Here is a 56,412-nt window from a genome sequence, read left to right as displayed (position 1 = left end):
CGCCATCGAGGAACGGATGGACAGCGCCGATATCGTGCGCATCGCCCGTGCCGGGCTGCCGCTGACGCCGGCGGCATCGCATCTGGCCACGCTGTTCGAGCGCGAGGCCGGCCACTACGCCCGCCAGCGCGCGGCGCGGCACGCCCTGCCCGGCTAGCCGCGACGCTTAGTCCGCGGCTGGCGGATTCGCGGCAATCCGTTCGAAGATCACGCCCTGCGGCGGCTGCGTGTCAGGCAACGGCGCATAGGCAAACGTCGTGGCCTCGGTTTCCGGCAAGCCCAGCGCCCGGAGAATGGCCAGGATGACCTGCTCGGGATAGTCGGCGGCCGCGCCGGGCCGCAGCATCGTGCCGATGCCATACACCAGCGCACCCAGCGACAGGTCGCGCGCCACGTCCACCTGCGCGATCGGAAAACGGCCGCTCTCGATGCCGATCTCCAGGTCGCGCGTCATGTAGGCGTCCAGCAGGCGCCCCCGCGAACCCCGCCGCGTGCCCACGCGCGTGATGAACGCGCCCCACAGCGGGTAGCGGATCGCCATATGCATGTAGAGCCGGCAGCCCACTGCCATGCGCATCGCCGGGTCGTCGAACTGCCGCACGACGGGGTCGATGACGGCCAGCACCTCGTCGCTCACCTCGCCCGCCACCGCTGACAGCAGCTCGCCCGTGGTGCGGAAATAGTTGTAGAACGTGCCGCGCGCGACCCCGGCGGCGGCGATGAAGTCGTCGATCATCGCGCCATCGGGGCCTTTCTCGGCAAAGACGGCCAGGGCCGACTCCATCAGCCGGTTGCGGGTGTTCTCCCGCCGGATGGCCGCCACCCGGGTGCGGTGGTCTTCGGTGGGCGACTCGGGTACGTCGATCTCGCTTTTAGCTGACATATCTGTCATTCCATGGATGGCGCTCGATTCTAGCAGCGCGACGGTCGCGGGTTTCCCCTAGTCAATTCCATATTGATGAATTCGTCAACTTGACTAGAATTCGACCTGACAAGTTCGTCAAGATGAAAACCGGAGACTCCAGGATGCGTTTCGTCAGTGTTGAATTTCAGGGCAAGCATGCGGTGGGCGTGCGGGAAGGCGGCAGGATCCGCGTGCTGGGCGACGAATCGCTGGAGTCGCTGCTGGCGCGCGGCGTGGACCTGGTTGCCCATGCCGCGCAGGCCAGTGGCGGGGAATGGCTGGACATTGGCGAGGTCAAGCTGCTGCCGCCGTTGTCGCGCCCGCCCAAGATCATCTGCGTGGGGCTCAACTACGCCGACCACACGAAGGAAAGCCCGTACGAGCAGCCCGATTACCCGACGCTGTTCTTCCGCGTCCACACGAGCCTGGTGGCACACGGGCAGCCGCTGGTGCGGCCCGCCGTGGAAGACTGCGCCGGGCTGGACTTCGAGGGCGAAGTGGCCGTGGTGCTGGGCAAGGGCGGCCGCCATATCCGCAAGCAGGACGCGCTGTCGCACGTGGCAGGCTATTCGCTGTTCAATGATGGCTCCGTGCGCGAGTACCAGTTCAAGGCCCCGCAGTGGACGGTGGGCAAGAACTTCGACGGTACCGGCGCTTTCGGGCCGGACCTCGTGACCGCCAACGAACTGCCGCCCGGTGCGCGCGGCCTGCAGTTGCAGACGAAGCTGAACGGCCAGGTGGTGCAGTCGGCCAGTACCGACGACATGATCTTCGACGTCGAGACGCTGATTTCCATCATCTCGGAAGCGATCACGCTGGAAGCGGGCGACGTGATCGTCTCCGGCACGCCGGCAGGCATCGGCTGGGCCCGCGAGCCCAAGCTGCTGATGAAACAGGGCGACGTGTGCGAGGTGATCGTGGAACAGATCGGCACGCTGTCGAATCCGATCGTCGACGAAGCGAAGTAACCCGCCGCGAGCGCATGTAGAACAGGCCGCCAGCGTACGCGCCGGCGGCCAATCCCGGAGACAGTCATGCCCGATACACAAGTGGCGGGTGCCCGAGCGGCCGTCCATTCGATCGACCATTTCGCGCTGAACGTGCCCTCCCTTGCCGACGCCGCCCGCTTCTACCGCGCGTTCGGACTCGACGTCAGGGAGCCCGCCGGTGGCGCCGAGCTGGCCCTGCACGCGGCCGACGGACACCGCTGGGCGCGCATCCTGCCGGCTTCCACCAAGTCCCTCGCCTACCTGAGCTTCAATGGCTACGCGCGCGATATCGACACGCTGGCGCGCCAGGTCCACGCATCCGGCGCCACGCTCGCCAGCCCCCCGCCCGGTGCGGACGCGGACGGTCTGTGGTTCCTCGATCCGGACGGCAATCTGCTGCAGGTGCGGGTGGGGCCCAAGACCAGCCCCAGCGCCAAGGCGCCGCACGTGACCGTGGGCGCTGGCGCCAATGCGCGTGGCGCCGTGGTGCGCTCGCAGGTGCAGACCGTCCATCCGGAGCGGCTGTCGCACGTGCTGCTGTTCACGCCCGATGTGCTGCGGGCGGTCGATTTCTACGCACGCGCCATCGGGTTGCGGCTGTCGGACAAGTCGCTGGACATCATCGCATTCACGCACGCCCCGCACGGCAGCGACCATCACCTGGTGGCGTTCGCCAAAAGCACCGCCCGCGGCTGGCACCATGCCGCGTGGGATGTCCGCGACCTCGACATGGTGGGGCAAGGCGCGGCGCAAATGGCGGCCGCCGGGTACACGCGGGGCTGGGGGACGGGCCGCCATGTGCTCGGCTCGAACTATTTTCACTACGTGCAGGACCCGTGGGGATCGTTCAACGAGTACTCGGCCGACATCGATTTCGTCGCCGCCGACCACCCCTGGCCGGCCGGCGATTTCGCGCCAGAGGACTCGCTCTACCAGTGGGGCCCCGACGTGCCGGCGGACTTCATCCGCAACACCGAAGCACCGGACGCCGCCGCGCAGTGACTACGCCGCCGACAGCGGACGCAACACCGGTGGCCGCTGCAGGTCCGGAGACGCCGCCGCGAGAATGTCGGCACGCACGCCATTGCGGGGCGGATAGATGCGTTCGCGGTTGATGACCTGCTTGGTCTGCTTGGCCTGCTCGCCCACGGCAACCACTTCGCGGTTCCAACCCTGGGCGTAGACGGCACCGGCCGGGCCGAGGTCGATGATGTTGGTGTACCAGTCGATGTTCAGCGCCAAAAGGTCCTTGCCGAACAGTTCGCGCACCGCGTTGTGGCCCGCGTAGCGACCCATCGGCCGGGCATGCTGGCAAGACATGACGGACGGATGCACGCCGTCTATCAGCGCGTGCGCGACGTCGCCCGCCGCGTACACGTCGTCCACGCCCTGCACGCGCATATAGGCGTCGACCATCAGCCGGCCCTGCGCGTCGCGCTCGGCACCGAAACACGCGGTCAGCTCGCTTGCACGCATGCCGGCGCACCAGACCACGGTGGACGTGTCCAGATGCCGGCCATCGGACAGTGTCAGGCCATGCGCGTCCAGCGACTTGACCGTTGTGCCCGGCAGCAGTTCGATGCCCAGTTGCCGGCAGGACTGTTCGATCACGGGCTGGGCGCCGCCAAGGTGGCCGGCGATCCGGGCGCCACTGTCGACCAGGATCACCCGTACTTGCCGGGCCGCATCGGGCTGGCCGGCAGCCATGGCCACGGCCCGCAGGCGCGCCGGCAGCTCGCAGGCCAGTTCCACGCCCGTGGCGCCCGAGCCGACCACCACGGCCGTCCACTGCCCGGGAGACGGTGCACGGGCTGGCAGCGCGGCGATGTGGTCCTGCAGCCGGCGGGCCTCCGCGTAGGTGTCGACGTCGAACGAACAGACATCCACGGCCGCGATCTGCGGGCGGACGAGCTTGCTGCCGCTTGCGAGGATCAGCTTGTCATAGTGCTTCAAGATCGTCCGGCCATCGCGCTCGATGGCCACGGACCGCGCCCTGGGATCGATATCGGCGACGATGCCCACCTGCAGCGCCACGCCGATCGGGTCCAGCACGTCGTGCAGCGGCACCAGCGTGGCAGCCAGGTCATCCTCATAGTTGCGCACGCGGATGCTGTGCTGATCGTCCCGATTGACCAGCGTGATCTGGACGGCCTTGTCCAGTTCTTGCGCCATGCGCGCCGCCGCCGCAGCCGCCCACAGCCCGGCAAAGCCCCCACCGATGACTACGATTTCCTTCACGTGAGTTTCCTCGCTGTTTGGGGCCATGCCCCGTGTTTGACTGTGCCGATCGACATGGGAATAATGCGAGTTATCGCTCGTCTTTTCAACTCGCATTCCGACCATGCCACGCGCCGCCGAGACAACACCCCGCAAAGCCCCACGGCAGCGCCGCTCCATGGCGATGGTGGACACCATCCTGGAGGCCAGTGCTCGCGTTCTGAAGGAACGGGGATATGCCGAAATGAGCACCAACGCGGTCGCGCAGCGCGCCGGCATCAGTGTCGGATCGCTCTACCAGTACTTTCCCAACAAGGCGTCGCTGCTGGCCGCGCTGCACCAGCGGCACGCCACCGAGATGGCCGAGTCGATCGAAGCCGTGCTGGCCGCGCCCCATGGAGAGGGCCTGCCGGGGGCGGTTGCCAGCCTGATCCGCGCCACCATGGCCGCGCATGAGGTGGAGCCCGAACTGCATCGTCTGCTGGAAAGGGAACGGCCGCTGCTGGAGGCCAACATGGGCGCGGCCGGGGATCGCATCCATCGCCACGTGGTCGAGCTGCTGCACCGGCATCGCGCCGCGTTGCGCCACGACGACCTGGACATAGCAGCCTGGATGACGATCAAGATGACGGAGGCGCTGGTGCACGCCGCCGTGCTGGAAACCGTGGACGGCAAGGACGCCCGAAACGTCGAGGGCGCCATCGTCGACGGCATTCTCGGGTTTCTGTCGGCGGCGCCGGCCCGCCGGAACTGAAGCGGGCTGGCGTCCCCGGGGGCTCAGCGCAGGGCAGCCTGCGGCACGACCGATGCGTCGGCGATCAGCACCGGCCAGTCTGCAACCGGCACGGAGAACGTCACGGTGTTCGGACTGTTGGCGGCGATGCCACCGGCCGGCACTGCGTAGACCCTGCCGTCCATCATGTCGACATAGCGCGGCTGGCTGCCGGCAGCGGCCATTTCGGTGAAGCCGATCTTGCTGCAGGTAACCTGCACCACGGCACGCGGCTCCGCGTCGTCGGCCACGGGCAACTTCGTCATCTTCCAGACGCCGATGACCGTGGAGGCCGCGCCGTTCCTGGTCTGCTTCCAGGCGTGGGCGGTATAGCCGGCCGGCGCCACGCAGCCGTGATCCGGTACGGGCTGCATGCGGTTGTCGAACAGGGCCGTGACGTTCTGGAACGCGCCGTAGGCAATCTTCTTGCCGTGGACGCGCTGGTCGCCATTCAGGAACGGCGAATCGTTGTTCGGGTCCCAGACGCCGGTGGTGAGCAGCCCCTTGGTGTTCTTGGCGTCGTTGTAGTGCAGGTCGGTGATCGTGAACATGCTGGTCTCGATGCCGCGGGCCAGGTCGCCCAGCACCCGGCGCAAGTTGTACTTCGCCTGGTTCTTCTCGGTCCAGACCAGCGCGCCCTGGTTGCACATCGCGTAGGTGTTGCACGGGGTGGACGGGGCGCCGTTCTCGTCCATGCGCACGCGGAAGCCGTAGCCCGCCACCAGTGCCAGGAAGTTGTCCATGCTCTGCTTGTCCCAGGCCGAGTGGTCGTAATCCACCGCGGTCGTGTAGGGGTGGAACGCCACGTAGACGTCCCCGCTCGGCACGCTCGGCCCCTTGTTGTCGTAGAAGTACTTCAGCGACGTCAGGATGTAGTTGCGCGCCTCCTGGTTCGCGGCGCTGTCATTGCAGTTTTCCAGGCAGCCCAGCACGTAGTGCACCGTGTACCACGACCCGATCGTCAGCTTGGCCTCGGGCTGGATGCGCTTGATCAGCTTGGCGGTCTCGACGATGAGCGTCTTGTAGGTATCCAGGTCCTTGGTGGGCTCGTTCCAGATCTGCCAGTCGTTCACCTTGTCCTTGTAGCGCATGACCGTGGCGGCCACGAAGTTCAGGAAGCGCTCCTTGCCTTCGCCGGTGGGAAACGCGCCGCCCAGGCTTGCGGTGCCGCAGTCGGTGCAGCCGGGACGCACGTTGCCATAGCCCAGGAAGACCAGCGGCGCCTGCCCCTGCGCGATGGCGCCGTCGACGATTTCGTCGAGTTTGGCGAAGTTGTAGGTGGCGGGCGTGGTGATGGTTTGTTCGATGTCGTTCCAGCCCGACTGGACGCGCACCTTTGTCGTCCCGAGCGGATTCAGGTACTCGCGCCAGTTCGAGAACACGCTGAAGTCGCGGTCGGTGGTCTCGCCGCCGATCATCAGCGTGCTGCTCAGGCCCTGCGCCTTCAGTTCCATCGTGGTACGCGGCTTGATGCGGCCAAGCTGCGTGTAGCCGCTGGCGGCCACCGGCTGCAAGGCGGCGTAGCTGGCCGGGTCCGCATCGAGAATGGCGCGGGTTTCGGCGCTGACCGGCGGATTGATGGACGGCGTCGGGCCGGGCTGGGTGGGTGAACTGGCCGGCGGTGGCGCCGTGGGGGAACTGGTAGGCGGTGTGCCAGCCGATGCCGGGGAGTCGTCGCCCCCGCAGCCCGCCATGACGGCGGTCAGCGCTGCCACTGCGACAAGGCTGGCGAGTTGGGTCAAGTTTCGTTGGTACATGTGTCTCCTCTTTGGGTTTTGTTCAACGTGACCTGCTGCGGCATGAATTTTGGATAATCCATAATTCATGCACGCGTGCCTGGGATAGCTGGGCGATAGAAGCTCCTAGAGAATGGAAAGACGGGGCGACGGCCGGGCGCCGGTGTCGAGCACGTCCATCAGTTGGAACAGTTGGCCATCTTCGGGACGGATGTCATCGGGCTGCCATTGCGGGCGGACCAGCGATGTCACGAACACCGAGCCGTCCGGCCCCGGGCACGGCATGCTGGGCGCCTGGCATGGCAGCACCACGGTGAAGCGCCACGCCCCATCGCCGGGCCCATAGACGTTGAGGCGCCCGGCCGACACGCCTGCCGACCAGTAGTTGCCGGCGTCGCGGGTTGGCGTGACGACCGGCATTCGCCACAAGTTCTGAATCGGGGTGCGTGCCAGCCGGGCGGCGGTGAGGGGTCCGGCTGGCACGAGGCTAGAGGAGCCGATTTCGTGCAGAGGCTATTGCAGCCTGCCCCATCATGCGCAGGATCTCCGCCTTCACCTCTGCGGGATTCATCGACGCCTTGTTCAGCCCCCTACCCCCCAAAACACTCCGCCCCGATCTTGTAGCCCGCGGCGGATTCCACCGCCTGCGTCACGAACGGCAACGTCATCGGATTGCCGATTTCCTTGTGGAAGGCGACCCAGAGTTCCAGCGCGGGAACGTCCCGATCCGCCAGGCGGCGATAGACCACCCCCTTGATGGGCTGCGCGGCGGCGGACGCCGGCACCAGCGACACCGCGATGCCGGCCGCCACCATGGACATCATCGCGTGATGGCGCGCGGCGTCGTGCATGCGCAGCGGCACCACGTTCTGCTCGGCCAGCCAGGTCATCATCAGGTCGTGCGCGTACTGCCCGAATCGCCGTTCCAGCGTGGCCAGGCTCTGGCCGTCGAGGTCGCGGGCGTGGACCTTGCGCTGCGTGGCCAATGGATGATCGACCGGCACGGCCAGCACGTAGGGCTCTGACATCAGCCGCCGCGCCTGCAGGCGCGGATCGGTAACCGGCGGCCGCAGGATGGCGACGTCGAGTTCGTTGCGCAGCAGGGCCTGCAGCATGGCCTCGGAGCTGATCTCGCGCAGCGAGTACAGAACGCCGGGCACGCGCGCGGAAAACCGGCGCAGCATGTTTGGCACGAGTTCCACAGCGGAGATTGCCGTCAGGCCGATGCTGAGATGGCCGACGTCCTCGCCCCGGTTGGCCTGCGTCACCATCTGGCGGGCGCGATGCTCGATATCGAACAGCTTCTCGGCCTCGGCGCGCAAGACCTGCCCTGCCGGCGTCAGCCGCACGCTGCGCTTGGTGCGCTCGAACAACTGCGCGCCGATCTGGGCTTCGAGCTGCTTGATCTGCAGGCTCAGCGGCGGCTGCGTCATGTTCAGCCGGCGCGCGGCGCGCGTGAAATTCAGTTCGTCGGCCAGCACCAAGAACGAGGTCAGCACACGGAGTTCGAGCGGGTTGTACATATACAGACGCTGTATAAATGAGATACAGAAGTAATATTGGAAATATAACTCGCCTGGTCCCAGAATGTCTTCACCCGGCCGTCCCATGCGCCGTGACAACGACAAGATGCGAGACATGACCATCCAGCACCCCATCGACGACCGCCTGCCGGCGCTGCTGCGCGGCGACCAGCCCCTGCGCGGCATCTTCACGGCAATGCCCAGCCCGGCCCTCGTGGAAATGTGCGCCTATGCCGGCTTCACATTCGTCATCATCGACAACGAACACGGCGCCGCGGATTTCGAAACCACCGAGCATATGCTGCGCGCGGCGCGGGCCAGCGGCATTATTCCCGTGGTGCGCTGCTTCATGGAAGACATCCCCCGCGTGCTGGACATGGGTGCCAGCGGCGTGCAGGTGCCGATGATCGAGACCGCCGACGATGCGCGCGAGCTGGTACAGCGCGTGCGCTACCCGTCCATCGGCCGGCGCGGCAGCGCTTTCAGCGGGCGGGCCGCCGGCTACGGCGCGTTTCCCGGCGCGGCGCATACGGCGCGCAGCAATGCGGGGGTGGCGCTCATCGCCATGATCGAAACACCGACGGGCGTGGCCAATGCCGAGGCCATTGCCGCCGTGGATGGCATCGACGCGGTGTTCGTCGGCCCCAACGACCTTGCCCACGCGATGGGCTATGGCAACGACTGGAAGACGCCCGCCGTGGCCGCGGCCATCGAGCAGGCGCTGCGTGCGGTCCAGTCGCAGGGCAAGTGCGCCGGCATCATCGCGCTCAGCCCCGATGACGAGCGACGCTATGGCGCGTTCGGTGCCCGCTACTTCGCCACGGTCGCCACCAGCCTGATCACCCAGGCGTTCCGTCAGGCCGCCAAGGGCGGGCAGGACGTCGTCTCACCCGCGTTGCGCTACTAGCGCGTCGCGCCGGCTCGCGCGCGTTCTGGTGCGCCCGCCGGCATCCAACCATTTCAAGACATCGCAGGATCGCAGCGGCGACCGGGCGCAGTGCGTCCCGGCGTCGTGCGCGCCTGGCACTCATCCAAGGAGATACAGCATGGCCCAATACTTGAAGACGTCGAAGCCGCAGGCAGTGAAGACCGACATCCAGGCGCAGGTGCGCGATACCGTCGCCGGCATCCTGGCGCAGATCGCCGGCCGGGGCGACGCTGCGGTGCGCGAGTACTCGGCCCAGTTCGACAAGTGGGAACCGAAGCAATTCCGGCTGTCGCAGGCGGAAATCGAAGCGTGCGTGGCGTCGCTGTCGCCCGATGTGCTGGCCGATATCCGCTTCGCGCAAGACCAGATTCGACGCTTCGCGCAGATCCAGAAGGATTCGATGCGCGACGTCGAGGTGGAGACGCTGCCGGGCGTGGTGCTGGGCCACAAGAACCTGCCCGTCAACAGCGTTGGCTGCTACATCCCCGGTGGCAAGTATCCGCTGGTGGCATCGGCCCACATGAGCGTGCTGACCGCAAAGGTGGCCGGCGTGAAGCGCGTGATTGCCGCCGCGCCGCCGTTCGACGGCAAGCCGTCGCCGGCCATCGTGGCCGCCATGCATCTGGCCGGCGCCGACGAGATCTACTGCATGGGTGGCGTGCAGGCCATCGCCGCGATGGCGCTGGGGACGGAACACATCGAACCCGTCGACATGATCGTGGGCCCCGGCAATGCTTATGTGGCCGAAGCCAAGCGCCAACTGTTCGGCCGCGTGGGCATCGACCTGCTGGCCGGCCCGACAGAGACGCTGATCATCGCCGACGATACCTGCGATGCCGAACTCGCCGTGGCCGACCTGCTGGGCCAGGCCGAGCACGGCCCCAACTCTCCCGCCATCCTGCTGACCAACTCGCGCGCGCTTGCCGAAGCCGTGCCGGCCGAGATCGCGCGCCAGCTGGCCATCCTGCCGACGGCGCCGATCGCCCGCGTGGCGTGGGAGGAATACGGCGAGATCATCCTGTGCGATTCGTACGAGGAGATGGTGGCCGAGGCAGACCGCATCGCGTCGGAGCACGTGCAGGTCATGACCCGCGATCCGGACTACTTCCTGCAGCACATGACGAACTACGGCGCGCTGTTCCTGGGCGCCCGCACCAACGTGTCCTACGGCGACAAGGTCATCGGCACCAATCACACGCTGCCGACCACGCGCGCCGCGCGCTACACGGGCGGGCTGTGGGTGGGCAAGTTCATCAAGACCTGCACGTACCAGCGCGTGACGACCGACGAGGCGTCGGCCATGATCGGCGAGTACTGCTCGCGGCTGTGTGCGCTGGAAGGCTTTGCCGGACACAAGGAACAGGCCGACATTCGCGTGCGCCGCTACGGCAAGCCACGCCACGCAGCATGAGCAACGCCGCGCGCACGGCCATGAGCGGGCAGATCGATTTCACGGGCAAGGTGGTCGTCGTGACCGGCGCCACCGGCGGACTCGGGTCCGCCATCTGCCGCGCATTCGCCGAGATGGGCGCGTCGGTGGTGGCCGGGTACAACCGCTCGGCCGACGACGCCCTGGCGTTGGCGCGCGCCCTGCCCGTGCCCGGCCCCGGCCAGGTCAGCCAGATCGGCCATGTGGCCGTGCCGTTGCCAGTGACCGACAGCGCCGCGCTGGCGCGCAGCGCCGCCCAAGTAGCCGAAGCGTTCGGCCGTGTGGATGTGCTGGTCAATTGCGCGGGCACCACGCGGTATGTGCGGCACGATGACCTCGACGGGCTCGACGATGCGCTCATCGACATGGTGCTGGCCACCAACGTGCGCGGGCCGATCGCGATGGTGCGGGCATTCCGCAGGCTGCTGGAGGCGGCGGACAGCCCGGTCATCATCAACATCTCGTCCGTCGCGGCGCGGACGGCCATGGGCAGCAACATCGCCTACTGTGCGTCCAAGGCGGCGCTGGACAACGTGACGGCGTCGCTGGCCCGCGCACTGGCGCCACGCATCCGCGTGCTGTCGGTCTCGCCCGGGCTCGTCGACACCGATTTCGTGCGGGCGATGGACCCGGCCTGGCGCGACATGCAGGCGCGGCTGACACCGCTCGGCCGGCTTGCCGACCCCGCGGAAGTGGCTACGGCGGTACTCGTGGCCGCTGGCGCGATGCCGTTCACCACTGGCGTGGCAATTCCCGTCGACGGCGGGCGGCCCTTGTACTGACGCCCCGCCCCGCCTTACCTTCCCAGAACAACATGGAGACTGATCATGAAAGCCCTAGCCCACCGTGCCGCGTGCATCGCGCTTGCCATTGCCGGACTGTCGCTAGCCACTGTCGCCACCGGCGTGCGGGCCGATACGTGGCCTAGCAAGCCGATCAAGCTTGTGGTGCCCTTCTCGCCCGGCGGCGTCACCGACGCCACCGCGCGCATCGTGGCCGAAGGCTTGTCGAAGCGGCTGGGACAGCCGGTCGTCATCGACAACAGGCCCGGCGTCTCGGGCATCCTGGGCACGCAACTGGTGGCGCGTGCCGACGCCGATGGCTACACGATCATGGAAGGGACCATCACCACGCACGCCGTGAACCCGTTCTTCTACAAGAAGCTCAACTACGACCCGTTGAAGGACTTTGTGGCGGTGAACCTCGTGGGCACGGTCAGCAACGTGCTCGTCGTGGCGAATGACAGCCCCTACAAGTCGGTGGACCAGATTGTCGCGGCGCTGAAGGCCAAGCCCGGTTCGCTGACCTTCGGCACGGCCGGGCCCGGCAGTTCGCAGCAGTTGTCGGGGCAGCTGTTCCAGAGCATCACCGGCACGCAGTTGCAGCAGATCTCATACAAGGGTGGCGCCGCCGCGATGACGGACCTGATCGGCGGGCAGATCGACCTGGTGTTCGAGACGGTGGCGGCGGCCAAGCCGATGCTCGATGGCAAGCGCGTTCGCGCACTGGGGGTGTCGTCCAGCCATGCGCTGGCGAGCCTGCCCGGCGTGCTGCCGCTGGCTGACCAGGGCCTGAAGGGCTTCGAGATGCAGTCGTGGCAAGGCATCTTCGCGCCGGCCGGCACGCCGAAGCCGATCGTCGACCGGCTGTCGAGCGAGATCTCGGCGGTCGTCAATACGCCGGCGGTGCTGCAGCGGCTGCGCGCGCTTGGCGTCGAGCCGCAGCCGATGACGCCGGCCACGTTTGCCGCATTCCAGAAAGCGGAAATTGCAAAGTGGGGCAAGGTCACGCGCGACGCGGGCGTGCAGCCTGAGTAACGCGGGGCGGCCGTGGTCGCGGCCGACGCTGGATTCCGGATTCAGCGGAGGGCCGACCAGATCGCATAGATCACGGCCGCCCAGACGCCGGCCACCAGCGCGATCCCCCAGTAGGAGGTCGGCTTGTCGCGCCGGGCTTCGAACCAGCGGTCAGCCTGCGTGCGGCAGTCCGCCAGCACGTGGTCAGGCATCAGCTTGACCGCCAGCCAGATCAGGCCGGGCAACAGCAGGACGTCGTCGACGTAGCCCAGCACCGGGATGAAATCGGGCACCAGGTCGATCGGGCTGAGAGCGTACGCGACCACGAAGACGCACAGCGCCTTGGCCAGCACGGGCGTCCCCGGATGCCGACAGGCGAACCAGAGCGTCACGCCGTCGCGCTTGATGCGTCGCGCCCAGGCGCGCAGGTTGGTAAGGATGGCCATCTTCAAGGGGCGTGGGACGCACGGCGCATGCCGTGCCAAGGGTGCCGGAAAGTTGCTTATTTTGCAGGAACGCGGAACAAGCGCGGGTCGAAGGCGCGTTGCCGGGGTAGCGTCAGGCCAGCGGCAGCGCTATCCCGCTTTCGGCAAAGACCTCGCGCACCAAGGACAGCCCGTTCAAGGCGGCGGGAAACCCCGCGTACACCGCCATCTGCATGACGACTTCCACCACCTCGCGCGGCTGACAGCCAACGTGCAAAGCCGCATGCACGTGTACGCGGAGCTGCGGCGAGGCATTGCCAAGCGCGCACAACGCCGCAACGGTCGCCAGTTCGCGCTCGCGCAGGCCCAGTCCCTCGCGGGCGTAGATATCGCCAAACGGAAACTCGACGATGTAGCGTGCGAAGTCGGGGAACGACCGGGCGAGGTTCTTGACCACTTCCTGACCGGTGGCGCCATCGACGGCTTCCAGCATGCGCATTCCGCGTGCGTAACGATCGGCGTTCATCGGGCATCTCCCCGGCAATCAAGGGCGACGCTCGCCCGGACAGTACGGTGGAACAGGTGCATGACGTTCTCCAGAGGGTTGATGTGGCCACTCTATGGCACACGCCGGCGGAACGGAATGACCGAGTTCGTGATACCTTTTTGGTATGCCCGAGCGCCTTGATTCCCGATCCCTGACGTTGTTCCTTGCCGTAGCCGATGCGCTGAGCTTCCGGCAGGCGGCAGAGACGTTGCATCTCTCACAGCCGCCCCTGAGCCGGGCGATCCGGGAGCTCGAAGCGCGACTTGGCGTGCAGCTGTTCGACCGGAACACGAAAGGCGTGACGCTCACCGCTGCCGGGGAAAAGCTGCTGCCGTATGCGCGAAACATCGCGCGAATGCTGCGCGAAGCCGAGGCAGCGCTGGCCACGAAGGGCCTTCCGTCGAATCTCCGGGTCGGCCTGACCAGCGCGGTGGAACCGGCTTGGTTTCGCGGCCTGGCTCAGCGCATGCAAGCCAGCCATCCCGAAACCATGGTGTCCACCGCTTCTGACACGTCGCCACGGCTGATCAGGCAGCTCCGCGCCGGCAAGCTCGACGCGGCGTTTATCGCACTGCCTACGGAAGTGTACGGGCTGGACGTGCTGGAACTGGACCGCCTGCCGATGATTGCCGCGATCCCGTCGAGCCATGCACTGGCGAAGCGCCGGACCGTCAGCCTTGCGGATCTGGCGCGTCAGCCCGTCTTCTGGTTCGAACGCGCGCGGCAGCCTGCCTTCTACGACCACTGCCAGACAGTCTTCGTCCGTCACGGCTTTGCGCCGTCAAAACTGAAAGAGCCGGCGGACCATCACGTCCTGCTTGCCGACGTCGCGAATGGCCGGGGCATCGCCCTGCTCCCGAAATCGTTCACCGCATTCCGGCGCGCGGGGGTCGTGTACCGCCCGCTAGCCGAGGGCGAAGAACTATCGGTCGGCATCGGCCTGGCCTTGCCGAGCGATCGGACAGACATCCGCGATATCCTCGTCGCAGCGGCCAGGCCGAAGCGGCCCGCCTAGACTGGCGCCGCCTATTGGCGTGTCAGCATGAGGTCGAGGTTCTGCACCGCGGCACCGGAAGCGCCTTTGCCCAGGTTGTCGAACACCGCCGAGAGCAGGATGTGGCCGTGCTCGGCGTTGGCCGACACGCGCAACTGCATGTCGTTCGTACCGTTCATCACCTGCGGGTCGAGGTACTCGGCACCGTCATCCATCGGCATGACGTGGACGTACCGGAACTCGACATAGTGCTGCGCCAGGCAGGCATGCAGCGTCGCGCCATCCACGCCGTGAGGCAGCAACCGCGCGTCGAGCGGCACCGTCAGGACGATGCCCTGCCGGAACGCGCCGTAGGCCGGCACGAAGATGGGACGCTGCGCAAGCCCCGCATGCTGCTGGATCTCCGGCGGATGCTTGTGCGCAAGCGCCAGGCCGTACACCTGAAACGGCGGCGCGCCCACGGCATCCCCGCCTTCGTACGCCTCCACCCCTGCCCGTCCGCGACCCGAGTAGCCCGATACAGCATGGATGCTGAGCGGATAGCTGGCGGGCACCAGGCCCGCCAGCACCAGCGGCCTTAGCAGGCCAATCGCGCCAGTCGGATAGCAGCCAGGATTGGTGACCCGCTGCGCGGTGGCGATGCGCGCGGCCTGATCTGGCGCCATCTCCGGAAAGCCATAGGTCCAGTCGGCGTGCGTCCGGTGGGCGGAACTGGCGTCGATCACCCGGACCGCAGGATTGACGATGGCGCCGACTGCGTCGCGCGCGGCTGCGTCGGGCAGGCACAGGATGGCGATGTCGCAGCCGTTGATCGCTTCCGCACGCCGCCGCAGGTCCTTGCGTTCCGATGCCGCCAGCGTCACCACGCGAAGGTCGGTGCGGCCGCGCAGCCGCTCGTGGATCTGCAACCCGGTCGTACCTTGGTCGCCGTCGATGAAAACAAGGGGAGCGCTCATGCGGAATCTCCAGTGGCTGCTGCAGCATTGAGGTCAAAGGAGCCCTATCTTGCAGTGGCGGATAGAATAGGAAAAGTTGAATTTCACAACCGTGACATTCATCTTTCCTGAATTCAGTTTTGGAGCCGCCATGCGCGAAATCAGCCTAGACCGCCTGCGTACGCTGGTCGCCATTGCCGACCATGGCTCGTTCGCCGAGGCGGCGCGCGCCTTGCATCTGGCGCCGCCCACTGTCAGCCTGCACATCGCCGAGCTGGAACAGCGGGTCGGCGCACCACTCCTTTCGCGCAAGCGTGGACAGGTCAGGCCGTCTGCCATTGGCGAGGTGCTGGTGGAAAGGGGTCGTCGGCTGCTGGCCGATGCCGAGCAGGCGTTCGACGACATACGGCGCCAGGTGGAAGGGCTTGCCGGCCGCGCGCGCCTGGGTGCGTCGACCGGCGCCATCGCGCATCTGCTGCCGCAGGCGCTGGAGGTACTGCGCCAGCAGCATCCCGCCATCGACGTTCAGATCGCAGTGCTGACCTCGCAGGAAACGTTGTCCCGACTGGCGAACGGCACGCTCGATATCGGGCTGGTCGCCCTGCCGCAACCGCCAGTAGCCGGTCTGGTGATCAAGCCATGGCGTCGGGACCCGGTGATGGCCTTTCTCCCCGCGCACTGGCAGTGCGCGGAACGCGTCACGCCCGATTGGCTGGCCACCCAGCCGCTGATCCTGAATGACGCCACCACCCGGCTATCGCGCCAGACCGCGGAGTGGTTTGCTGCAGCGGGACACCAGCCTGTGCCACGCATCCAGCTTAACTACAACGACGCCATCAAGAGCCTGGTCGCTTCCGGCTACGGCGCGGCGCTGCTGCCCCACGAGGCCACGACGCCCGTGCCCGACCCGCGTATCGTCATGCGCCCACTGCGCCCGGCCTTATGGCGACGCCTCGGCATCGCGCATCGCGCCGGCCCCGTCGAACGCGCCACGCAGCACGTGCTGGACGCGCTGTGGGACCTCCGGCTCGCATAGCCAGTGCTGGCCGGTGAACCTGGGTCATTGCCGGCGGATAGCCGCCCTACTTCCGGTCCGTCTCCGAGTACCAGTAGATCCGCTTGCGCTTGCCCACGCCGGTCAGCGTCACCTTCTGCACGCCGAGCGCGGACTTGTCGTCGCCGCCGGCGTTGCCGGTCTGGTTGCCGGCGCCGAACAGCACCGGGACCACGGTGGGCTGGCCGTCCTTGTCGACGTTGATCACGCCGAAGACCGACGATGGCGGGAAGCCGCCGCCATCGAGGATGATCGAGCGGTCGGCGTTCTGGCCGGCGCTGGTCAGGAAGCTGTACGAATAGCTGCGCGCGATGCCGAGGTTGGGGTAGCAGACGCCGGGCTTGGGCACCGACGGCGTGTTCGTGCCGACGCTGGTGTAGCCGGCCACGGTCAGCGGCGCGTTCACCGCCTTTTCCCCCGGGTTCACCAGCGTGATGAAGAAGCCGGAGCGCGAGCCGTCGTAGGGGGTGCTGGTAGCGTCCACGAGGTTGGCTTCGGTGAGCGGCGTCCATGTGGCCGGCAGGTTCATCGTGTTGACGTCGCGGATCATGTAGAGCCGGTTCACGACGTTGTAGGCCGTGCCCGGTGTGGCCGACGCCGAGTACAGCGGATGCTCGCGGTCGCCCGAGCCGATCGACACGGCGTCGTAGCCGCGCGTGGAGATGACGTCGGGCGCGTAAAAGAACTTGCGCGCGTTATTGGTGTTGGCGGCGCCGCCCAGCGCGGCCAGCCTGGCCATCGCCCAGTTGGCGGGCGCGTTGCCAGCCGTGGTTTCGAAGTCGGCGCGCCAGAGGTTGCCGCCCACGTCGCCCACGTAGATGCGCTCGACGTAGCCGTCGCTGTTGCGGTCCACCGTGGTCACATCGGACGGGATGGCGCGCGTCATCGCCGGCACCTCGGCGCAGGTGCCGCTTGCGCCGGCGCACGACGGCTGGGCCGACCACACGACGTTGCCGGTGTACGCGTCCAGCACGATCACGCCGCGGCCCATCGTGTTGACGCCCGGCGACGGGTCGCTGTCCTCGGCGGGGTCGTAGCCGGCGCCCATGATGATGACCGGATTGGCGTAGCCGCGCACGCGGGCGACCTTGGGCTGCGACCATGTCTGGCCCAGTTCCGCGATGTCGTCGCTGGACCGCTTCCAGGCAAAGCGCGGCACGGCCGGGTTGCTGACGTCGAGCGCATAGACCAGCCGGCCGCCGCGCCGGGCGGTCAGGTACAGCATCACGCGCGGATTGGCGGCGTCGCGCATGTCCTGCATGACCGTGGTGCTGCCGTCGAAGAAGTAGTCGCGCGGCTTGGGGGTCGGCGTGATGCCGTCCGGCGTGGTCGACAGCTTGATCTCCGGCGAGTTGGTGTATAGGCGGCTCAGCTTGCCCAGGAACTCGGGCGCGACAAAGCCCCACATCTCGCCGCCGGGCCGCACGGTGCCCATGCCGGCCTTCTGGTTGCCGTTGACTGCGTGGAACACGCCGTCGTTGGTGCCGTAGAACACCACGACGCCAGTGGTGCCGCCGTAGTTGACCACGGCCGGACGCGAATGCAGCACGTCGGCATGGATCGACGGGCGGACCGTCACCGGCGATCCCGGCCCCGGCTCGCCTTCGGCACCGGCCATGCTCTTGCTGGTCTTGGTGTCGGCCGCGCTGACGTCCTGGCCGCGCACCCATGCGATCAGCTTGGGCATCTCGGACGCCGGGATCGCGGCCGCGCCGCTGGTGCCGCTATTGGCCGCCGCCACGCCGCTGGTGCCAGTCAGCCACGTGTTGGACGTATCGAAGCTCGGCAGCGCGCCGCCTACCGGGCAATTACCGATGCCGTTGCAGGTCAGCAGCGTGCGCGAGCCCTGGCTGGTCAGCCACTGCGCGCGCATCATCTCGCCAACGCCGCCCTTCTCGACGACTTCGCCATCGGGCGAATCGAGGTTCCAGCCGGCACCGGACGGGCTGTTCTGCCAGTAGCCCTTGGCCGGCCAGTCCTTGACCGTGGCACCGTACGCCCCGCCCGCATACGACAGCGGCGCCTCGGCCGTCCAGTAGCTGACCGCGTTGGGCGAGATGAAGCCGGTCTGGGCGTTGCTGATGGCCGACTCGCCCACGGCATCCTGCAGCACCAGCTTGCCGGTCTTGTCGTAGCCCACCTTGTACTGCTTGAGGTTGCCCATCCAGCGCGGGCCAGCGGTGGCGTCGGGCCGAAACATGCCGATGTACACCTGGTTCAGGAACTGGCCCTGCGCATTGACCGACGCCGGCAGGCTGACCGACGCGAACACGCTGTTGACCGCCTGCACCTCGTTGAAGATCGACACCAGCGCCGACGCCAGGTCATTCACGGCCCCCAGCTTGACCGTGTACGACTTGCCGCCGCCATTGGTGCCCATGCTGACGGCAAGCTGCACATAGTCGGGGTTCTTGTCGTCGGTAACGGCGATCGTGTACGTGGTGACGTTCTGGCGGTTGTCCATGTTGCCGCGCACGTCGGTCTGGTACAGGAAGCGCGCCCATTCGTCGCCCCAGCTGCTCTGGTACTTGGCGTTCATCGGCAGCACGATCTCCTGTTGCTGCGCCGTGCTGGCGCCGGCCTTGACCAGCGAATCGAACGCGTTCTGCCCCGTGTCCTGCGGCTTGCCGTTGTTCACGGCGTTGCCGATGTAGATGATGAAGTTGCGCTGGCACGGGTTGTCGATCGGCGACGTGTACTTGGTGCCGGACAGCCCCGTGTTGCCCGAGAAGAACGCCCAGGCTTCCTGCATCCCGCCGCCGACCTGCGAGTTGTTGGCGTTGTCGGCCTGGCGGTCGATGGTCTTCAGGTAGGTCAGGAAGCCGTCCACGCCGCTGCCGTCCATCAGCGGCAGCTTGTACGGCGCGGCCGCCGGGTAGCGCATCCGCCCGCCGACGTTGCTGCCGCTGCCGAACATCATCAGGCCCACGTTGATGTTGCCGAACAGCGTCTTGGAATCCCGTATCGAACTGATGGCGTTGTAGAGCGCGCATTGCAGCGCGCCCACGTCCTTGCCGGCGTTGTTGCTGCTGACCACCCCGGCGGTGGAACACGTGAAGTTGGCGTCGGCGTCCCACGTGGACGCATTGTCCAGCAGGATCAGCACGTTGGGCTTGCCCGCTTCAGGCTGCAGCCCCGTGTAGAGATCGATGTCCTCGGCCAGGCTGGGAGACGCTGCCGTGGCCATGCAGAGGGCGAACGCGAGGCTGAGAGCGGATGTGCGCATGGGGGCTTTGTTGGGTTGGCGCGAAGGGTTCGGTACGTTTGTCGGGTCAGGACGGACAGGCCGTGCCGTAGGGCACGCGGACCGCAATGCCCTGGTGCAGCGTGGCGCGGGCGGACGTCGTGGCGGTGTCGTTGACCGTGGCGGCCACGTCCCACTGGGTGGCGTTGCACAGCGAATTGCCGCCGCCCCCGCTGCCGCCGCCGGCGGCGGGCAGGATGCCGGTGTTGTTGTTGCCGTTGCCGACGAAGCACGACACGTCGTCCGCGTTGGTTTCGTCGAGTTCGACGTTCTTGACAGGCTTGCTGGTCTGGCACACCGGCGCGGACACCTGCGCGATGTAGTCGGCCTTGCCGTCGCCGGTCACGTCGACGCTGACGGCCTGCGCGGCCGGTGCCGCCGTGAAGTCCTGGCTGATGGCCTTCTCGATGCCCTGCTGGGCGGCGTGGCGGGCTTCTACTGAATACTGCTGGTTCGCGGTCACCTTCGTATTGACCACGCCGGAGCCGACCAACGAAATCGTCAGCATCAGGAAAACGACCAGGAACACCAGCGTGATCAGCAGCGTGGCGCCTTGCTGGCGGCGGCGGAATGGTTTCATTGGGATTCCCGGGAAGCCGCGACGTTGATCACGCGCGCGAGCTGTGCGTAGACATGGCGCTTGTAGCCGTCGCGGAAAGGGCCGCTGGGCTCGGCGCGGCCCAGGTCGTAGCGGCGTTGATCGGTCCAGCCGCCGGTCACGCTGGCGGTGCGGGCCAGCAGCTGGGTACGCACGGCCGTGACGTTGCGCCAGTTCGTCAGCGGCACGGACCAGTCGTAGGTGGGTACGTTCGGACAGGCGGCGCCATTGTTGGCGCCCGGATCGTCGACGTAGCAGTCGGGCGCGCCGTTGCCGTCCAGGTCCACCCCGTAGGCCAAGTGCATGTCCTCGATGCCATTGGCCACCGCGTGCACCTGGAACGCGCCGTTGACCAGTTCGGCCATCTTGAGCGTGGGCCGGCCGTCGCCATTGCCGCTGCACTGGTCGCAGCCGGCCAGATAGAAGATGCGTACCACGGCGGCGCGCAGTTCGGCCGGGGCCGTGCTGTCGCACGCCTTGGTGCGCAGCGTGAAGGCCGGCGCGCTGGCGCCGAACACCACCGGCTGCGCGTCGTCGGCGCAGTACGACGCCTGCAGATAAGGCGTGCCGACCGTGGCCGCGCCAGCGGCCGTGGTACTGACGCGCCGCACCGCCACGATCTCGGAGCCCGGCAACAGGTTCGGCAGGCAAGGCGCCACGGTGCCCGGCGCAAAGCCCTGCACGCCCAGCGGCACGGTGACCGGCGATGCGGAAAAGCCCAGCGCGGCGGGGTCGGCGGCGCACAGGTCCGGCGATGCGACCACGGCGCCGCGCGCCACGCTGGACGGCCCGAAGAAGCCGGCCAGCTCGATCTCGCGGCTCATGATGTCTAGCGCGTACCGGCCGTTTTCCATCTGCTCGCCGCTTTCCACAAAGGCGTTGCGGGTGCGGCTGGTCTGGAAATACAGCACCGCCATGGCCGTGAGCAGCAGCAGCGTCAGCGTCATCGCCACCATCAGTTCGACCAGCGACAGCCCGCGCTGGCGGGCGAGCGGCCGGCCGCGTGTCACCCTCTGGCGGGCCATCATGACAGCACCCCGATCCGCACCTGCACGCTGACCACGCGGCGGTGGGCGTCGTTGCCGAAGCGGTTCAGCCCGCACGGCAGTGCTGGCGCGGCGGTCTTGGCAAGGCCCTGCCAGGCCACGGTGACGCGGTAGGTCTGGGTGGCCGCGTCGATGGCCTCGATGCAGCCCACGGCGCCGATCATCGCGCCCACCTTGTTGCTGCCGTCGGTCTCGGCGCTGCCCAGCAGCGCGGCGTTCCATGCAGCCAGGTCCGCCACGGCCATCGCGCGCTGCGCGTCGCTGCCGCCCGTGCAGGCGGCCGGCGGCACCGTGGCCGTGCCCATGACCGTGGCGCTGGCCCCGCTCGCGTAGCAGCCGATGGCCTGGCGATTGGCATTGAGCCGGCTCACCATGTCCTGCAGCAGCGTCAGCGCCTGCCCGCGCTGGTAAGACTCCATCTCCGACTGGCCGGACCGGGCGATCAGCCCGGCGGTGCCCAGCAAGGCCACGAGCACCAGGACGATCGAGATCAGCACCTCGATCAGCGTGCCGCCGCGCTGCGCGTCCAGCCGGCGCCGGCTCCGGTGGAAGCGATGCTGGACGCTCATGAGCAGGCTCCCGCGATGGCCGCGACGCGGCCCGTGCCGCTGATCTGCACGCAGACCGCGTTGGCGGTGCTGCCGTCGGCCATCGCCACCTGGAACGTCTGGCTGCCGTTGCCGGGCCGGCCGTCGTTGCCGACCGACAGCGTGTTGCCGCCGCTGGTGGTGATGGTGATGCCGGCGTACGGGCCGTAGCCGCGCAGCCGCTCGGTGCCGGCGCTGACGACCCAGCCGGCCGACCAGGTGGATCCATCCGGGGCCAGCGTGGTGGACGTGTTGCGCTTGACGGCCTCGCTGCGCATCAGCGTGAATGCGGACGCAAGGTCGCTGGCCGCGCTGCGCACACGCTGGCTGGCAATGAACTGCGAGAACGACGGCAGCGCCGCCGTGGCCACGATGGCCAGCACGGACATCGTCACCAGCAGCTCGGTCAGCGTGAAGCCGCCTGCGCGGCGGTGCTGGGCCACGTGGATGCGATGGAGGGCCATGGTCTTACTTCCAGCAGCCGGTCGGCGCGGTACCGCTGGCGGTCTTGGCGCCGGCCTGGTTGAGGGTCAGCGTGCCGCAGCCGGTATCGCGCGACGCCTGGGCGTTGATCGGCGTGGCCGTGATCGTGTAGGCGGGCGGCGTGGCCGTGGCCGCCATCGTGATCTGGTAGTGCGGGGATACGCTGTCCGGCGCGGTGGGTGCGTTCAGCGCGGTCAGGTCGGTGGCATAGGCGCGGCGGTCCACCATGAACCGTTCCTGCAGGCTGGACAGCTCCAGCATGTACGATTCGGCGGCCGTGCGGTTGCTGCGGACGATGTACTGGGTATAGCTGGGCAGCGCAATGGCCGCGATGATGCCGATGATGGCGACCGTCACCATCAGCTCGATGAGCGTGAATCCTGCCCCGGCGCGATGCACTGGCGTGCCGCCCCGGTGTACCCCCTGCTTCCCGAATGACGCGGACGCGCGCGTGCCTGCGCGGCCCACCTGCGCCGTGGGGCGATGCTTGCCCATGTTCTTGCTCCCTTTCTTTCCGGCCGACCCTGTGCCGCAAGGAACTGTTGTGCCGACGAGTCTAGAAGTGGCGCCCCCGTCAGGTCAACGCTCTACACGTATCGGGAATGTACCTGTCGCCAAAACGCAAAAAACCGGCAGGTTGATCCGGCAACACGCAATCCGCCAGCCTTCGTTAATCTGGCATTAAGGCTTTGCCGCTAGCATCGCCGCCCCCGGGCGGTGGCGCCGGCGACGCCCCGGTCGGGCGGCGGCGGCCAATTCCCGTATATTTCGGGATTCCCTTCTGCGTCCGTGCCCCGCGTCGACCCCGACCGATGAAAACCCGCCTCGATTCCACCACGCTGTTGCTTTTGACATTTCCGCCGCTGGCATGGGCTGGCAATGCCATCGTCGGCCGGCTGGCCGCCGGCACCGTGCCGCCGATCACGCTGAACCTTGTGCGCTGGCTGATCGCCGGGGCGCTGCTGGCGCCCTATGCCTGGCGCGGCATCGTGGCCCACCGGGCGGCAATCAGGCGGCACTTTGGCATGCTGTGCGCCATGGGCGTGCTGTCCATCGCCAGCTACAACGCGTTCCAGTACCTGGCGCTGACCACGTCCACGCCCATCAACGTCACGCTGATCGGCGCGTCGACCCCGCTGTTCCTGCTGATCATCGGCGCCTGCTTCTTCCGGGAGCGGTTCAAGCCGTGGCATATCGGCGGCGCCCTGCTCTGCCTGCTGGGCGTGGGCTTTGTGCTGATGCGCGGCGACCCCGGCCGGCTCGCCCAGCTTGCCTTCGTGCCGGGCGACCTGTACATGCTGGCCGCCACGGTGGCGTGGAGCTTCTATACGTGGCTGCTGCGCAAGAGCCGGCCCGACCTGCCGCTGCCGGTGCTGCTGTTCGCGCAGATCTTCACGGGGGTGGTGGCCAGCCTGCCGATGGCGGCCTGGGAGATCAGCGCGCTGGACGCGCCGCTGCAATGGAGCGGCAAGGTGGGGTGGATCCTGCTCTACGTGGGCACGGTGCCGTCGTTGCTTGCGTACTTTGCGTGGGACCGCGCCATTTCGCGCGCCGGGGCCCAGTTGCCGGTGTTCTTCATCACGTTGACGCCGCTGTTCGCGGCCGTGCTGTCGACGGTGCTGCTTGGGGATTCGCCGCACTGGTACCACGGCGTGGGGCTGCTCTGCATCGGCGCCGGCATCTGGCTGGGGCAGCGGCGCTAGCGCGGCGCCAAAAAAAACGGCCCAGCCGCGCAGGCTGGGCCCAAGGGCGGGCCGGGGGAGGGACCGGGGCCGCCCTACCGCACCACAAAACGGCACCCCAGGACAATCAGTTCATCGCACGGACTTGAAGGCCGCGCGCATTTCCTCGGCAAAGAGCTGCGGCTGCTCCCAGGCGGCAAAATGCCCGCCCTTGGCCACGGTCCGGTACGAGTACAGCGACGGGTACGCCTGCTTGCTCCAGCTTTCCGGCGCCTGGTAGATCTCGTGCGGGAACACGGTGATGGCCACCGGCACCTTGATGTCGCGCGTCTTCTGGGCGTCGGCGCTGAAGTTGTTGTTGTTGTTCTCCCAGTAGAACCGCGACGACGACGCGCCCGTATTGGTCAGCCAGTACAGCGTGATGTCGTTCAGGATGGCGTCGCGGGACAGCACGCGCTCCGGCTCGCCGTTGCTGTCGCTCCACGCCGCGATCTTTTCGTACGTGAACGACGCCAGCCCGGCCGGCGAATCGGCCAGCGAATAGCCGATGGTCTGCGGCCGCGTGACCATCATCGCGCCATAGGCGGCGTTGCGGCCGAAGAACGTGCTCAGCGACTGGTAGGCCTTGCGCTCGGGATCGGTCAGCTCGGCGGGCGGTGCGTCGCCGGCCAGGATCGACTTCATCAGCGGCCCCGGCACCGTGGCCGGCATGTTCAGGTGGATGGCCTTGAGCCCCGGCGGCGCCTGGCGTGCCAGCGCATCGGAGATGACCGAGCCGTGGTCGCCGCCCTGCGACACGTATTGCGTGTAGCCAAGCCGCTTCATCAGCACGTCCCACGCCCGCGCCGTGCGGTCCGGGCCCCAGCCCAGGTCCTTGGGACGCCCCGAGAAGCCATAGCCGGGGATCGACGGGATCACCACGTCGAACGCATCCTCGGCGCGGCCGCCGTAGGCCGTGGGGTCGGTCAGCGGGCCGATCGTCTTGATGAACTCGAAGATCGAGCCCGGCCAGCCATGGGTCAGGATGATCGGCAACGCATTGGGATGGCGCGAACGGACGTGGATGAACTGGATGTCGACGCCGTCGATCTTGGTCACGAACTGCGGCAGCGCGTTGAGCTGCGCCTCGGCCTTGCGCCAGTCGTATTGCGTGCCCCAGTACTTGACCAGCGCCTGCACGCGGGCAAGCTGGATGCCCTGGCTGTCGTCGGCCACGGTTTCCTTGTCGGGCCAGCGCGTGGCCGCGATGCGCTTGCGCAGGTCGTCGAGCTGGGCCTGCGGCACATGCACGCGGAACGGGCGGATGCTCTCGTCCGCCTTGGCGGGTGCGGCGGCCTGGGCCTTGGGCGCGGCGTCGGCGGCATGGGCGGCCGGGCTATGGCCGGACAGGGCCAGCGCGGCCAGCGCCGAAGCGGCGGCGATAGCGCGGGCGGCGGACGGGAATGGCGAGATGCTGCGGGCGATGCCGAAAGACATGAGAAGGCTCCTGGTTGGCGCTGTTGACGGGCAGAAACGAGCGCGGGCTGAATGGACCCTCGCAGTCTAGGCATCGAGTACGAGCGCCAAGTGTCGGCCCCGGCCCCTTTTTGGATCGGTGTGTATCGCGCATGCGCGCCGATACAAACTCGTACATTTCAGGCCGGCCGTGCCAGGTCTGTAACAGGTTGTACCGGTGAAGCGGGCGGATACATTGCGATACAGAGCCCGGTGGTTGGCCCGGCGAGCGGCTGCTATAACTCTCCGCGAAAGCCCGCCACGGGCTTTTCGTTTTCCGCAGGCCGATTTAGGTTTCCCCTCGCCATAACAAGAACACCCCGTGATGAAATTCGAGTCCTTCGCCACCCCCGCCTTCTTCGAAAACCCCTACCCGCTTTACGAACAGATTCGCGCCGCCGGGCCGCTGCTGCCGCTGGGCCCCAATGTCTGGGTGACCGGCCGGTTCCACGTGATCGACGCCCTGCTGCGCGACCGCCGCATGGGCAAGACCTACCTGCAGAGCGTGCAGGCCCGCTACGGCGAGGCCGCCACGCAGGCGCCGGTGTTCCAGGCGATCAGCCGCACCTTCCTGATGATCAATCCGCCGGCCCACACCCGGCTGCGGGCGCTGCTGATGCAGGCGTTCAACCGCCGGCAGGTGGAAGGGCTGGCGCGCATCGTCGACACCACCACGCGCAGCCTGCTGGACCGGGTGGGCCATCGCACCGAGTTCGACGTCGTCGCCGACTTTGCGCTGCCGCTGCCCGTGGAGATCATCTGCCGGCTGCTCGATATCCCCGTCGAGGACGGCGTGCGGTTGGGCTCCGCCGCCAGCCGGATGGCCACCGCGCTCGATCTGGCGCCGCTGGACGAGCGCCAGCTAGCCGATGCCAACGACGCCGCGCTGACGCTGGAGGCGTACTTCCGCGACGTGGTGGCGCGCCGCCGCACGCAGCCGGGCGACGACCTGATTTCGAGCCTGATCGGCGTGGAACAGGACGGCGCGACGCTGACCGAGGCGGAAATCATCTCGAACGTGATCCTGCTGTTCGTGGCGGGGCACGAGACCACGTCGAACATGATCGGCAACACGCTGATCGGGCTGTTCCGCGCGCCGGAGGCGCTGCAGCAGCTCAAGGCCGGCCTGTCCGACCCGGCGATGGTGTCCCGCGCCGTGGCCGAGTGCCTGCGCCACGACGGCGCGGTGCAGATGGTGGTGCGCACCGCGTTCGAGGACATCGCGCTGGACGACGTGGTGGTGCCGCGCGGCAGCATCGTCTTCATGCTGCTGGGCGCCGCCAACCGCGATCCGGCGGTGTTCACCCACCCCGACCAGCTTGACCTGTCGCGCGCCGACGCGCCGTCGCTGTCGTTCGGCGGCGGCATCCACTATTGCCTGGGTGCCCGGCTGGCCACGCTGGAGCTGGAATCGGCCATCACGGGGCTGCTGACCCGCTTTCCCAACCTGCAGCCGGTGGACCTGGCCGGTCTGTCCTGGCACCGGCGCAACAACCTCCGGGGCGTGCAGGCGCTGCCGGTCCGCACCGGCGCCTGAGCGGTCCCGCAGCAGGTCGTGCCGCAAGATCGGCGCAGCGCCACACGGCGTGCTGCCGATCCGGCGTCGACCGGCGCAATCCGACATTTCCGGCCTGCGGGTGCGGCCTAGAATCGTAGGCACGACAACCGCATCAGGAGACCGGCCATGGGGCGCGCCGAACCGCTGACACCGCTGCAGATCGACGGCGATATCGATCCACTCGAAACCCGCGAATGGCTGGACGCGCTGAGCGGCGTCGTGGACTGCGCGGGCCCGCAGCGCGCCGGCTTCCTGCTGGAGCAGCTGGGCCAGCATGCCGGCCACCTGGGGCTGGACCACCGCGCCCACCCGTACTCCGCCTACCAGAACACGATTCCCGCGCACGCCCAGCCGCCCTACCCCGGCGACCTTGCCATCGAGCAGCGGCTGACGGCCATCCTGCGCTGGAACGCGCTGGCGATGGTGGTGCGCGCCAACAAGGCGTATGGCGAACTGGGCGGCCATCTGGCCAGCTACGCGTCGGCAGCCGAGATCTTCGAAGTCGGCTTCCAGCACTTCTTTCGCGCCGATACGGCCGAGCGCCGGGGCGACCTGGTCTTCTTCCAGCCGCACTCGGCGCCGGGCGTGTACGCGCGCGCCTTCCTGGAGGGCCGGCTCTCGGAGGACCAGTTGGCGCGCTATCGGCAGGAGGTGGACGGCGGCGGCCTCTGTTCCTACCCCCATCCGTGGCTGATGCCCGATTTCTGGCAGTTCCCCACCGGCTCGATGGGCATCGGCCCGATCAGCGCGATCTACCAGGCGCGCTTTCTGCGCTACCTGGAGCACCGCGGCATCGCGCCGACGGCCGGACGCCGCGTCTGGGGCGTGTTCGGCGACGGCGAGATGGACGAGCCCGAATCGCTGGCCGCGCTGTCGCTGGCCGCGCGCGAGCGGCTGGACAACCTGACGTTCGTCATCAACTGCAACCTCCAGCGGCTGGACGGCCCGGTGCGCGGCAACGGGCAGGTCATCAACGAGCTTGAGGCGCTGTTCAGCGGCGCGGGCTGGAACGTCATCAAGGTGGTCTGGGGTTCCGAATGGGACGCTCTGTTCGCGCGCGATACCCAGCACGCGCTGCTCAAGCGCTTTGCGGCCATGGTCGATGGCGAATACCAGAACCTGGGCGCCAAGGACGGCGACTACAACCTGTCCCACTTCTTCCACCAGGACCCCGAGCTGAAGGCGCTGGTGGCCGGCATGAGCGCCGCCGACATCGACGGCCTGCGGCGCGGCGGCCACGACCTGCGCAAGCTGCACGCGGCCTATGACGCGGCCGTGCGGCATACGGGCCGGCCGACCGTGATCCTGGCCAAGACCAAGAAGGGCTATGGCATGGGCAACGCCGGGGAGTCGCGCATGACGGCCCACCAGCAGAAGAAGCTCGATACCGACGCGCTGCACGCGTTCCGCCAGCGGTTCCAGCTGCCCATCGACGATGCCGCGCTGGAATCGATGCAGTTCTACAAGCCGGCCGAGAACAGCCCCGAGATGCGCTACCTGCGCGAGCGCCGCGCCGCGCTGGGCGGCTTCCTGCCGCGCCGGAGCACGCAGGCCCCGGCCCTGCCCGTGCCACCGCTGCAAGCCTACGCCGGCTTTGCGCTGGCGCCGGACGGCCGCGAAGTGTCGACCACCACGGGCGTCGTGCGGCTGTTCACGAACCTGATCAAGGACCGCGCCATCGGCCCGCGCGTGGTGCCGATCGTGGCCGACGAGGCGCGCACGTTCGGCATGGCCAACCTGTTCCGCCAGATCGGCATCTATTCGCCGGTGGGCCAGCTCTACGAGCCGGAGGACGCCGGCTCGATGCTCTATTACAAGGAAAGCCGCGACGGCCAGCTTCTGGAGGAAGGCATCACCGAGGCCGGCGCGATGGCGTCGTGGACGGCGGCCGCCACGTCCTACAGCGTCAACGGCGAGCCGATGCTGCCGTTCTACATCTATTACTCGATGTTCGGCTTCCAGCGCGTGGGCGACATGATCTGGGCCGCCGCCGACCAGCGCGCACGCGGCTTCCTGATCGGCGCCACGGCCGGGCGCACCACGCTGTCCGGCGAGGGGCTGCAGCACCAGGACGGCAGCAGCCAGCTTGTGGCCGCCACGGTGCCCAACTGCCGCGCCTACGACCCGGCGTTCATCGGCGAGGCCGCCGTGATCATCGACCACGGCGCGCGGGCGATGCTCGAACAGCAACGCGACGAGTTCTACTACATCACCGTCAACAACGAGAACTACGCCCATCCGCCGCTGCCCGAATCGGCCCACGCCGACGTGGTGCGCGGCATGTACCGCTTCGGCACGCAGGGCGACGGCGCGCCACGGGTGCGCTTGCTGGGCTCCGGCCCGATCCTGCGCGAGGTGCTTGCCGCCGCCGAGCTGCTGGCGCAGGACTGGCAGGTGCCCAGCGAGATCTGGAGCGTGACGAGCTTCCCGGAACTGGCCCGCGATGCGCGGGAATGCGAGCGGCAGCAGATGTTCGGCGGCGATGCCGGCGCCACCAGCCACGTGGCCCGCTGCCTGGCCGGCTCCACGCCGGTCGTGGCCGCTACCGACTACGTGCGCGCCTACGCGCAGCTCATCGCGCCGTACGTGCCGGCCCGCTACATCGCACTGGGGACTGACGGGTTCGGCCGCAGCGACACGCGCGGCGCGCTGCGCCGCTTCTTCGGCATCGACCGCCACCACATCGTGGCTGCCGCGCTGCATGCCGTGGATGCCGCGCGCCATGCCGAGGCGGTGGCGCGCTACGGCCTGCAGGCGACGGCCGAGGCGCCCTGGGCGCGCTGACGGCCGCTCAGGGCTGGATGGCCCGCTGGGCCGTGCAGCATTCGCGCGGCAGCGTCATGGTGAAGGTCGTGGTGCGCTGCTCGGGCGACGAATCGGCCACGACGGTGCCGCCGTGCAGCATCACCAGCTCGCGCGCGATGTAGAGGCCCAGGCCAAGCCCTTCCGGGGTGCCGCCGCCCGCCGGCGCGTCCGCGCCGGATCGGAACGCCTCGAAGATATGGGGCAGCGCGCGGGCGTCGATCACGCCGCCGTTCGACACCGACATCACCAGCGTATCGGCCGCCGTGCCGTCCAGCGTGACGACCACCGGGCTGGCCGGATCGCCGTGCTGGAGCGCGTTGCCAATCAGGTTCTGCACCACCTGCGCGATCAGGTCCGGGTCGATCGTCGCGCGCGTGTCGCCGCGCTGCTCCAGCGTCACTGCCGCCGCGCCCCGCGACACCTGGCATTCGTCGACGATGGCCGCGCAGATCGCGCCCAGGTCGGACGCCTGCGGCATCAGGCTCACGCGGCCGCCGTGCAGCCGCGCCACGTGCAGCAGCTGGTCCACCATGCGCGCCATGCGCTGGCTGCTGCGGGCGATGCGGTCGGTGGCCGGCTTCAGCTTCTCTTCCCCGCCAAAACGGCCCAGGAACGACGCCGACGCGATGATGGCCGACAGCGGCGTGCGCAGGTCGTGCGCCAGCACCGCCATCAGCATCTCGTTGGTCTTCAGCAGTTGCTGGGCGGTTTCGAGCTGCTCGGCCAGCAGCTGCTTCTGCTGGGCCAACTGCACGAACACGTCGACCTTGGCCGACAGCACGCGCGCATCGACCGGCTTGAACAGGAAGTCGACCGCCCCGGTGGCGTAGCCCCGGAACGCGCGCTGGCTGTCGTGGCCGGCCGCGGTCAGGAACAGGATCGGGATCTGGCTCGTGCGCTTGCTGCCGCGCATCAGCTCGGCCAGCTCGAAGCCGTCCATCTCGGGCATGTGCACGTCAAGAATGGCCAGGCCGAACTCGTGCTCCAGCAGCAGTTCCAGCGCCTGGGCGCCGGAATTGGCGTGGACGATCTCGACGCCCGGCCGGGCCAGCACGGCGTCCAGCGCGGTCAGGTTCGAGGCGATATCGTCGACCGCGAGGATCTTGACGGGAGGTTGCATGGTAGGGGTCATTCAGTCAGGCGGGCCAGCCCGTGGCCAATCGCTTCCAGGGTCAGGACGCGGTCTGCCGCGCCGCGCGTGATCGCTTCCTGCGGCATGGTGTCGACCAGCGCACTCTCGGGCGTCTGCACCCAGGCTTGCCCGCCGGCCGCGCGGATGGCCGCCAGCCCGCGCGCGCCGTCGTCGTTGGCGCCGGAGAGCAGGATGCCCAGCGCCCGTCGTTGCCAGGCATAGGCGGCCGATTCGAACAGCACGTCGATCGACGGCCGCGAGAAGCGCACGGGAGGATCGACCGACAGCGCCAGCCGCACGGCGTCCGGCGCGTCGGGATCACGTTCCACGAGCAGGTGATAGTCGGGCGGGGCCACGTACAGGTGGCCCGGCTGCACGGCCAGCTTGTCCTCGGCCTCCAGCACGGGCAGCACGCAGCGCGACGTGAAGATCTCGGGCAGCAGGCTCGGGCCCGACGGCATCTGGTGCATGACCACCACCACGGGCGGCACCATGTGCGCCGGCAGCATCGGCAACAGCGCGTTCAGCGCCTCCAGCGCGCCGGCCGAGCCGCCGATCACCACCCCGCCATACGTCCGCGTCGTGCTGTCCATGTCGGTCCTCAGAGCTTGCGGTAGAGCCGCTCGTGCGACGCCACCGTCTCGAAATCCTGCGCATGCGCGCTGAAATGCAGGCTCTCCTTGCTGCCCAGGCCCAGGAAGCCGCGGCGCGCCAGCGCGTCGCGGAACAGGCCGATGGCGCGGTCCTGCAGCGGGCGGTCAAAATAGATCAGCACGTTGCGGCACGAGACCAGCTGGGCCTCCTGGAACACGCTGTCGGTGGCCAGGCTGTGGTCGGCAAACACCGACTGGCGGATCAGCTGGGCGTTGAACTTGGCCTTGCCGTACGCCGCGTGATAGTAGTCCGACAGCGAGCGCCGGCCGCCGGCCGCCAGGTAGTTTTCGCCAAAGCCGCGCAGCCGCCCGGCGTCGTAGACCCCGGTGCGGGCGATGGCCAGCGCTTCCGGGTTGATGTCGGTGGCATAGAACACGGTGCGCGCCGCCAGCCCTTCCTCCTCGAACAGGATGGCCAGCGACCACAGTTCCTCGCCGCTGCTGCAGCCGGCCACCCAGACGTTGATCGACGGATAGGTCTGCAGCACCGGCACCACGTGCTCGCGGATGGCCAGGAAATAGGCCGGGTCGCGGAACATCTCGCTGACCTGCACCGTCAGGTACTGGAGCAGCCGGCCGAACACGGCCGCATCGCGCAGCATGCGGTCCTGCAGTTGCGACAGCGTGGGCACCTGCATGTCCTGCAGCGCCTGCTGCAGCCGCCGGCGCATCGACGCGCGCGAGTACCGCCGGAAGTCGTGCTGGTACTTCAGGAAGATGGCCTGCAGCAGCAGTTCCAGTTCGATGTCGAAGTTGGCGTCGGGCAGCACCACGCCGCCGTCCAGCCCCGGGACGGCCACCTGGGCGCGGGGGCCCTGCGGTTTCAGTTTGCGTGAAGCCATACGCGGCACAGGGAAAGCAGCTTGTCGACGTCGATCGGCTTGGCGATGTAGTCGTTGGCGCCGGCGCGCAGGCACGCCTCGCGGTCGGACTGCATGGCCTTGGCCGTCAGCGCGATGATCGGCAGGCGCGCAAAGCGCGGCATCTCGCGGATATGGCGCATGGCGGTGATGCCGTCCATCTCCGGCATCATGATGTCCATCAGCACCAGGTCCACGTCGTCCATGCGGTTCAGCATGTCCAGCGCCTCACGCCCGCTGCGGGCAATCTCCACGGTGGCGCCCAGCGGCTCGATGACCTTCGACAGCGCAAAGATGTTGCGCGCGTCATCCTCCACCAGCAGCAGCTTGCGGCCGTCGAACGTGTCGTCGCGGTTGCGCGCCGCGCGCAGCATGCGCTGGTGCTCCGGCGGCAGCGACGACTCCACGCTGTGCAGGAACAGCGTCACTTCGTCCAGCAGGCGGTCCGGCGAGCGCGCGCCCTTGATGATGATCGACTTCGAATACTTGCGCAGCCGGCGCTCATCCTCGGCCGAGAGCTGGCGGCCCGTGTAGATGATGACTGGCGGCATCGGGTTGGCATCGGCCAGCGCCGTGTTGGCCATGTGCGCCAGCAGGTCGTGGCCGGTGCCGTCGGGCAGCACCATGTCCATCACCACGCAGTCGAACGGCGTGCCGTTCAGCGTGGCGGTGGCGGCGGCCACGCTGTCGGCCGTGACGATCTCGGCGTCCAGCGATTTCAGCAGCGCGCGGATGCTCTCGCGCAGCGCCGGATCGTCCTCGATCACCAGCACGCGGCGCTGGCCCGGCGTCATGCGGGCCTCCAGCCCGCGGATGGCGGCGGCCAGCTTCTCGCGCTCGCTGGGCTTGAACGTGTAGCCCACCGCGCCCAGGTGCAGCGCGGCCTCGGCGTGGTCGCTGACCGACACCAGGTGCGTGGGGATGTGCCGCGTGGTGGGGTCGCGCTTGAGCCAGTCCAGCAGCGTCAGGCCCGACTGGTCGGGCAGCGCCACGTCCAGCAGGATGCCGCACGGCTGGTGCTGGCGCGCCAGTTCCAGGCCCTGCGCCGACGTGGTGGCGTGGATGCAGTCGAAATCGAGTTCGTGGGCCAGGTCGTAGAGGATGCCGGCGAAGTCGATGTCGTCCTCGACCACCAGGATCAGCCGGTTGCCGCGCGTACGATGGTCGCGGTCGTCGGGAATCGGCGCCGGAAAGCCGGGCTGCACGCGCTCGGGCGGGGCCGACGCGGGCGCCGGAGCCGGCGGCACCGCACGCGACGGCGGCGCCATGATCGGGGCCGCGGCCGGCGGCTGGGTCAGCAGCCCGGCCTGCGAGGCGGCGTCGGTCGACAGCACGCGCGGCACGGTCAGCGCGAAAACGCTGCCCTGCCCCGGCTCGCTGGCCACCGAGATTGCGCCACCGAGCAGCCGGCCCAGCTCGCGCGAGATCGACAGCCCCAGCCCCGTGCCGCCATAGCGGCGGCTCGTGGTGCCATCGGCCTGCTGGAACGCCTCGAAGATGACCTGCTGCTTGTCCTTGGGGATGCCGATGCCGGTGTCGCGCACTTCAAAGCGCACCGCATCGTCGCCATGGGCGGCCAGCGCCAGCGTGACCGAGCCGGTTTCCGTGAACTTGAACGCGTTGGACAGCAGGTTCTTGAGCACCTGTTGCAGGCGCTGGCTGTCGGACACGATCGATTCGGGCACGCCGGGCATGAACTCCACGCGGAACGGCACGCCCTTGCCCTCGCCGATCGGGCCGAACAGGTTCTGCAGCGTGCTGCTCAGCGATTTCAGCTCCACCGTCTCCGGCTCGATGACCAGGTGCCCGGCCTCGATCTTGGACAGGTCCAGGATGTCGTTGATCAGGTTCAGCAGGTCGGTGTTGGCCGCGTGGATCGTGGCCGCGTAGCGCACCTGTTCGTCGGTCAGCGTGCCGTCCTTGTTCTCCTGCAGCAGCTTGGCCAGGATCAGTGCGCTGTTCAGCGGCGTGCGCAGTTCGTGCGACATATTGGCCAGGAACTCGCTCTTGTACTGGTTGGAGCGTTCCAGCGCGCGCGAATTGGCCGCCAGTTCGGCCTGGAAGGCGAGCATTTCGCGCTTCTGGCCTTCCAGCCGCTGGGCGTGTTCCTCTAGCTGGACGTTGGTCTGCTCCAGCTCGGCCTGCTGGGCTTCGAGCCTCGCCTGCGAATCCATCAGCGCGCGGCCACGCTCTTCCAGTTCCTCGTTCGACACGCGCAGCTCTTCCTGCTGCACCTGCAGTTCCTCGCTCTGGCGCTGCGTCTCGGCCAGCAGCTTTTCCAGCCGGCCCCGGTAGACGGCGGCGCGCACGGTCATGCCGATCGACTCGCCCAGCCGCTCCAGCAGTTCCACCACGTCGGCCGTGTCGCGCTGCGCCTTGATGAAGCCCAGTTCCACCACGCCGACCACGTCGCCCTCGGCCGTCAGCGGCGCGGCGATGATCTCGGTCGGTGCCGAGCGGCCCAGCGCCGACGACACCTGCAGGTAGTCCGCCGGCAGGCCGCCCACGGCCATCACGCGGTTCTCGGCGGCCGCCTGGCCGGCCAGGGTCTGACCCTTGGCCAGCGTCTGCGGCAGGCGGTCGGCATCGGCCAGCGCCCAGGTGGCCAGGCGCTGCAACTGCGCGCCGTCCACCTGGTAGACCACGCCGACGTGCGCCTGCAGCACGTCCGCCAGCGCGCGGACCAGCGCGTCGCCGACATTGCCGGCCGACTGTGCGTTGCGCACCGCCTGGTGGATCCTGACCTGCGACTGCTGCAGCCAGCTCGCGCGCTGCATGGCCTGCTGCGCCACGATGTAGCGGTAGACCACCACCGCCAGGAACCACGCCATGATCACGCCGGCTGACCGGTTGATGATCGCGAACAGGACGTTGGCCCCGCCGGAGGGCGACAGCGCGTAGCCGATGCCGATCAGCACTGTGGCGGCGGCCGCCGTGATCAGGGGTAGCCGGGCGTCGTTGCCGTAGAGCGACAGGCAGACCGGCACGAGGTAGAACAGCCAGACGGCCAGGCCGAGCGGCGTCATCGCGTCGACGCCAAAGACGACGACGAGCGAGACCGGGACGATGATGACGCCGAACAGGAAGCGTTGCAGGGAGGACGGGTGCATACCGATGGATGTCGAAAAGGTCACGGCAACGCCCCGGATTGCCGGACGGCCAGATCGCCAACGCAAAGCGACTCATGCTACCCCGCGCCGACCGAAATGGCTGTCGGTGTTGCACCGACATTTGCTGCGCCGCAGCATGCCACCAGATCGGCAACCGTTACACCGGATCGGTTCGAAAACTGCAATCCCGCGCCCCGGTCCGGCCGGCCGCGCCGGGCGTGGCGCCGTGGACGGCACGGGTACGACAATTGCGCGCCTGCTGGCACTGCAACGACCCCCAGGAGCCCGCCATGGCATCGCAGAGCAACTCCGGCGCCCCCACGCCGCCCGCCGCTGACCCGTCCGCGAAGCCGCGCGACCCCGCCGACAAGGCCCCCGCCGACGCCGGCAAGGCGGCCCCGACGCCCAACGAGATCATGCGCGAGGACCAGTCTCCGCGCGACGAGCAGGGCAACCGCCCGCAGAGCGACAAGCCGGACATTTCGGGCTGACGACGATGGATGCCCCCATCCACCTCCCCGACAGCGTCCAGGCGCCCCAGCGGCGCCGGACCCACCTGCGCATCAACGGGCAGGACTACCGGCTCGACCTGCCCGTCTGGACCACGCTGCTCGACCTGCTGCGCGACCAGCTGGACCTGACCGGCACCAAGAAAGGCTGCGACCACGGCCAGTGCGGCGCCTGCACCGTGATTGTCGATGGCCGGCGCATCAATAGCTGCCTGGCGCTGGCCGTGGCATACGACGACGCAGACATCACGACCATCGAGGGCGTGGCCGACCTGCATCCCGGCCCCGACCTGCACCCCGTCCAGCGCGCGTTCATGGCCTGCGACGCGTTCCAGTGCGGCTATTGCACGCCCGGGCAGATCTGCTCGGCCGTGGCGCTGCAGGGTGAGACGCCCCCGCGCAACCGCGCCGAAATCCGCGAGCGGATGAGCGGCAACCTGTGCCGCTGCGGCGCCTATCCGCAGATCGTGGAGGCCGTGGCGCAGGCGCTGGGCGTGGACGCGCCGCCCCAGTCCACCCCACCCGCAGAGGGATAAGCCATGCACCCGTTTCGCTATATCCGCGTGGAATCCGTGCCCGAGGCGCTGGCGGTCATCGCCGGGCAGCTCGGCAATGACCCGGACGGCGCCGACCCGGCCGCCCTGCCGCGCCTGTTCGCGGGCGGCACGAACCTGCTGGACCTGATGAAGGAAAACGTGATGCGCCCCGGCGCGCTGGTCGATATCGGCCGGCTGCCGCTCGACGAGATCGAGTTGTGGGACGACGGCACGCTGCACCTGGGCGCGATGGCGCGCAATGCGGACACGGCCGAGCATCCGCTGGTGCGCGAGCGGTTTCCGCTGCTGCGCGCGGCCATCCTGGCCGGCGCCTCGGGCCAGATCCGCAACGTTGCCACCAACGGCGGCAACCTCCTGCAGCGCACGCGCTGCTATTACTTCTACGACGCGGGCGTGCCGTGCAACAAGCGCGACCCCGGCAGCGGCTGTCCGGCCGCGCACGGGCTGGCGCGCCAGCACGCCATCCTGGGCGCCAGCGAGGCGTGCATCGCCACGCATCCGTCCGACATGTGCGTGGCGCTGGCGGCGCTGGACGCCGTGGTCCATGTGGAATCGGTGCGCGGGCCGCGCGAGATTCCATTCCAGGACTTTCACCGGCTGCCCGGCGACCATCCCGAGCACGACACCACGCTGGCGCCCGACGAACTGATTACCCATATCAGCGTGCCGCCCAACGCGTTCGCGGGCCACAGTACCTACCTGAAGGTGCGCGAGCGAGCGTCCTATGCATTCGCGCTGGTGTCGGTGGCGGCGGCGCTGGCGCTTGAGCCCGACCAGACCATCCGCGACGCGCGGCTGGCGCTGGGCGGCGTGGCGCACAAGCCCTGGCGCGACCGGGACGCCGAAGCGATGCTGGCCGGGCGCCCGGCCACGGCCGAGACGTTTGCCGACGTGGCCGCCTTCGTGCTGCGCGACGCCCGCGCCTGGGGCGGTCCCGCCTTGCCGGAAAGCACGCCCGGCAACGCGTTCAAGATTCCGCTGGCACACCGCGCCATCGTGCGGGCCCTGGAAATGGCCGCGGCCGGCGTGCTCACCAACACCGGGCAGGACGCCTGCCGCGAGGAGGGCTGGCAATGAGCGAAACCACGCTGCCGCTGCTGGAAGCCGACCAGCAGCCGATGGCCCCCGGCAACGCCGGCCCGGCCGGCATCGGCACCCCGCTGCCGCGCATCGACGGCCTGGCCAAGGTCACCGGTACGGCCCGCTACGCGGCCGAGCACCAGTCGCCCGACCTCTGCTACGGCGTGGCGGTCAACAGCACGATCGCGCGCGGCCGGATTGCGCGGATCGACACCGACGCGGCCCGCGCCTTTCCCGGCGTGCTGGACGTACTGACGCACGACCATCGCCCGTCGATGCGGTCGATGCGCTTCTTCTACAAGGACATGACCGCTCCGGCCGGCAAGCCATTCCGGCCGCTGCACGACGACGAGATCCACTACAGCGGCCAGCCCGTGGCGCTGGTGGTGGCTACGTCGTTCGAGGCCGCCCGACACGCGGCCACACTGGTGCGCGTGGAATACGCGCCGGCGCCCCACGAGACCAACCTGCTGGCCCGGCGCGACGCCGCGCACGAGCCCAGCCCGCTGAAGGTGGGCTTTTCCAAGCCGCCCAAGCCCAAGGGCAATCCCGACGCGGCGTTCGCGGGCGCCGAGGTCAAGGTCGACGCCCAGTTCTACGCCGGCGTGGAGCACCACAATCCGATGGAGATGCACGCCAGCACCGTGATCCGGGACAGCCGCGGCCATCTGCTCATCTATGACAAGACGCAGGGCTCGCAGAATTCGCGCTGGATGGTGTCCCGCGTGTTCGGTCTGCCCGGCCGCAAGGTCACGGTGCGCAACCCGTTTGTCGGCGGCGCGTTCGGGTCCGGGCTGCGGCCGCAGTACCAGTTGCTGCTGGCCGTGATGGCGTCGCTGCACCTGAAGCGGTCCGTCCGCGTGGTGCTGACGCGCCAGCAGATGTTCACGTTCGGCCATCGGCCGGAGACCTGGCAGCGCGTACGGCTGGGCGCCACGCGCGACGGCCGGCTCACGTCGATCATCCACGAGGCCATCGCCGAGACGTCGCGGCAGGAAGACTACGTCGAAGTGGTGGTCAACTGGTCCGGACAGCTCTACGCCTGCGACAACATCCGCTACGTGTACACGCTGGTGGCGCTGGACCAGTACACGCCGATGGACATGCGCGCGCCCGGCGCCGCGCATGGCGTACACGCGATCGAAGTGGCCATGGACGAGTTGTCGTACGCGGCCGGCATCGATCCGCTGGAACTGCGCCGCATCAACTACGCCACGCGCGACGGCAACCAGGGGCTGCCGTTCTCGACGAAGCAGCTGATGGACTGCTACGAGCAGGGGGCGCGCGCGTTCGGCTGGGATCAGCGGCCGATGGCGCCGCGCGCGATGCGCGACGGTAGCGAACTGGTCGGCTGGGGCATGGCGACGGGCACCTGGGACGCGCTGCAGATGGCCGCCCGCGCCAGCGCCACACTGCTGGCCGATGGCCGGCTGGAAATCACCTGCGCGGCCAGCGACATCGGCACCGGCACCTATACCGCCATCAGCCAGATTGCCGCCGATGCGATGGGCATCGCCGTGGAACGGGTGATCTTCCGGCTGGGCGACTCGGACCTGCCGTTCGCGCCGATCGAGGGCGGGTCGTCGCATATCGCCACGGTGGGCTCGGCCGTCGACGGCGCCTGCGAGAAGCTGCGCCGCCAGCTCTGGCGGCTGGCCCGCACGGTCAAGGGGCGCGGCTTCGAGCAGTGTGCGTTCGACGACGTCGAGTTCGCCGACGGCGCCATGCGGCTGCGGCAGCGGCCCGACACCAGCATCCCGCTCGATTCGCTGCTGCTGGCGTGCGGCAAGACCCAGCTTGGCGTGCGGCACCTGCTGCTGCCCGACGTGCGCAAGCAGAAGCAGACCGTGCGGGCGGTGCATTCGGCCGTGTTCTGCGAGGTGCGCGTGGACGAGGCGCTGGGCGCGGTGCGCGTGACGCGCGTGGTCAGCGCCGTGGCGGCCGGCCGGATCGTGAATCCGTTGACGGCCCGCAGCCAGATATCGGGCGGCGTGGTCTGGGGCATCAGCCAGGCGCTGTTCGAGGAAACGCTGAGCGACCACCGCCTGGGCCGCTTCATGAATCACAATTTCGCCGAATATCATATTGCCGCCAATGCCGACATCCGCGACATCGACGTCATCTTCGTCGAGGAAGACGACCGGATCGTCAGCCGGATTGGCGCCAAGGGCGTGGGCGAGATCGGCATCGTCGGCGTGGCGGCGGCCATCAGCAACGCGATCTACCACGCCACCGGCAAGCGGCTGCGCACCACGCCGATGACGCCGGACAAGCTTGTCGCCGGCTGAAGCCCTAGGCGCGGGCCCTGGCCTTGGCGGCCGGGGCCGGCTTCGGGCGCGCCTTGGCTGTCGTACGGGCCTTGACCGTGGCCTGGTTGGCGGCCACGGCCGCGCGGATCAGGGCCTTGAGTGCCGGGCGGTCGATCCGGCCGCCTTCAGGGAAGTCGATCGCCCGGCGCACGTTGCCTTCCAGGCTGGCATTGAACAGGCCCTTGGGATCGGGCAGCGACGCGCCTTTCGGGAAGGTCATCTTGACGGCGGCCTTGTAGACCTCGCCCGTGCACAGGATGCCGTCGTGCGACCACACCGGCACGCTCCACTTCCATTCCTCGACGACATCGGGGTCGGCCTCGCGGACCAGCGCCCGCAGTTGCGCCAGCAGCTCGCCGCGCCAGTCGCCCAGCTCGGCAATCCTGGCGTCGATCAGCTCGGCTGCCGGAATGCCATCGGCCGCTGCGTCTTTTTTCATCATTTGTCTCCCGTTCTGGTGTTCCTGACACATCACTATAGGACACGTGCCGCCCTGCCCGTCGGGGTTGACAATCGATTCTCCAAACACAATACTTCGATCAACTTTAATCCCTATTCGAGAACGACACCCTGGTGCCGTCGATACAGCGTGGAACTGGCCGAACTCGAAATCTTCCGGGCCGTGGCGCGTGAGCAGAGCGTCACGCGCGCGGCCAAGGCGCTGGAACGCGTGCAATCCAACGTCACCACCCGCGTCAAGCAGCTTGAGGAAAGCCTGGGCGTGACGCTGTTCCAGCGCGCGAACCGGCAGATGATCCTGACGCCGGCCGGGCAGCGGCTGCTGGGCTACGCCGACCAGTTGCTGGCGCTGGCCGAGGAAGCGCGCCAGTCCATGCGCGCGGACGCCCCGAGCGGCCGGCTGCGCGTGGGATCGATGGAAAGCACGGCGGCCACGCTGCTGCCGGGGCCGCTGGGCCGCTTCCATGCCGCGTGGCCCGACGTCGACGTGGAACTGACCACCGGTACGTCGCAGGCGCTGGCCGACGCGGTGCTGGAACGGCGGCTCGATTGCGCGGTGGTGGCGCACCCGGGCGCCGGCGCCCACAAGGACATCGACCTGGCGGAACTGGGCGACGGCCTGGACGGCACGTTTCTCAAGACCGAGGAACTGGTGCTGGTGCTGCCGGCCACCCATCCCAAGGTGCGCCGCCCCGAGGACGTGACGCTGCGGCAGCTGGCCGCCTTTGCCCGGGGCTGCACCTATCGGCGCTGTGCCGAAGACTGGCTCGAACAGGCCGGCGACGGCGTGCGCCGCCGCCTGACCGTCATCGAACTGCCCTCCTATCACGCGATCCTGGCCCAGGTGACGGCCGGGTCGGCGGTCGCGATCGTGCCGCGGTCCCTGCTGGCGATGCACGACGGCGCCGCCGCGTGGCAGACCGTGCCCGTGCGCAAGGTCCACACGTTCCTGATCCAGCGGGCCGGCTTTACCACGTCGGCCTTCGAAGCATTCCAGCAGGCGCTGCGCCGTAGCTAGCGCCCTGCCCTATTTCGTCCGTTTTCCAAGGATTCTCGCCATGAACACCGCCTTCCCGCAGCACACTTCCCACCCTCTGCTGGCCCGTCTGGGCCTCCGGCTGCCGATCATCCAGGCGCCGATGGCCGGCGTCAGCACGGCCGCCATGGCGGCGGCGGTATCCGAGGCCGGCGGCTTGGGCTCGCTGGGCGTCGGCGCCATGGACGCCGAAGGCGCGCGCCAGGTCATCCGCGAGACGCGCGCGCTGACCGCCCGCCCGTTCAATATCAACCTGTTCTGCCACGCGCCGGCCCAGCCCGACGCCGAGCGCGAGTCTGGCTGGCTGGCCTACCTGGCGTCCGCGTTTGCCGAGTTCGGCGCCACGCCGCCCGCCAACCTGCGCGAGATCTACAAGAGCTTCGTGGTCGACGACGAGATGTACCAGATGCTGCTGGAAGAGAAGCCGGCCGTGGTCAGCTTCCATTTCGGGCTGCCGCCGCAGGATCGCATCGATGCGCTGCGCGCCGCCGGCATCGTGCTGCTGGCCAGCGCCACGTCGCTGCAGGAAGCGCGGCTGATCGAGGCGGCCGGCATCGACGCCGTGGTGGCCCAGGGCATCGAGGCCGGCGGGCACCGTGGGGTATTCGACACCGCCGCCGAGGACGAAGGGCTGGGCACGTTTGCGCTGGTGCGCCTGCTGGTGGCGCGCACACGGCTGCCTGTGATCGCCGCTGGCGGCATCATGGACGGCGCGGGGATCGCGGCGGCGCTGGCGCTGGGCGCCGTTGCCGCGCAACTGGGCACGGCGTTCGTGGCCACCGACGAATCGGCCGCCGACGCGGCCTACCGCAGCGCGCTGACGGCGACCGAAACCCGCCCGACCACGCTGACGCGCGCCATCTCCGGGCGCGCCACACGCGGCTTCACCAGCCATTTCACCCGGCTGGGCACTGCCGCCGGCGCGCCTGCGATTCCAGACTACCCGGTCACCTACGACGCCGGCAAGGCGCTGCACGCGGCAGCCAAGGCCAAGGGCGTCAGCGACTACGCGGCGCAATGGGCCGGCCAGGCCGTGCCGCTGGCGCGCGCGATGCCGGCCGGCGAGATGGTCTTCGTGCTGGAACAGGAACTGAAGACCGCGCTCGACCAACTGGCCGGGCTGCGGGCCACGCTGGCCTGAACCGGGGCAGGCTTCAGGCCAGCAACGGGCTGCGGGCAAACTCGCCGGCCGCCCAGTCCAGGAACGCCCGCACGCGCGGCGAAAGCTGCCGCGAGCGGGGATAGAGCAGCGACACGGGCTGGGACGGCGGCGGCGTGTCGCGCAGGATTTCGACCAGCGAGCCGCGCCGAAGCTGGTCGATCACGTGAAAGCGCGGCACCTGGGCCATCCCGAGCCCGAGTTCGATGCCGGTGAGATAGCTCTCCGTGCCGGTCACTGCGAGCGGGCACGGCAGCGACACGGTCTTCAGGTCATCACCGACGGTGAATTCCAGCGGCGTGACGTTGCCGGTGCTCATCTGGCGGATGGCGACCATGCGGTGGCCGTCCAGCGCGTCAAAGCTGGCCGGGGTGCCGAACCGCGCCAGATAGGCGGGTGTGGCGCAGGTCAGCCGGTCCAGCATCGCCACCTGCCGCGCCACCAGTTCGCTGTCGGGCAGCCGCCCGTAGCGCAGCACGCAGTCGACGCCTTCCTGCACAAGGTCCACCCACCGGTCCCCTTCGCTCATCGTGATCTGCAACTGCGGGTAGCGCGCCAGGAAATCGGGAAAGCCGGGCATCAGGAAATGGCGCGCCAGCGTGCCCTGCACCTCGATCCGCAGCATCCCGCGCGGCTCGGCCCCGCTGAAGCCGCCCTCGGCGTCCTCGATATCGTCCAGGATGCGCAGGCAGCGGCGGTAATACGCTTCGCCGTCCAGCGTCGGGCGGACCACGCGGGTGGTGCGCTGGAGCAGCCGAACCCCTAGCCGTTTCTCCAGATCGGCAATGACCTTGGTCACCGTCGACCGGGGCACGTCCATGTCGCCGGCAGCCAGCGTGAAGCTGCGGCGCTCCACCACGCGGGTATAGAGCCGCATCGCATCGAATCGGTCCAATTTGGCCTCTCTATGACGCATACGCCATATTTAACGGCGTACTGTTTCCCTGGAAGAACAAGTGATGGCAATTCTAGGCCGATTATCCAGTGCCGACTATCGCCGATAGTGCAGTCACACCGCGCCGACGCGGTTCGACCAACGATCCACCCTGGAGCCCGACATGACCACTTTCCCGTCCACTTCCGCCCAGACTGGCCAGCGCGTTGCCATCGTCACGGGCGCCTCGCGCGGCATCGGCGCCGCCATCGCCCGCCGGCTGGGCGCCGATGGGTTTACCGTCGTCGTCAACTATGCCGGCAGTGCCAACGACGCCGAGGCCGTCGCCGCCGACATCGAGGCCGCCGGTGGCCGCGCGCTGACCCACCAGGCCGACGTCGGCGACGCCGCCGCCGTCGCGCGCATGTTTGCCGCCGCCGAAGCCGCGTTTGGCGGGGTGGACGTGCTGGTCAACAACGCCGGCATCATGAAACTGGCGACCGTGGCGGAAAGCGACGACGCCCTGTTTGACAGCATCATGCGCATCAACGTCAAGGGCAGCTTCAACACGATGCGCGAAGCCGCCCGCCGGCTGCGCGACGGCGGCCGGATCATCAACCTGTCGTCGAGCCTGGTGGGACTGCTGATGCCGACCTACGGCGTCTACGCGGCGTCCAAGGCGGCCGTCGAAGCCATGACCCACGTGCTGATGAAGGAAGTGCGCGGCCGCAATATCACCGTGAACGCCGTGGCTCCCGGCCCGACCGCCACCGAGCTGTTCCTCGACGGCAAATCGCCGGAACTGATCGACAAGATGGCAAAAATGGCACCGCTGGAACGCCTGGGCAAGCCGGAGGACATCGCCAATGCCGTGGCCTTCCTGGCCGGCGCGGACGGGTCGTGGATCAACGGCCAGACACTGCGGGCCAACGGCGGAATTATCTGAGACGCGGGCGGTGGGTCAGCGGCCGTCGACCTGATCGAACGCCGTGGAGGTCTGCCGCTGGTGGACGATGCTCATCCCCAACTGCGCGGCTATCAGGCCGAGCCAGATCAGCGGATAGGCCCACACGGGCAGGACGGCGTCGCGGGCATCGTCCTTCCCGGGCAGATCGAGACAGAGCAGCAGCGCCGTGAAGCCTGCCGCGCCCATCGTCCAGAACAGCGACAGCGGCAGCGGGCCGTAGTCGGTCGGGCGAACGGCCGCTACCGGCGCCGGGCCGACCACATTGAGCGCCACACCCGCGCTGCAGGGCGTAGCCACCAGTTGCGCGCCCTGCCCGTGCCCGATCATGCTGGCCGCCAGCGCCTGGGCCAGCCAGGCATACGCTGGACCTGGGCGGCCGAGCGCGCGGTCGATGTCGTGGCTGGCGACGGTCAGCGCCGAGTCCCCGACAGCGGTCGTGACCGCATGCCGCAGCCCCTTGCTGAGGTCCGTGTACCAGAATTGCTTGATCCGCTTGGCCGGCACCTGCCCGGCATCGACCAGCTTCGCCAGCGCCGCCTCGACGCCATCCGCCTCGGCGGTGATGGCGCGGCACAGGTTGCCCTGCGACCTAATCGGCGGTCGGGCGCCCGCCAGCGTTTGCGGCGCCGCCAGCAGCACGGCGACGGCGATTTCGGAAATCTCCGGCGCCTCCTGCCCATCGTGCAACTGACACGCCAGCACGAGCCGCGACCCGGCCAGCGGCGGCGCGGCGCCCCACAGGGTATCCATGCACGCCGCCTTGCTGCCCGGCGTCCACCTCGCCGACACGCGGTCCGGCACCCCGAGCTGGCGCATCAGGCGTAGCAATTCCTTTAGATCTCCTTCGTCGGCGGTCTGCAGGACGATGTCGAGGGGCCCCAACCGGACCAATCGTGTCAAGACGGGCAACAGCGGCGACAGCAAGGATTCGAGCGCACAGGCCATGCGGGAGCTGCCCGCGGGCGCATCGAGGTCGAGCGCCAGCACCTTGTCGGGATTGACCGGCGGCGCCCCTTCGAGCCCCAGCAGCCGCTCGGCCAGATCGTTCTCGGGCGTCAGCACCACGCTGTCGACAATCGCCACATGGCCGCGCGCCCAGTTCAACCAGTAATAGGCGCGCCATTGCCGCCGCACGTTCCAGAGCCACGCACTGTCCGCCGGTAATTCATAGCCGGCGTAAAGGCATGCACCCAGCAGCGCCGTGCATATCGTCAATGGTACATACAGCGCCTGATAAACGAACGCGTTGGACCACACCGTCTCGCCTTTCGGCCATCCGGCAAAAACAACCAGCACACCAACCGCTTCAAATACGACCAGCACCGCCAGCAACAACCAGACCGACGGCGCCCGCGGCTCCTGACGCGCCGGAATTTCTTCCATTTCCCAACCCGAACTCATGCGAACCTGGCTCCAGACGGCGCGGTCAGCACGATACTGCCGCATTGCGATCGACACCCATGCACCACCAGCCGTCGCCCCTGCTCGCTATACCCCTCGCCGCCCTCGACAATAGGATTATCTCCATGCGCGGGACAGGACACGATATCCCCCACCAGCGCCACGCGCCGGCCGCCAATGACAAAGGTCGACGATGCGGTTTTCACAACACCTTGATGGCTGGTGGCATCGCCTAGCAGCACGGGATCTTTCATGGGGTAGGTTTCGGGAAATTGGACGGGCGGATGGAGTCGTCGCAGGAAATGTATTCCTGGCCGGAGGGGGTGTGGAGGCCTTTCAGATAATCAGGACGTTGAGATGCGAGAAACCGGTCACCCTCAACGCCGGGGGGAAAGGGCTTACGAAGGTCGATTCCTGGCACAAGGGGATATTGCTGGACACGATAATTGTCGATACTTTTGCTGGATTTTTCCGCTATGTATATCCGGTCACTCGTTGCCACGACGATGTATTGCGCAGAATCCAAAAACGGCTTCCACGTATTTCTGATGTAATAACCACCACTCCGAAATGACCGCCCCTCGTCTGTGGAGTATATAAATGCAATATTGCACCCGCGGTCGGGACAGGAGCGTCGAGGTGGTTCAGAGGACGGAATCACGATATTCCTGCCAGTCGGATCGGCGTTGATAAGCCTTCCCTGGTAGTTTTCGACGCTATCGGTCCCTAGCTTGGTACGGATGCCTTGTCGGACATCGTTGTAGTACGTGGTGCCATGACGGCAGTCGCGATAGTTCTCCAAGGTGATAAACCGGTGGTCGTCAATGCGATAGATGACCTGCGGGGGGACATCAAAACTCGACACTTCGTCGGAACGATTCGACGACGGATTTGCGCAGCCGGTGGTGAGGAAGGCTGCGATGGCGAAAACGCCCAGAATGGGGCGATATGCAATCAATCGGCTCTCCTCACTTGCTCGCATTGGCCGGACGAATCGAGTCGTCGCAGCTGACATATTCCTGGCCGGAGGGGGTGCGGAGGCCGTCGAGGTAGTTGGGGCGCCGCGATGCGGAAAACGTCTCGCCTCTGACTGTCGTCTTGACTTCGGGTCGCGGCGGTTCGCCATGACGGTACGGGCGAAGGTCAATGCCGGGAGCCAAAGGATACTGGACGACATAATAGTCGTCTGATCCCCATTTTCTAGCAATGTAGATTCGGTCGGTAGTGGCCGCGACGATATAGTTCGCAGAATCCAAAAACGGCTTCCACGTATTTCTGATGTAATAATCACCACTCCGAAATGACCGCCCCTCGTCTGTGGAGTATATGAATGCAATATTGCACCCGCGGTCGGGACAGGAGCGTCGAGGTGGTTCAGAGGACGGAATCACGATATTCCTACCCGTCGGATCGGCGTTGATAAGCCTTCCCTGGTAGTTTTCGACGCTATCGGTTCCTAGCTTGGTACGAATGCCTTGCCGGACATCGTTATAGTACGTGGTGCCATGACGGCAGTCGCGATAGTTCTCCAAGGTGATAAACCGGTGGTCGTCAATGCGGTAGATGACCTGCGGGGGGACATCAAAACTCGACACTTCGTCCGAACGATTCGATGACGGATTTGCGCAGCCCGTGGTGAGGAAGGCTGCCATGGCGAGAACGCCCAGAATGTGGCGATATGCAATCAATCGGCTCTCCTTACACATTGGCCGGACGAATCGAGTCGTCGCAGCTGACATATTCCTGGCCGGAGGGGGTGCGGAGGCCGTTTAGGTAGTTGGGACGATCCAGGCTTGAGAAGCTGGCTCCCCGAACGCCAGGCGGATAGGGCTGCCGCAAATCGATACCCGGAACTAATGGATACTGCCTTACATAAAAATCATTGGGGGCCGAAGTGACCCGACGTGCGATATAAATGCGGTCGCTGCTCGCCGCTACAGTGTAATTCTCTGAATCTTTAAAAGGGCTGATCGAGTTCCGCAGGTAGTAGCCGCCACTAAGAAAGGTTCTGCCGGCATCTGTCGAATAAATGAAAGCTATATTGCAACCCTTGTCTGGACATGCCGCATTGGGAGGATAAGACGACGGAATGACGATGTTCTGTCCTGTCGGGTCTGCGTTGATGAGCCGCCCTCTATAGCTGGCTATGCCGCCGCCTCTACCGAACTTGGTACGAATGCCCTGACGTGTGTCGTTGTAGTATGTTGTGCCGAAGTAACAGTGCTTGTAGTCCTCAAGGGAGACGAAACGATGATCGTCGATGCGATAGATAACCTGCGGGGGGACATCAAAACTCGACACTTCGTCCGAACGATTCGATGACGGTTTTGCGCAGCCGGTGGTGAGGAAGGCTGCGATGGCGAAAACGCCCAGAATGTGGCGATATGCAATCAATCGGCTCTCCTCACTTGCTCACATTGGCCGGACGAATCGAGTCGTCGCAGCTGACATATTCCTGGCCAGAGGGGGTGCGGAGACCGTCCAGGTAGTTGGGACGCTGCGATGCGGAAAACCTCTCACCTCGGACTGTCGTCTTGACTTCGGGTCGCGGCGGTTCGCCAGGACGGTACGGGCGAAGGTCAATGCCGGGAGCCAATGGATACTGGGTGACGTAGTAGTCATCCGTTCTCCATTTTCTAGCAATGTAGATTCGGTCCGTGGTGGCCGCGACGATATATCTCTTTGACTCATCATAAGGTCGGCGCACATTACGCATGTAATATCCACCACTCAAGAACGAACGCCCACCGTCAGTCGAATAGACAAAGGCAACATTGCAGCCTTTGTCCGGGCATGAGATCCTCGGTGGCTCCGATGAGGGGATAACGATATTCCGACCCGTTGAATCAGCATTGATCAGCCGTCCTTGGTAATTTTCGATGCTTTCGTCGCCCAGCCGGGTACGAATACCTTGCTGAGTGTCGTTGTAATACGCCGTTCCATGACGACAGTCTCGATAGTTTTCCAGCGTGATAAAACGATGGTCGTCGATTCGGTAAATAACCTGCGGCGGCACGTCGAAATGCTGCACCTTTTCTGGGATACGAGTTGGCGGGTATGCACATCCCGACAGAACCAGCGCAGCGGTGACCCCCTGAATAACTCGCTGCCTCATTATGCCCCTCTGAATTTGTCGTTGTGAGCCTTGGCCGCTATCGCATCAGCGACCGCTTCCCCGTCTATGTAGGCGCTTGGCATATCAGGCCGAAGTAATATTCCATTGGTAAAATACGCATCGGTCATCTGAGTCCAATCCGCTTCGAGCATGAGCTCACACCAAAACCGGCGGTCTTCAAATGACTCGCAGAAGCCGATTGGCAGGTCGTAAGCGGCTACCCGCGACATGAAGTTCACATCTAACGGCAGCGTACTGTGATCGGGAGGCTCGGCCTTGACGGTGCTCAACCGCTCACGCGCTTCGTCATCCGTCTCTTTGGTTCGGATGCGTTGATTTCCGCTGTAGATGTCTTCACCCCGATCCTTGTAAAGCTCGCCCTCATAGACGGAACGCAGGTACGGGTATTCCTTCAAGTAGTACTCGCCGTTGTCTGGCCGAATCGCGCCCATTTCTCTTGCTTCATCCACAGACTCATCAAAGGCGCTAAGTTCCGCCGGCGTCAGCGGTCGCGGCACTGCCTCGGCATTGATGCGGACCGTTTGATGTGTGGACGGCACGGTCCACAGCTTGATGCCATTGAATAGCGGCCCGCGATTGCCATCCCAGAATTCCTTGGGAGACTTTGGATCGGCCAGTTCACCGCCCTTCATGTCGGGCAGCGTGCCGAAGCGCTTGATACCGGGCGCATCTCCGCAAGGGGTGAGCCGGGCCAGCATCCGCTGCTTGACCGTTTCGCCCAGTTCCTCCAGCAGCCGGCTGCTGACACCCTGCCAGCCGATACTCTCCAAAGCGGACATGCCCATCACCCGATCGTGCGGACTGAAATAAGCGTACAACCGCCCATGGTTATCCCGTTCGGCGAGTTCCGGAGTCAGTTGGGCATCGGGGCGCCAAGGCTTGCCGTCCGGGGTCTTGCCAACCTGGAGCAGCCCTTTGAGGCGGTCATCTAGCATGCGCCTGTCGGTGCGGATGCGATTTGCGATATTTCGGAAGGTCTTTTCACGCGCCGCTGCCGTCGGGCGGTCATTGCCGCTTGTGGCGAAATCCGTGATCTTGTCGTCGAGGGCAAACGGCGAATTCATCAGGAACAGCGCGTCTGGCGCCCGGGTGCTGCACAGTGCCGCAGCCGCCATGGCGATCATGGTGCCCTGGCTATGCGACATGACGGTAATCGTGTCGTGCGGATATCGGGTGCGTATCTTGTCGATCAGATTGGCCAGCCGTTGAGCGGCGTGGGGGTAATAGTCTCGCGCCGGCGCGTCCTGCAGTTGGCGCTCCGGCTCGGTATTCAGCAGTTGGAGATTGACGACGCCGAACAGGTGGCGGCTGAAACCTTTGCCACTCCACATCTGTTGCAGGTTGTTGGTGCCATTTTGGAACGGCCCGCCGCCCCAGAACCACGGTCCCTGGTCATCTTTCGAGCGCTTGGCGAAATCCACTCCGCTGATGTTTCGAAGTGGCACTTTGTACTTCCCTTGCGCTGCGACGGCTTCTGGTTCACGGTAGCCCCAGAAAAAACGAATCACCGGGGACCTGCCTGGGTTGCGGGAGTCGTACCGGCGTTCGTGCATACGGTGAGGCGCCTCTACCTCCCGATCGATATAGCTATTCTCTTCGAGCCGAAATTCGCTCCCTCCCAGCCCCAACCTCTCATTCAACCCCTCACACAACGCCTTCTCGGCCGCGTCATACCACTCCCCCTCCGAATTCACCCCGTGCACAAAAATAATCACGCCGGGCAGATGCGGGGGGATCTGGGCTTCGGCCCGGACACCAAAACTGTCGGGGGTCATGTACGACTCCCAGTACGGGTTGCCGTGGGCGTCCCGCTGGGTCGGTACGACGCGGGTGGCTTCCTTGGGTCGAGCCTGCTGCGGCGACGCCTTGGCCTGGGGAGCCGCAGCGTCCATCGTTGTTTCGCCAGTTTGATCGGCCATGTCAGAGCTTCAGTTTGACGCGCAGCAGTTGCATGCCCTGTGCGACGTCCTTGGTGAGCAGCGAGGTTTCGCCATCTTCGTTGGTGACGCCCTCGGTGATTTCGCCGTTGGCGAGCCGGATCCGATAGGCGCGATCGGGCCGCGGTTGGCCGGTCACGACGTCGGTCAGCACGAACCGTTCGTTGTTGACGGTGTCGGTCTGGGCGAACGTCGGGCGTGGCAGCGAAAGCGAGCCGGGGCCTGACTTCTGGATCTCGATCATCTTCAGGATGAGATGCCCGGCCCCGCCGATTTCCACGTTGTCGCCTTGCACCTTGATATAGGCGCTGCCCCCGCCGCTCAGGACGATGCCGTTTCGGGCGTTGGCGATCAGCGACCCGCTGGCGCTGGTCAGTTGCAAGTTCTTCTCGGCCACCAGTTCCATGGCGTCGGACTGCGCCTGGATCAGCACCTTGCCCCGCGCGGCGAACAGCTTGATGCCCAGCTTGTGGGCGAACAGCGACAGTGCGTCGCCGGCGGCGATGGCGACGCTGCGCAGGGCGTTGACGTGGAAGGCCGCGCCCGTCTTGATGCCGACGTCGTTGCCCGCCGACAGGGCGATGCGCTGCGGCGTGGCCGCCGCGATGCCGGCCGGTGCGGACAGCGCCAGGACGGCCTGCTTCAGATCGGTGACGCTGTCCTTGAGCCACTGGTTCTCGGCCCTCAGGTCGGCCACCTCGGCGACGGCGGCCCGGGCCGCTTCGGCCAGCCCCTCGGCGCCAGCCATTGACAGCTCCAGTTGCCGCATGGCGCCAGCCGTGTCGGTCTGCTGGCCGATGGCATTGGCCTGCCTGTCCGCGGTGACCAGCAAGCCACCGCCCGCGCGCACGACGCCGTGGCGGTCGGTGCGGAGTTCGAAGCCTTCGCCGCGCTTCTTGCGATGGCTATCGACCAGGTGTCCGAGGTTCAACTGCGTCTTGCCGCCGTAGTCGGTGGACAGCTTGACGCCCTCCTCGCCCTCCCAGTCCTCGAACCGCAGCTTGTTGTTGCTCTGCGTGCGGATGACGTTGCGCGACAGCCAGCGGTCGTGGCAGGTCACCAGGTCCTCGTGCTGGCTGTGGTGAAGCGCGTGGGCGATATAGGGCTTGTTGGGATCGCCGTCGCGGAACGCGATGGCGACCTCGGTGCCGTCGATCAGCGGGAAATGGAAGCCGGTCTGGCGCGCCCCGGCGAACGGCTTGGCCAGCCGCAGCGGCACGCTTTCGCTGCCCCTGGGCCAGGCGTCGAAATCGAGGTCGAACCGCACCACATAGAGACCCTGCTGCGTCAGGTAGGCGTACTTGTAGTCGCCCGGCGACGTCACCCGCGCGCTCAGCGTGCCGGCGATGCGCGGCCACCGGCTGTCATCGACCGGCAGGCGGAAGCGCCGGTCCGCCGGTATCGCCTTGTACGTGTTGCTATAGGCGCGGTCCCGGGCGCCGGTGTGGATGACCTCGGTAACCACCTGCCCGTTCGGCGCGTCGGGCAGCGACAGGTCCATGCGCAGCACGCGGGCCGGCCGAAGTTCCAGGATGTTGCTCCGGCCCTCGTAGACGATCTGCCCGGCCAGTGCCGCCTCGTGACGCAACTGCGCGGCCCAGCGGGCGCCGGCCATGTCGAGGTGGTGCGTGCCGTAGACGTAGGGCTGTCCGTAGTTGCCGGTTTCCTTGCGGGCGACGTTCGCCTCGGCCTTCAGGCGCTCGTAGGATTGGTCCGGGTTGTAGTCAGCCGTCAGGAACGATTCGGGCACGGTCCGGACATCGGTCCGGATCTCGGAGACCGACTCCACGCCGGACTCCAGCCCCGCCGTTTCCTGGTACGGCACGCGCAAGGCCGGCTGGTAGATGTAGTGGTCGATGTCGTCGGAGAACTGCAGCACATCACCGAACGCCGTGCCGAACCGGCCGGGCAGGAAGTAGCAGTACAACCCCTCCTGCTCCATCAGCAGCCGGATGTAGTCCCAGTCGGACATCTGGTACTGGAGCCGGAACCGGTGCTCCGGATACTGGCGGCGGGTCTTGAAGGCGAACTGGTGGCCTTCCAGCCCGTGCCGGCGCAGGATGGCCTCGATGATCTGCGGCGCCGTCTGGTGCTGGTAGACACGGCTGGCCTTTGTCAGCGCCAGCAGCGCGACCTTCGGCTGCACCACCATCTCGTACGCGCAGAAGTCGCGGCTTTGTCCCGTCTTTGAAAACTGGACGATGCAGCCCGAGAACCGCCTGGACTCGGTGCCATCGGCCGGGGCGATCGAGAACGTCGCGTCCTTGCGCAGGTACTCCAGCCGCGCCAGCTCGGCCGCGTGGGTCAGCCGTATGGTGACGCGATACGGTTCGCCCAGCCGCTCGACGGCGTCGAAGGAGACCACGGACAGCCCACCAGCGCTTGGCGCCCCGGGTACTTCCAGGCGATATGCCTGACGCCCCACCAGGGCCTGACGCCGCCCCGCCGCGATATCGTTCTGTCCGTCCACCGTGCCCGCCATCGATTCGAATGGCGTCAGATTTTGATGGACGACTTGCGGCTCCACGTTGACGCAGGTCGGGTAACCCTGCAGTTCGCCATGAGACTTGCACGCCGCACGGCCTGCGCTGTCGCCGAAACGTTGCGGGCGTCAGAAACGCTTGGCGGTTAATGGCATTTTGAGAATCCGAAGCGGGGTCAGACATCGCCCCGCCCCTCGCCGTGTCCGCGTTCAGCCCACCCGAAGCTGGTTTTGGACGTCCTTCACGCCCATCACATGCCCGGCGATGTCCTCGATGCGGTGCTTTTCCCCGCGATCCCGGGCGCTGCCTTTCAGCGTGACGACGCCGGCCTCGACATCGACTTCGACCTCGCGCAGGTCCACCCGGCCGTCATGGGCCAGCCGCTCGCAGACATCGTCGCGGATGCGCTCGTCGGACCGGGTGTAGCCCTTCGGCCAGACCGGCTGCGAGCGCCGCTCGACCCGTTCGCCATATCCGCGTGACTGTTCGTGCGGCATGCCGGCCGGGCGTCCGCCGCTGCCCGGCCGATGGCGCAGCGCGCCGTCCTCGTGGCGGTCCTGCCAGTTCACGTCGGCGGCGCGGTGCCAGCTTGCGCGGCCGGGCGCCGAGCGCAGGCCGTCATCCTCAGAGATGCCATAGGCGGCGGGGTCGACGCGCGACTGTTCGTACACGCGCGTGTCGGCCTCGCGCCCGCGCGCCCAGGGCCGGGGATACGCCTCCGGGCCGCCAAAGTCCTCGGTCTGGTCATGGACGGCCCAGTCGCTACCGGCGTCGGACACACCGGGCTGGAACCAGCGATTGTGCTTCGTCATATCGGTCTCCCGTAGTGGTGGCGATGGGAAAGACACGATGCAAAATCCGTTCCGCGACGAAAAGCCCCCACAGCCAGCCTCCGCAGCAGTGCCTGCCCAGGCGCCCGCGTGTAGCCCGCCCCATCCGTTGGAAGATTTACCGCCACCCCGGCCGCCCGCGCCGGCACATTAGAATGATGCGCCGCCCGCCTCCGGGCCCAGCCCGCCCCCCGACCATGATTCCGTCCGTCTCCGCCCTGCACAACCGCCTGAAGATGCAGCACCTGCGCCTGCTGGTGGCCATCGAGGCGCGCGGATCGCTGCGGCAGGCGGCCGAGGCGCTGACGCTCTCGCAGCCCGCCGTCAGCAAGATGCTGCAGGACATGGAAGACCTGCTCGGCGTGGCCCTGTTCGAGCGCCACGCGCGCGGCCTGCGGGCAACGCGCTTTGGCCATGCCGCCACGCGCTACGCCAAGCTTGTGTTTGCCGACATGGCCGGCCTGCGCGATGAACTGGTGGCGCTGGCGTCCGGCAAGATCGGCCGCGTGCGCGTCGGCGCCGTCATGGCGCCGGCCCCGGGTCTGCTGGCCGATGCCATCCGCGACCTCAACCGCGACCATCCCCAGCTCGAAATCGCTGTCCAGGTCGATACCAGCGACGTGCTGATGCCGCTGCTGGAGCGCGACCAGCTCGACGTCGTGCTCGGCCGCGTGCCCGAAGGCTGGGACGCCGGCGGCGTCGATTTCGAGCAGTTGGGCGACGAGGGCCTGGCGATCGTGGTCGGCCCCCAGCACCCGCTGGCACGCAAGCGCCGCCTGGCGTTTGCCGAGCTGACGCGCTACCCGTGGATCATGCAGCCGCGCCCCAGCCCCATGCGCGCGCTGATCGACCGCTCGTTCGAGGACGCCGGCGTCGCCCCGCCCCCGTCGACCATCGAGACCGCCGCCGTGCTGATGACCACCTCGCTGCTGGCCGACAGCGAACTGGTGGCCGTGCTGCCCGAATCGGTGGCCGCGTACTACGCGCGGCTCGGCGCGCTGGCCGTGCTGCCGCTGCCGTTGCCGATCCAGCTCGGGCCGTACGGCATCGTCACGCGGCGCGGCCGGCCCGCCACGGCGTCGATGAGCCTGCTGATCGACGCCCTGCGCGCCCGCGCGGCCTAGCGCCTGGTTGCAACCCGCTCAGCGCCCCCAGCGCAGCACCAGCGGGTCCAGCCGCCGCGCCACCCGGAGCAGCCCCTCGCGCGTGGCCGGATGCATGGGCTGGAGCGGATGCCGCACCGCATCGCAGCGGATCACGCCGCCTTCCTGCATCAGCACCTTGGCCGTCGCCAGCCACCCCTGGCGGTTCTCGTAGTTGATCAGCGGCAGCCACTGCTGGTAGCGGGCAGCGGCGCCCTCGGCGTCGCCGGCCTGCCAGGCGTCCAGGATCTGGCGGATGCCGTCCGGATATCCCGCGCCGGTCATCGCGCCCGTAGCACCCGCTTCCAGGTCGGCCATCAGCGTGATGGCTTCCTCGCCGTCCCAGGGCCCGACAATCGCGTCGCCGCCCAGCGCAATCAGCTCGCGCAGCTTGGCCGCCGCCTGCGGCACCTCGATCTTGAAATAGGAAACGTTCGGCAGCGCCTGCGCCATGCGGGCCAGGAACGGCGCCGACAGCGTGGTGCCGCTGACCGGCGCGTCCTGGATCATGATCGGGATGTCGATGGCCGCCGAGACCGTCGCGAAGAAGTCGAAGATGGCCGGCTCGGGTACGCGGATCGTGGCACCGTGGTACGGCGGCATGACCATCACCATCGCGGCGCCGGCGTCCTGCGCGGCGCGGCTGCGCTCGGCGCAGATCCGCGAGCTGAAATGCGTCGTCGTGACGATCACCGGCACCCGCCCGGCCACGTGGTCCAGCACCGTGGTCATCAGCCGTGCCCGCTCGTCGTCGGTCAGCACGAACTGCTCGGAGAAGTTGGCCAGGATGCAGAGGCCGTCCGATCCGGCGTCGATCATGAAGTCGATGCAGCGGCGCTGGCCGTCCAGGTCCAGCCCGCCCTGGGCGTCGAAGATGGTCGGGGCCACGGGGAACACTCCGCGATACACGGGGGTCGTCATGCGCTGTCTCCTGGGTCTGATGTTGTGCCGCCCAATATACGGGCCGGCCCGCGCGCCGCCTAATGAAACCTGCCGATACCGTGATCGCCTGCGGTGATCGCTCGGCGCCCG

General features: G+C 67.5%; 52 protein-coding genes (1 of these 52 running past the window's edge). 21 read left to right on the top strand and 31 right to left on the bottom strand.

Annotated features, from left to right (window positions below):
* On the top strand, positions 1-157 hold the 3' end of the coding sequence (locus QTN24_RS08105; RefSeq protein WP_124686584.1) for a LysR substrate-binding domain-containing protein. Its footprint begins 773 nt before the window's first position; only the last 157 of its 930 coding nucleotides appear in the window; the start codon falls outside the window, past its left edge; the stop codon is at positions 155-157.
* Between the two features lie 9 nt (positions 158-166).
* Here QTN24_RS08105 and QTN24_RS08100 read toward each other — a convergent pair whose 3' ends face one another.
* Positions 167-883, bottom strand: a complete 717-nt coding sequence (locus tag QTN24_RS08100; protein ID WP_313836312.1) for a TetR/AcrR family transcriptional regulator — start codon at positions 881-883, stop codon at positions 167-169.
* Between the two features lie 143 nt (positions 884-1,026).
* On the opposite strand from QTN24_RS08100, the gene QTN24_RS08095 reads away from it, so the two are divergent.
* Positions 1,027-1,872: a fumarylacetoacetate hydrolase family protein gene (locus tag QTN24_RS08095; RefSeq protein WP_313836310.1), complete on the top strand. Its 846-nt coding sequence runs from the start codon at positions 1,027-1,029 to the stop codon at positions 1,870-1,872.
* Positions 1,873-1,938: 66 nt separating this feature from the next.
* Positions 1,939-2,895: a VOC family protein gene (locus QTN24_RS08090; protein ID WP_313836308.1), complete on the top strand. Its 957-nt coding sequence runs from the start codon at positions 1,939-1,941 to the stop codon at positions 2,893-2,895.
* Here QTN24_RS08090 and QTN24_RS08085 read toward each other — a convergent pair whose 3' ends face one another.
* Positions 2,896-4,131, bottom strand: a complete 1,236-nt coding sequence (locus QTN24_RS08085; RefSeq protein ID WP_313836307.1) for an NAD(P)/FAD-dependent oxidoreductase — start codon at positions 4,129-4,131, stop codon at positions 2,896-2,898.
* A 223-nt stretch (positions 4,132-4,354) separates the two neighbouring features.
* Between QTN24_RS08085 and QTN24_RS08080 the strand changes: the two genes are divergently transcribed.
* Entirely contained in the window at positions 4,355-4,864 is a 510-nt protein-coding gene (locus QTN24_RS08080) for a TetR/AcrR family transcriptional regulator (RefSeq protein WP_313836305.1), read from the top strand.
* A 23-nt stretch (positions 4,865-4,887) separates the two neighbouring features.
* Here QTN24_RS08080 and QTN24_RS08075 read toward each other — a convergent pair whose 3' ends face one another.
* The 3 genes from QTN24_RS08075 to QTN24_RS08065 form a co-directional block, all read right to left on the bottom strand.
* Positions 4,888-6,639 (bottom strand): hypothetical protein, encoded by a 1,752-nt coding sequence (locus tag QTN24_RS08075; protein WP_313836303.1) that lies wholly within the window; start codon positions 6,637-6,639, stop codon positions 4,888-4,890.
* A gap of 105 nt (positions 6,640-6,744) precedes the next feature.
* Positions 6,745-7,038 (bottom strand): hypothetical protein, encoded by a 294-nt coding sequence (locus QTN24_RS08070; RefSeq protein ID WP_313836302.1) that lies wholly within the window; start codon positions 7,036-7,038, stop codon positions 6,745-6,747.
* A gap of 170 nt (positions 7,039-7,208) precedes the next feature.
* A complete protein-coding gene (locus QTN24_RS08065; protein ID WP_313836300.1) occupies positions 7,209-8,141 on the bottom strand; it encodes a LysR substrate-binding domain-containing protein in 933 nt (310 codons plus the stop codon).
* 115 nt (positions 8,142-8,256) lie between these two features.
* On the opposite strand from QTN24_RS08065, the gene QTN24_RS08060 reads away from it, so the two are divergent.
* The 4 genes from QTN24_RS08060 (at position 8,257) to QTN24_RS08045 (ending at position 12,315) form a co-directional block, all read left to right on the top strand.
* Positions 8,257-9,048 carry an aldolase/citrate lyase family protein gene (locus QTN24_RS08060; RefSeq protein WP_313836299.1) on the top strand — a complete coding sequence of 264 codons (792 nt, stop codon included), beginning with the start codon at positions 8,257-8,259 and terminating at the stop codon, positions 9,046-9,048.
* A gap of 139 nt (positions 9,049-9,187) precedes the next feature.
* On the top strand, positions 9,188-10,480 hold the full coding sequence (gene hisD, locus QTN24_RS08055; protein WP_313836298.1) for a histidinol dehydrogenase: 1,293 nt from the start codon (positions 9,188-9,190) through the stop codon (positions 10,478-10,480).
* Positions 10,477-11,280: an SDR family oxidoreductase gene (locus QTN24_RS08050; RefSeq protein ID WP_313836297.1), complete on the top strand. Its 804-nt coding sequence runs from the start codon at positions 10,477-10,479 to the stop codon at positions 11,278-11,280. Before hisD ends, QTN24_RS08050 begins: the two co-directional genes overlap by 4 nt.
* A gap of 45 nt (positions 11,281-11,325) precedes the next feature.
* Complete coding sequence (locus QTN24_RS08045) at positions 11,326-12,315, top strand: tripartite tricarboxylate transporter substrate binding protein (protein ID WP_313836296.1); 990 nt, start codon at positions 11,326-11,328, stop codon at positions 12,313-12,315.
* Between the two features lie 41 nt (positions 12,316-12,356).
* Here the strand turns inward: QTN24_RS08045 and QTN24_RS08040 are convergent, their stop codons facing one another.
* Together QTN24_RS08040 and QTN24_RS08035 are read right to left on the bottom strand one after the other, a co-directional pair.
* Entirely contained in the window at positions 12,357-12,740 is a 384-nt protein-coding gene (locus QTN24_RS08040) for a YkvA family protein (RefSeq protein WP_313836295.1), read from the bottom strand.
* Positions 12,741-12,852: 112 nt separating this feature from the next.
* A complete protein-coding gene (locus tag QTN24_RS08035) occupies positions 12,853-13,245 on the bottom strand; it encodes a carboxymuconolactone decarboxylase family protein (RefSeq protein ID WP_313836294.1) in 393 nt (130 codons plus the stop codon).
* Between the two features lie 145 nt (positions 13,246-13,390).
* On the opposite strand from QTN24_RS08035, the gene QTN24_RS08030 reads away from it, so the two are divergent.
* Positions 13,391-14,281: a LysR family transcriptional regulator gene (locus QTN24_RS08030; RefSeq protein WP_313836292.1), complete on the top strand. Its 891-nt coding sequence runs from the start codon at positions 13,391-13,393 to the stop codon at positions 14,279-14,281.
* A gap of 11 nt (positions 14,282-14,292) precedes the next feature.
* Here QTN24_RS08030 and argC read toward each other — a convergent pair whose 3' ends face one another.
* Positions 14,293-15,216 (bottom strand): N-acetyl-gamma-glutamyl-phosphate reductase, encoded by a 924-nt coding sequence (gene argC, locus QTN24_RS08025; protein ID WP_313836290.1) that lies wholly within the window; start codon positions 15,214-15,216, stop codon positions 14,293-14,295.
* A gap of 130 nt (positions 15,217-15,346) precedes the next feature.
* On the opposite strand from argC, the gene QTN24_RS08020 reads away from it, so the two are divergent.
* Positions 15,347-16,231 (top strand): LysR family transcriptional regulator, encoded by an 885-nt coding sequence (locus QTN24_RS08020; RefSeq protein ID WP_313836389.1) that lies wholly within the window; start codon positions 15,347-15,349, stop codon positions 16,229-16,231.
* 46 nt (positions 16,232-16,277) lie between these two features.
* Here the strand turns inward: QTN24_RS08020 and QTN24_RS08015 are convergent, their stop codons facing one another.
* Genes QTN24_RS08015 through QTN24_RS07990 form a run of 6 tightly spaced genes read right to left on the bottom strand, consistent with a single transcriptional unit; the run spans position 16,278 to position 22,702 of the window.
* On the bottom strand, positions 16,278-19,475 hold the full coding sequence (locus tag QTN24_RS08015; RefSeq protein ID WP_313836288.1) for a PilC/PilY family type IV pilus protein: 3,198 nt from the start codon (positions 19,473-19,475) through the stop codon (positions 16,278-16,280).
* A 46-nt stretch (positions 19,476-19,521) separates the two neighbouring features.
* Positions 19,522-20,073 carry a PilX N-terminal domain-containing pilus assembly protein gene (locus QTN24_RS08010; RefSeq protein WP_124686560.1) on the bottom strand — a complete coding sequence of 184 codons (552 nt, stop codon included), beginning with the start codon at positions 20,071-20,073 and terminating at the stop codon, positions 19,522-19,524.
* On the bottom strand, positions 20,070-21,116 hold the full coding sequence (locus QTN24_RS08005) for a PilW family protein (RefSeq protein ID WP_313836388.1): 1,047 nt from the start codon (positions 21,114-21,116) through the stop codon (positions 20,070-20,072). The genes QTN24_RS08010 and QTN24_RS08005 overlap by 4 nt, the downstream gene beginning before the upstream one ends.
* Positions 21,116-21,706 (bottom strand): type IV pilus modification protein PilV, encoded by a 591-nt coding sequence (locus QTN24_RS08000; RefSeq protein WP_313836285.1) that lies wholly within the window; start codon positions 21,704-21,706, stop codon positions 21,116-21,118. Before QTN24_RS08000 ends, QTN24_RS08005 begins: the two co-directional genes overlap by 1 nt.
* A complete protein-coding gene (locus QTN24_RS07995) occupies positions 21,703-22,188 on the bottom strand; it encodes a GspH/FimT family pseudopilin (protein WP_313836283.1) in 486 nt (161 codons plus the stop codon). Before QTN24_RS07995 ends, QTN24_RS08000 begins: the two co-directional genes overlap by 4 nt.
* A gap of 4 nt (positions 22,189-22,192) precedes the next feature.
* Positions 22,193-22,702, bottom strand: a complete 510-nt coding sequence (locus QTN24_RS07990) for a type IV pilin protein (protein WP_124686557.1) — start codon at positions 22,700-22,702, stop codon at positions 22,193-22,195.
* Positions 22,703-23,019: 317 nt separating this feature from the next.
* Here QTN24_RS07990 and QTN24_RS07985 point away from each other — a divergent pair, with 317 nt between their 5' ends.
* Positions 23,020-23,910: a DMT family transporter gene (locus QTN24_RS07985; RefSeq protein WP_313836281.1), complete on the top strand. Its 891-nt coding sequence runs from the start codon at positions 23,020-23,022 to the stop codon at positions 23,908-23,910.
* Between the two features lie 111 nt (positions 23,911-24,021).
* Here QTN24_RS07985 and QTN24_RS07980 read toward each other — a convergent pair whose 3' ends face one another.
* On the bottom strand, positions 24,022-25,365 hold the full coding sequence (locus tag QTN24_RS07980) for an epoxide hydrolase family protein (protein WP_124686555.1): 1,344 nt from the start codon (positions 25,363-25,365) through the stop codon (positions 24,022-24,024).
* Positions 25,366-25,708: 343 nt separating this feature from the next.
* Between QTN24_RS07980 and QTN24_RS07975 the strand changes: the two genes are divergently transcribed.
* Positions 25,709-26,920 carry a cytochrome P450 gene (locus QTN24_RS07975; protein ID WP_313836277.1) on the top strand — a complete coding sequence of 404 codons (1,212 nt, stop codon included), beginning with the start codon at positions 25,709-25,711 and terminating at the stop codon, positions 26,918-26,920.
* 147 nt (positions 26,921-27,067) lie between these two features.
* Complete coding sequence (gene mdeB / locus QTN24_RS07970; RefSeq protein ID WP_313836275.1) at positions 27,068-29,725, top strand: alpha-ketoglutarate dehydrogenase; 2,658 nt, start codon at positions 27,068-27,070, stop codon at positions 29,723-29,725.
* Positions 29,726-29,732: 7 nt separating this feature from the next.
* Here mdeB and QTN24_RS07965 read toward each other — a convergent pair whose 3' ends face one another.
* From QTN24_RS07965 to QTN24_RS07950, 4 genes are read right to left on the bottom strand one after another with little or no spacing between them, the layout of a single operon-like run.
* Entirely contained in the window at positions 29,733-30,866 is a 1,134-nt protein-coding gene (locus QTN24_RS07965; RefSeq protein WP_124686552.1) for a hybrid sensor histidine kinase/response regulator, read from the bottom strand.
* Between the two features lie 8 nt (positions 30,867-30,874).
* Complete coding sequence (locus QTN24_RS07960; RefSeq protein ID WP_124686551.1) at positions 30,875-31,471, bottom strand: chemotaxis protein CheB; 597 nt, start codon at positions 31,469-31,471, stop codon at positions 30,875-30,877.
* Positions 31,472-31,479: 8 nt separating this feature from the next.
* On the bottom strand, positions 31,480-32,373 hold the full coding sequence (locus tag QTN24_RS07955) for a CheR family methyltransferase (protein ID WP_313836271.1): 894 nt from the start codon (positions 32,371-32,373) through the stop codon (positions 31,480-31,482).
* Positions 32,355-35,501, bottom strand: coding sequence for a response regulator (locus tag QTN24_RS07950; RefSeq protein ID WP_313836269.1), 3,147 nt, complete (start codon positions 35,499-35,501; stop codon positions 32,355-32,357). The genes QTN24_RS07955 and QTN24_RS07950 overlap by 19 nt, the downstream gene beginning before the upstream one ends.
* A gap of 290 nt (positions 35,502-35,791) precedes the next feature.
* Between QTN24_RS07950 and QTN24_RS07945 the strand changes: the two genes are divergently transcribed.
* From QTN24_RS07945 to QTN24_RS07930, 4 genes are read left to right on the top strand one after another with little or no spacing between them, the layout of a single operon-like run.
* Positions 35,792-35,992, top strand: a complete 201-nt coding sequence (locus QTN24_RS07945) for a hypothetical protein (protein ID WP_313836263.1) — start codon at positions 35,792-35,794, stop codon at positions 35,990-35,992.
* Positions 35,993-35,997: 5 nt separating this feature from the next.
* Positions 35,998-36,546 carry a 2Fe-2S iron-sulfur cluster-binding protein gene (locus QTN24_RS07940; RefSeq protein ID WP_313836261.1) on the top strand — a complete coding sequence of 183 codons (549 nt, stop codon included), beginning with the start codon at positions 35,998-36,000 and terminating at the stop codon, positions 36,544-36,546.
* 3 nt (positions 36,547-36,549) lie between these two features.
* Positions 36,550-37,644, top strand: a complete 1,095-nt coding sequence (locus QTN24_RS07935; RefSeq protein ID WP_313836260.1) for a xanthine dehydrogenase family protein subunit M — start codon at positions 36,550-36,552, stop codon at positions 37,642-37,644.
* A complete protein-coding gene (locus QTN24_RS07930) occupies positions 37,641-39,935 on the top strand; it encodes a xanthine dehydrogenase family protein molybdopterin-binding subunit (RefSeq protein ID WP_409558989.1) in 2,295 nt (764 codons plus the stop codon). Before QTN24_RS07935 ends, QTN24_RS07930 begins: the two co-directional genes overlap by 4 nt.
* 4 nt (positions 39,936-39,939) lie before the next feature.
* On the opposite strand, the gene QTN24_RS07925 is transcribed toward QTN24_RS07930, so the two are convergent.
* Positions 39,940-40,395 carry a DUF1801 domain-containing protein gene (locus QTN24_RS07925; RefSeq protein ID WP_124686784.1) on the bottom strand — a complete coding sequence of 152 codons (456 nt, stop codon included), beginning with the start codon at positions 40,393-40,395 and terminating at the stop codon, positions 39,940-39,942.
* A gap of 150 nt (positions 40,396-40,545) precedes the next feature.
* Between QTN24_RS07925 and QTN24_RS07920 the strand changes: the two genes are divergently transcribed.
* Both QTN24_RS07920 and QTN24_RS07915 read left to right on the top strand, forming a co-directional pair.
* A complete protein-coding gene (locus QTN24_RS07920) occupies positions 40,546-41,433 on the top strand; it encodes a LysR substrate-binding domain-containing protein (protein WP_313836258.1) in 888 nt (295 codons plus the stop codon).
* 40 nt (positions 41,434-41,473) lie between these two features.
* On the top strand, positions 41,474-42,592 hold the full coding sequence (locus QTN24_RS07915; RefSeq protein ID WP_313836256.1) for a nitronate monooxygenase: 1,119 nt from the start codon (positions 41,474-41,476) through the stop codon (positions 42,590-42,592).
* A gap of 13 nt (positions 42,593-42,605) precedes the next feature.
* On the opposite strand, the gene QTN24_RS07910 is transcribed toward QTN24_RS07915, so the two are convergent.
* Positions 42,606-43,505, bottom strand: coding sequence for a LysR family transcriptional regulator (locus QTN24_RS07910; protein WP_124686542.1), 900 nt, complete (start codon positions 43,503-43,505; stop codon positions 42,606-42,608).
* Between the two features lie 163 nt (positions 43,506-43,668).
* On the opposite strand from QTN24_RS07910, the gene QTN24_RS07905 reads away from it, so the two are divergent.
* Positions 43,669-44,430, top strand: a complete 762-nt coding sequence (locus tag QTN24_RS07905; protein WP_313836252.1) for an SDR family oxidoreductase — start codon at positions 43,669-43,671, stop codon at positions 44,428-44,430.
* 15 nt (positions 44,431-44,445) lie between these two features.
* Here the strand turns inward: QTN24_RS07905 and QTN24_RS07900 are convergent, their stop codons facing one another.
* The 9 genes from QTN24_RS07900 to QTN24_RS07860 form a co-directional block, all read right to left on the bottom strand.
* The gene (locus tag QTN24_RS07900; protein WP_313836242.1) at positions 44,446-45,852 is read right to left on the bottom strand and encodes a hypothetical protein; all 1,407 of its coding nucleotides are present in this window, start codon (positions 45,850-45,852) and stop codon (positions 44,446-44,448) included.
* Complete coding sequence (locus tag QTN24_RS07895) at positions 45,849-46,106, bottom strand: PAAR domain-containing protein (protein WP_313836233.1); 258 nt, start codon at positions 46,104-46,106, stop codon at positions 45,849-45,851. Before QTN24_RS07895 ends, QTN24_RS07900 begins: the two co-directional genes overlap by 4 nt.
* Positions 46,103-46,810 (bottom strand): hypothetical protein, encoded by a 708-nt coding sequence (locus tag QTN24_RS07890; RefSeq protein ID WP_313836230.1) that lies wholly within the window; start codon positions 46,808-46,810, stop codon positions 46,103-46,105. Before QTN24_RS07890 ends, QTN24_RS07895 begins: the two co-directional genes overlap by 4 nt.
* A gap of 10 nt (positions 46,811-46,820) precedes the next feature.
* Positions 46,821-47,540: a hypothetical protein gene (locus QTN24_RS07885; RefSeq protein WP_313836228.1), complete on the bottom strand. Its 720-nt coding sequence runs from the start codon at positions 47,538-47,540 to the stop codon at positions 46,821-46,823.
* Positions 47,541-47,550: 10 nt separating this feature from the next.
* Positions 47,551-48,246, bottom strand: coding sequence for a hypothetical protein (locus QTN24_RS07880; RefSeq protein WP_313836226.1), 696 nt, complete (start codon positions 48,244-48,246; stop codon positions 47,551-47,553).
* 10 nt (positions 48,247-48,256) lie between these two features.
* Positions 48,257-48,883 (bottom strand): hypothetical protein, encoded by a 627-nt coding sequence (locus QTN24_RS07875; protein WP_313836224.1) that lies wholly within the window; start codon positions 48,881-48,883, stop codon positions 48,257-48,259.
* An 83-nt stretch (positions 48,884-48,966) separates the two neighbouring features.
* A complete protein-coding gene (locus tag QTN24_RS07870; RefSeq protein WP_313836222.1) occupies positions 48,967-50,907 on the bottom strand; it encodes a DUF3274 domain-containing protein in 1,941 nt (646 codons plus the stop codon).
* A 1-nt stretch (position 50,908) separates the two neighbouring features.
* On the bottom strand, positions 50,909-53,407 hold the full coding sequence (locus QTN24_RS07865; protein ID WP_313836386.1) for a type VI secretion system tip protein VgrG: 2,499 nt from the start codon (positions 53,405-53,407) through the stop codon (positions 50,909-50,911).
* Positions 53,408-53,617: 210 nt separating this feature from the next.
* Complete coding sequence (locus tag QTN24_RS07860; protein WP_313836220.1) at positions 53,618-54,220, bottom strand: BON domain-containing protein; 603 nt, start codon at positions 54,218-54,220, stop codon at positions 53,618-53,620.
* 215 nt (positions 54,221-54,435) lie between these two features.
* Here QTN24_RS07860 and QTN24_RS07855 point away from each other — a divergent pair, with 215 nt between their 5' ends.
* The gene (locus QTN24_RS07855; RefSeq protein WP_124686534.1) at positions 54,436-55,362 is read left to right on the top strand and encodes a LysR family transcriptional regulator; all 927 of its coding nucleotides are present in this window, start codon (positions 54,436-54,438) and stop codon (positions 55,360-55,362) included.
* An 18-nt stretch (positions 55,363-55,380) separates the two neighbouring features.
* Here the strand turns inward: QTN24_RS07855 and QTN24_RS07850 are convergent, their stop codons facing one another.
* Positions 55,381-56,301 (bottom strand): dihydrodipicolinate synthase family protein, encoded by a 921-nt coding sequence (locus QTN24_RS07850; protein WP_313836217.1) that lies wholly within the window; start codon positions 56,299-56,301, stop codon positions 55,381-55,383.
* Between the last annotated feature and the right edge of the window lie 111 nt (positions 56,302-56,412).

The organism is Cupriavidus sp. SZY C1 (assembly GCF_032190535.1).
GTDB lineage: Bacteria > Pseudomonadota > Gammaproteobacteria > Burkholderiales > Burkholderiaceae > Cupriavidus > Cupriavidus pauculus_C.
This window is presented reverse-complemented; position numbering and strand designations above follow the sequence as displayed.

What these genes read in the sequence shown, in the direction of transcription:
- QTN24_RS08005 (WP_313836388.1), bottom strand. Translation starts at nt 21,116, where the DNA reads ATGGCCCGCCAGAGGGTGACACGCGGCCGGCCGCTCGCCCGCCAGCGC.
- QTN24_RS07930 (WP_409558989.1), top strand. Translation starts at nt 37,641, where the DNA reads ATGAGCGAAACCACGCTGCCGCTGCTGGAAGCCGACCAGCAGCCGATG.
- QTN24_RS07950 (WP_313836269.1), bottom strand. Translation starts at nt 35,501, where the DNA reads ATGCACCCGTCCTCCCTGCAACGCTTCCTGTTCGGCGTCATCATCGTC.
- QTN24_RS07900 (WP_313836242.1), bottom strand. Translation starts at nt 45,852, where the DNA reads ATGAGTTCGGGTTGGGAAATGGAAGAAATTCCGGCGCGTCAGGAGCCG.
- QTN24_RS07860 (WP_313836220.1), bottom strand. Translation starts at nt 54,220, where the DNA reads ATGACGAAGCACAATCGCTGGTTCCAGCCCGGTGTGTCCGACGCCGGT.
- QTN24_RS08015 (WP_313836288.1), bottom strand. Translation starts at nt 19,475, where the DNA reads ATGCGCACATCCGCTCTCAGCCTCGCGTTCGCCCTCTGCATGGCCACG.
- QTN24_RS08040 (WP_313836295.1), bottom strand. Translation starts at nt 12,740, where the DNA reads ATGGCCATCCTTACCAACCTGCGCGCCTGGGCGCGACGCATCAAGCGC.
- QTN24_RS08075 (WP_313836303.1), bottom strand. Translation starts at nt 6,639, where the DNA reads ATGTACCAACGAAACTTGACCCAACTCGCCAGCCTTGTCGCAGTGGCA.
- QTN24_RS08095 (WP_313836310.1), top strand. Translation starts at nt 1,027, where the DNA reads ATGCGTTTCGTCAGTGTTGAATTTCAGGGCAAGCATGCGGTGGGCGTG.
- QTN24_RS08020 (WP_313836389.1), top strand. Translation starts at nt 15,347, where the DNA reads ATGCGCGAAATCAGCCTAGACCGCCTGCGTACGCTGGTCGCCATTGCC.
- QTN24_RS07940 (WP_313836261.1), top strand. Translation starts at nt 35,998, where the DNA reads ATGGATGCCCCCATCCACCTCCCCGACAGCGTCCAGGCGCCCCAGCGG.
- QTN24_RS08030 (WP_313836292.1), top strand. Translation starts at nt 13,391, where the DNA reads ATGCCCGAGCGCCTTGATTCCCGATCCCTGACGTTGTTCCTTGCCGTA.
- QTN24_RS08010 (WP_124686560.1), bottom strand. Translation starts at nt 20,073, where the DNA reads ATGAAACCATTCCGCCGCCGCCAGCAAGGCGCCACGCTGCTGATCACG.
- QTN24_RS07945 (WP_313836263.1), top strand. Translation starts at nt 35,792, where the DNA reads ATGGCATCGCAGAGCAACTCCGGCGCCCCCACGCCGCCCGCCGCTGAC.
- QTN24_RS07935 (WP_313836260.1), top strand. Translation starts at nt 36,550, where the DNA reads ATGCACCCGTTTCGCTATATCCGCGTGGAATCCGTGCCCGAGGCGCTG.
- QTN24_RS07980 (WP_124686555.1), bottom strand. Translation starts at nt 25,365, where the DNA reads ATGTCTTTCGGCATCGCCCGCAGCATCTCGCCATTCCCGTCCGCCGCC.
- mdeB (WP_313836275.1), top strand. Translation starts at nt 27,068, where the DNA reads ATGGGGCGCGCCGAACCGCTGACACCGCTGCAGATCGACGGCGATATC.
- QTN24_RS07865 (WP_313836386.1), bottom strand. Translation starts at nt 53,407, where the DNA reads ATGGCGGGCACGGTGGACGGACAGAACGATATCGCGGCGGGGCGGCGT.
- QTN24_RS07905 (WP_313836252.1), top strand. Translation starts at nt 43,669, where the DNA reads ATGACCACTTTCCCGTCCACTTCCGCCCAGACTGGCCAGCGCGTTGCC.
- QTN24_RS07965 (WP_124686552.1), bottom strand. Translation starts at nt 30,866, where the DNA reads ATGCAACCTCCCGTCAAGATCCTCGCGGTCGACGATATCGCCTCGAAC.
- QTN24_RS07925 (WP_124686784.1), bottom strand. Translation starts at nt 40,395, where the DNA reads ATGAAAAAAGACGCAGCGGCCGATGGCATTCCGGCAGCCGAGCTGATC.
- QTN24_RS07870 (WP_313836222.1), bottom strand. Translation starts at nt 50,907, where the DNA reads ATGGCCGATCAAACTGGCGAAACAACGATGGACGCTGCGGCTCCCCAG.
- QTN24_RS07895 (WP_313836233.1), bottom strand. Translation starts at nt 46,106, where the DNA reads ATGAAAGATCCCGTGCTGCTAGGCGATGCCACCAGCCATCAAGGTGTT.
- QTN24_RS07915 (WP_313836256.1), top strand. Translation starts at nt 41,474, where the DNA reads ATGAACACCGCCTTCCCGCAGCACACTTCCCACCCTCTGCTGGCCCGT.
- QTN24_RS07960 (WP_124686551.1), bottom strand. Translation starts at nt 31,471, where the DNA reads ATGGACAGCACGACGCGGACGTATGGCGGGGTGGTGATCGGCGGCTCG.
- QTN24_RS08045 (WP_313836296.1), top strand. Translation starts at nt 11,326, where the DNA reads ATGAAAGCCCTAGCCCACCGTGCCGCGTGCATCGCGCTTGCCATTGCC.
- QTN24_RS08090 (WP_313836308.1), top strand. Translation starts at nt 1,939, where the DNA reads ATGCCCGATACACAAGTGGCGGGTGCCCGAGCGGCCGTCCATTCGATC.
- hisD (WP_313836298.1), top strand. Translation starts at nt 9,188, where the DNA reads ATGGCCCAATACTTGAAGACGTCGAAGCCGCAGGCAGTGAAGACCGAC.
- QTN24_RS07990 (WP_124686557.1), bottom strand. Translation starts at nt 22,702, where the DNA reads ATGGGCAAGCATCGCCCCACGGCGCAGGTGGGCCGCGCAGGCACGCGC.
- QTN24_RS08080 (WP_313836305.1), top strand. Translation starts at nt 4,355, where the DNA reads ATGAGCACCAACGCGGTCGCGCAGCGCGCCGGCATCAGTGTCGGATCG.
- QTN24_RS08100 (WP_313836312.1), bottom strand. Translation starts at nt 883, where the DNA reads ATGTCAGCTAAAAGCGAGATCGACGTACCCGAGTCGCCCACCGAAGAC.
- QTN24_RS08070 (WP_313836302.1), bottom strand. Translation starts at nt 7,038, where the DNA reads ATGCCGGTCGTCACGCCAACCCGCGACGCCGGCAACTACTGGTCGGCA.
- QTN24_RS07955 (WP_313836271.1), bottom strand. Translation starts at nt 32,373, where the DNA reads ATGGCTTCACGCAAACTGAAACCGCAGGGCCCCCGCGCCCAGGTGGCC.
- QTN24_RS08000 (WP_313836285.1), bottom strand. Translation starts at nt 21,706, where the DNA reads ATGAGCGTCCAGCATCGCTTCCACCGGAGCCGGCGCCGGCTGGACGCG.
- QTN24_RS07850 (WP_313836217.1), bottom strand. Translation starts at nt 56,301, where the DNA reads ATGACGACCCCCGTGTATCGCGGAGTGTTCCCCGTGGCCCCGACCATC.
- QTN24_RS08035 (WP_313836294.1), bottom strand. Translation starts at nt 13,245, where the DNA reads ATGAACGCCGATCGTTACGCACGCGGAATGCGCATGCTGGAAGCCGTC.
- argC (WP_313836290.1), bottom strand. Translation starts at nt 15,216, where the DNA reads ATGAGCGCTCCCCTTGTTTTCATCGACGGCGACCAAGGTACGACCGGG.
- QTN24_RS08060 (WP_313836299.1), top strand. Translation starts at nt 8,257, where the DNA reads ATGACCATCCAGCACCCCATCGACGACCGCCTGCCGGCGCTGCTGCGC.
- QTN24_RS07855 (WP_124686534.1), top strand. Translation starts at nt 54,436, where the DNA reads ATGATTCCGTCCGTCTCCGCCCTGCACAACCGCCTGAAGATGCAGCAC.
- QTN24_RS07995 (WP_313836283.1), bottom strand. Translation starts at nt 22,188, where the DNA reads ATGGCCCTCCATCGCATCCACGTGGCCCAGCACCGCCGCGCAGGCGGC.
- QTN24_RS07975 (WP_313836277.1), top strand. Translation starts at nt 25,709, where the DNA reads ATGAAATTCGAGTCCTTCGCCACCCCCGCCTTCTTCGAAAACCCCTAC.
- QTN24_RS08050 (WP_313836297.1), top strand. Translation starts at nt 10,477, where the DNA reads ATGAGCAACGCCGCGCGCACGGCCATGAGCGGGCAGATCGATTTCACG.
- QTN24_RS07985 (WP_313836281.1), top strand. Translation starts at nt 23,020, where the DNA reads ATGAAAACCCGCCTCGATTCCACCACGCTGTTGCTTTTGACATTTCCG.
- QTN24_RS08065 (WP_313836300.1), bottom strand. Translation starts at nt 8,141, where the DNA reads ATGTACAACCCGCTCGAACTCCGTGTGCTGACCTCGTTCTTGGTGCTG.